This window comes from Ructibacterium gallinarum (genome assembly GCF_014982785.1).
GTDB classification, from domain to species: domain Bacteria; phylum Bacillota; class Clostridia; order Monoglobales; family Monoglobaceae; genus Ructibacterium; species Ructibacterium gallinarum.
The window spans coordinates 1-57,671 of the sequence record NZ_JADCKB010000011.1 but is presented as its reverse complement, the minus strand read 5'-3'; the positions used below and the strand labels follow the sequence as shown (position 1 = coordinate 57,671).

The window sequence follows — 57,671 nt, the reverse complement described above, 5'->3', positions numbered from 1 at the left end:
CCTCGCCAGCTTTCTTTTCTGCATAAAATTTCCATTTTTTATCCCGGCGCAGTGCGGCAACTTCAACACCCCGCTCCAAGTTATTGCCAGCAATCCTCCGAATTTCATCCAAGGGCCGCTGAATACCATCAAACATACTGCCGATCAATCCGGGACCCAATTCCACACTTAGTGGAGCACCGGTAGATTCTACGGCTGTACCCGGTCCCAGACCGGAAGTTTCTTCATAAACCTGAATGGACGCTCTATCCCCATGAATTTCAATAATTTCTCCAATTAGTCTCTGTTCTCCCACGCGAACCACATCAAACATATTTGCATCGCGCATTCCTTCCGCAATTACCAACGGTCCAGCGACTTTTTTTATGATTCCTTTGCTCATTTTCATCACATCCTTTTCCGCTGTGGTCAGTTATGGAACAAAATGTCCGATCCAACTGCCTGTTCAACCGATTTTTTTACATTAGCAGTTCCTGCACCGGTATTTCCCCAAACACCTGGAATTAATATAACGGCAGGAACCGCCTGCATTTTTATCTTCTCTATTTCCTCAGAGATTAATGATGCCGCAGCTTCTGTAATATAAATCACACCGTATCCGCCGCCGACCAACTGGTGAAAGCACTGCCGTACTTCTTCTTCCGCTTGGACAAAAAAAGTATCAAGGCCTAAGGCCGCAAAACCATAAATACTATCACGCTCACCTATCACTGCAATATTAGCCATATAGTTCCCGCACCCTTTCCCTAATAAGATTTTCCTCCAGTTGATTTTTTTTACCTGAAAGAATCAGCCGTACAATTTTCATTTCATTTTCAACCGCAAGTAAATACGCAATAATCGGGCTTAGCGTAGAACATTTGCTTTTTTCCTGTCGGATCAATTGCATAACCTGATTATCACACCATTTTTCAAAAGCAGACATCGACTCTTTTAACGCTGCAACAGCACCGTCATACTCTGTAGAAAAAAGGCAGGTATAAACTGCTTCCAAATCCTTTGCAGCCGCCAACGCCAATGCATGAACATCCAGTCCTTCACACACAGCCAAAGCACGGTCTATAAAATCCAACGATTTTTCCGTCAAGCAGCAGCGAACCGCAATTTTAATATCTGTCAGAGCTGTTTTCAATTTTACATATTCTCTAACCAGCGGAATATCAGAATCCCTTCCCGCCTTATAGACCGACTCAAGTGCCGCACGATCCAAAATAACATCACACAGCTGTCCGTCCCGCGTTTTCAGCAGAATATCTAACGCATTTTGTCCAGCTCTTCCCATAATCGACGGCAAATCTGAAAAATCCCTTTCCTGCACGGCTTTTTGGATTTGTTTTGGAGCAATATTGCCAAAATCCATCATAAACATTTCCGCATCTTCCGATAAAATCTGAGATTTTACAGCAACCTTTAAATTATGGAAATCAATATCAGCCCGAAACATACTAAGCTGCTGTGGGGAAACGCCAAGTTCCTGCAAAAATTCCCATAGGCTTTTACGCCGCGCAGAAATCAAATTTTCGATCTTGCTATCATCTCCGGTATATCCTTTTTCTGCTAGCATCTGCACGGCATCATCATACGAAGTCGCTGTCAGCAGCTGCTCAATATCTTGCCGGTTGAGCAGTTCTGCTTCCCGCACATGTACCCTAGCTACACCATAGATATAATCTTCTTTCATTGCACCGCCTCCTCAAACAAAAGGCGACCAGCCTCATCACGGAGAGCGTCCATATTTTCTTCCAGCAAAGCCCGGAAAGTACTGTTTTCCTGTACCAATCCAATTTGCAAGATAAAACCCCCGTCTGTTTGCTTTAACGGTTCTTCGGAAATTTCCAGACCAGGATGTTGCTTTTTCAGTTCCTTTTTCAGCTCTTTGCTGATCAATTCTCCGTTTCTCGGCACAAAATATAAAATTCCTTCGGTGTCAGGCGAAATTTTTTCCAACCGCTTTAAAACAAAAAATTCGAATTCTTCGTCGGTCATCTGAAGCAGGTGTTCGTAAGCCTTTTCAATTGCCTCATGAATCAGTTCCTGCTTTTTTTTCAGCATCATCTGGCTAATTTTCCTTTGTACTGCTGACTGCGTACGTGCATACAGCTGTTCTGCAGCCGCTTCCGCTTTCTGCTCCGCTTGCTGCATACGCTTTTCTTCTTCTATCTGGGCGTTTTTCATCTTTTCTTCCGCCTCTGCCGATGCCTTCTCTATCATGTCCGCAGCTTTCTGCTCAGATTCTTTAAGGACACTGCTGATAATATTGTCTAACCCTGTCATACCATACCCTCCTTTCTGTCCGATAGAACAGGAACATTAAAGATTCAGTCCCTGAATACCAACCACGGAAAGAATGGAAACCAGAAGCGCCAAAATAGCATAGGTTTCTACCATCGCCGCAAAAATCATAGATTTACCCATTTGATCCGGGCGCTTTGCCACCAGATTAATACCCGCAATAGCCGCCCTCGCCTGGCGAATTGCCGACCACAATCCCACAAACGCCATAGGCAGGCAGGCCGCCAAATACAAAAGGCCCTTTGCTGTAGAAATCTCTACCGGCGTACCTAAAATACCAATTTGTGAAAGGACAATAAATGCAATCAAAAGGCCATAGATTCCCTGCGTGCCCGGCAAAAGCTGAAGAATTAGCACTTTACCAAATTTCTGAGGATCCTCTGTCACAACACCGGCTGCCGCTTCCCCAGCAATTCCAACTCCAATAGCCGAACCAATTCCCGCCATAAGCGCCGCCAGCGCCGCACCGATCAATGCAAAAACAATACCTAAATTTTCCATAACTAATTTTCCTCCTTAACTTGATAATATTTGGTATTTACAGCAAAGGGTGTATATTTTTCCCCGCCGCCTTCATAAAATTTTCCAAAAAACTCCACAAACTGCAATCGATTCGTATGCACATAAGCTCCAAGCAAATTAATTGCCATATTTAGCGTATGCCCAATCAAAAATACCAGTATAAAGAGAATTGCTCCCAAAATACCGCCGCCGAACATACTGCCCATTTTATTGAATACCTGTGCGATTACACCAGTGGCCAGTCCCAAGGCCAAAAGCCTCGAATAGGAAAGGATATCACTTAAATATGAGGTTACACCATATAATTCATAAAGTCCCTTGGCTATCCGTTTGGCTGGGTTTTTAGAGCTTCTGCCCGCAAATAAAATAATACCAGCTGCACCAATGCCCGCACAAACTGCGGCAGCTGTACCAACTACGGCTGGCAGCGAAAAGCTTAATCCCGCCATTTGCAAAAACATGGGAACTGTTAACAGGTAAACCACACCGCCTCCGACCAGCAGATACCAGCAGATCACATCAAAAAACGCAGAAGTATAATCTTTATGTTTTAAACACATATACAGTTTCATGGCCAATCCACCGAAAATGTGCACAATGCCCAATGCCATAGAGAATATCAGCATTCGCATTGGTTCATTGACCGGAACAAACCAAACTGCCGGTATACTAAAATCACGATGGAAAAAGGTCTGTGCTATAACAGACACCGCATCGCCAAAATAACTTCCAAACATCACACCCCAAAACGCGGTTGATATTCCGCAGTACAAAAACATAGTCAGCGTTTTTTTCATACCACTTTCCATATTCCGGTATCTATGAAGCACCAAACCACAGCCAATCACCATTAAAAGTCCATATGCCGCATCAGAAAGCATCAATCCAAATAAAACATAATAAAACACAGCCATCACACTGGTGGGATCCACTTCTCCCCGTCCAGGCATACTATAGGTTTCAAGTACCGTCTCTACCGGCGCCGCAAACGCATTATTCTTTAACAGAACAGGTGGATTATCTTCATCACTTGCAGGCTCTGTTTCCACAGCCGCGCCATAAACCGCAGACAGCTCTGCTTCCAGTTTTTGTGACTGCATATGCGGCACAAAACCAGTGATAATAAAAATACGTTTTCCCTGCCGCACTTTTTCTAGCACTTCATATTTCTCCCGGCGCATGGTATAATAATCATACAAAAAACAAAGCTTCTCTCTCTGTGTCTGATAAGATCGGATGCCTTCTTCTAATTCCTGTATCTGTTTCTTTGCCGCCGCAATTTTTTTCTGATGCCGCTCTATTCTTGCATTCGGAACCATAGAAGTAAATACCGCGGGCCGGGCAAAGCCCAATGTTCGCAATATTTGTTCTACTACTGCTTTATCCTCCATGCGGCACAATACAAAAACACAAGTTTGTTCCTGGCTCTGGCTGATAACCTGAACCTCAATAGGATATGGTTCTTTTTCCATTCCTTCATCCCGCTGAAAATGCTCCTGGTACAGCGCAAGAATGTTTTCTTTTGACTGCTGTTCCGGAAACAATCCAATTAAGGCGGCCGTTTTTTTAGTCCCTTCAAAAGTCATAGGAACATCCAGATTTCTCCATGGCAGCAAAGATACAATTTGGTTTTCCCGCCGCTGAATTTCTGCAAGAAGCTCACTTTTTGATTTTTCTGCCTGTATGATCTCTTTTGCGACATTCATACTCTGATCAACCTCTGCAGCCCTGGTATAATATTCCTCGGCAGATAACTGCTTCCGGCCTTCCAGCGAAGAAAACAATCCCTTTTTTTCCGATGCATACTGATCTAAAATCTGCAAAGCCTGTTCTGCAGCAGACGCGGCTTTATCAAATAAGCTACGTGCTTTGGCGGTATCAAGTTTTTGAAAATTTTCTTCTGAAGATTCTTCTGTAACTTCAATTACACTGCGCCGCTGCAAAGCCTCCAATATTTTTTTTCGGTTTTGCCTAGTTCCATATATGGTAACCTTGTCCATTGCAACAACTGCCATATTTTCACCCCGCTTTCTATAATGTAAAGCCTTCTTAGCAGGCACCGCTCTATTTTAAAAACGCTGCCAGTTTCTTTGCTGTATGCTCTATCTTCTGCCGCGCGGTTTTCTCCAGGTCAGCACATGCGGCCTCCGCTTCCGCAAGTTTCTCCATTTCATATGCAGAAACCTTTTCTCGGGCTTCCCTATGTTTTATATCTTTCATTTCCTGAATTTTTTTCTCATTTTCTTCTTGCATTTCGCGGATTTTATCCTCCGCAATAGCCCGAATATGCACTGCTTCCATTTTTGCTTTCTGTTCTATTTCATCCGCTTCGTTTTCCACACCACGCACTCGCTCTATTGTTTCTTTTGCCATATCCTCACCCCTTTCTTTCCACACTAAATATCCATTTTTATCCTTCCCACTTTTATGTACTTCATGCATCTTCTAACTGCATACAGCGAAAAAGCTTTTATTCATTTTAGTGTACCATAGTTATCCAAAAATTACAAGAATTCTATTCTACAAAAATAAAAAAAATTTTTAAATATTTGCTAGACAAAATTTCTGTTACCTTTTCTGCCATAGAAATAAAGAGTTTCGATTTCTTAATGATTACATATGCTGAGACAGCGCAGCAATGATATTGACACATCTATCAATGCCAATTTTACCGCCGTCAAGACATAACTCATAGTTATCTGCCTGACTCCAACAGGTGTCGGTGTCTTGCATTTCCCCCTTGGGGCTCGTTACCAGCCGAGACTATAGGCTCATCGAAAATTTTTCTTACGCGAATAATGCCCCACGGCTGTTTACACAGCATTACCTTTACTATACCTGCTACTTAAATAAAAACCATTTTTCAAGATCATTTTCCACACTTAATCATGTAATCAGCAAAAAACGGCTCAGCAAAAACTGAAACCGTTTTTCTTTATGTTTCCTCTGACATGTTTTCCCACACAATTGGGAGTTCTGCCGGAAGTTCATAATACACCTTATACCACTCTTCATGATAAGCACTGTTATAAGGCAAAGACCAAGCATAAAAATCGTCCCGCATGGTATACTGTACCAAATTTTCACCGCCTTGTTGTTTGTACTGCTCAATTAACATACGGTTTTGTGCATCAATAGGTGCATTTGCCTTATATCCGGATATTGTAGGCAAAAAAAGCTGTACTGCATTTCCCATCATCACCAGGCATAGTAAAACCATAAATCCGCGGGTTTCTATTTTCCCTTTTTGAAATGGCAAATAATGCGTAACCATAAATGATGTATAAATTCCCATCAAAAAAATAGCACATAAAACCGTTCGTGGCCCGAACATAGGTGAAACCAGCATCATCAACTGAGAACCGGCCGCTAAAATAACCGCTATCAAAGGTATATAGTATTGTTCCGGTTTATAGGTGAGCATATACCAAAATAGAAAAATACCTGAAAGCAGATAATAGATAAAAATGAAAATGCATGAAAAAGTTCGGTATGCAATAATATCATCATATTCTCCTGACGCATACAGCACCAAGCCAATAACGCAAAGACCTACCAGGCACCACAGCTTGCCACACACATTTCCTACAATCCAAAACCTTGATGAAACGGTGAACACAAAAAAGATGGTTCCTGCAATGGCCATAATCTGCGGTACTTGCATATATATACCAGAAAAAAACAAGGTTCCCTGTTCCTTCACGTTAGCTACCAATAATTCTCCAAACGTCATTTCTGCTCTGCCCTGCTGTTCATCCTGAAAACGTGTCCATTGCGATGGGGCAGCAAGAACCGACAAGGCCCCTAAAACCGCAATACACAATGCGCAAAGCATGGCACGATCCACTTTTTTCTTATGCACCCACCAACTATCTGCGAGATAAAGAAAAATCAGACCTACTGTCATCATGGCATTCTGTTCCGTTGTCGCAGCAGAAAAAAAAGCCAAAATTGATAAGGCAATACTATTTCCTCTTTCTCTACGCCTTTTTTCCAACATAACCCAAGTACCCAATAAAAGGACAAAAGGAAAAACATAATTCCAGGAACCTGTTTCCCAGTATACACTCTGATTGGTAATCCTGATATCCAAATATAAAATCAAAGCTCCAAGCACTGCCGAACCGCAGAAAACCTGAGAAGGTCTTCTTCCGTTTTCCGGCAAAACACAGCACACACCAAGAAAAACGACCAGCCCCAGCATAAAACAGTTTACCACTTGCCATAAAATGGGAGGAAACTGCAAAAACAAAGCATCCAAAATATGAACAACCGCCCGGCCGTTAGACTGCATATAATGGTTTTGATGTGCCTGCCAAAACCCGCTCCAGCCCTGCATACCAAATGTACCATAAAAATAATCATCACCGTAGAGTCGAACATTCCGCATTACAAGAAATGTAAATATCGCTACGGCCGCAGCCACCAGATATGCCATATTCCAATATTTTTTTTCGGAAAGTGGCTGATCCACTGCTTGTTGAAAAGAACACATCTTCTCTTTCATCATCAAAGAACAGCAATCACTTCAACTTCTGCCAAAACGCCTTTAGGCAAAGCCTTCACAGCCACACAGGAGCGTGCCGGCTTTTCCGTAAAATATTTACCATAAATTTCATTAAAAACAGCAAAATCATTCATATCTGCCAAAAAGCAAGTGGTTTTTACGGCCTTACTAAAACTGCTCCCGCCTGCTTCCAGCAATGCACCAAGGTTTTTCATAATTTGTTCTGTCTGCCCTGCAATATCTTCCGCTTCCACTATTCCGGTAGCAGGATTAATTGCAATTTGTCCGGACGTAAATAACATCCCATTGACTGCAATAGCCTGAGAATAAGGTCCAATCGCATCTGGCGCATTCTTTGTATAAATTTTTTCCATTCTAAACTCCTCCTCGTTGTACAAATTCTACTTTTACTTTACCCTATATTTACCAAAAAGTCAAGATCCTTACTATTCTTTTTCTTTTTGATACACCGTTTTTCCATCTTTTATCGTTTCTAAAACAGCCACCTTTCTAAGCTCATCTGGAGGACAGGAAAGAGGACTACGGTCTAAAATAATCATATCCGCTTTTTTCCCCGGGGTCAATGTTCCCTTCTTTGATTCTTCAAAATAAGCAAAAGCTGCATCCTTGGTTACTGCCCTCAAGGCTTCATACGGAGTAATCGCATATTCCGCCCCAAGACAAACTTTTCCTTTTGTCATACGCCTTACAGCGCACCACATTGTCTCCAGCATATTGGGTGCTATAACCGGTGTATCCTGGTGCAGATTGCAAATAACTCCCGCCTCCATCGCCGTACGGACCGGACTGATCGCCGAAGCTCTCTGCAAGCCAAAGTTTTTCATATGCACATCTCCCCAGTAATAAACATGTGCTGGAAAAAAGGAAGCGATGATCCCTAATCTTCCCATCCGTTTCAACTGAGAACCACGTACCAACTGTGCATGAATCATAACAGGGCGAAGCCGGGCAAAATCTTCCTCCTGTTCAAACGCAGAAATTAATTGTTCTGCGGCCGCATCCCCATTACAATGTGTCAAAAGCTGCACTCCCTGTTTCACTGCCTTATGTGTATATTTTTTTACCTCCTCGTCACTATGGACAGGATAACCGTAAAAATCACTTCCAACATAAGGGGTCAGCATCCACGCTGTTCTGCCTTGAGGAGAACCATCCAAGAACAACTTATAACCTCCCCATTTTAAATGTCCGCAATAAGCCCGAAATTTTTCCTGTTCTTCCGTTTTTTCCAAGCGAACATCTGTATAGGCCACAATATCTGCAGTCAGTTCTCCTGCTTCCGCCATATTCCTCAAAAGGTTCCAGCCCGCAGCATCCGTCATACCATCCTGAATTGTAGTAATTCCATAAGAAAAATAATATTGTTCCGCCTCACGTATTCTTTTGTGCATAAGTTCTTCAGAAGGACTAGGAAGCTGGCTTCCAGCCTGCATAAATGCACCTTCCTCCAGATAACCGTTTGGACAAGAAGATCCATCCACACGGCCAATTTTTCCATTGTCCGGATCCAGTGTTTCTTCCCCTATTCTCAGACGCTTCAGCGCCGCATGATTAACCACGCCCATATGAAACGAAGTATGGGTAATCATTACTGGCCTATCAGTACTTACCTGATCCAGCAGTGCCGCATCCGGGTGTTTTCCCTCTTTTAGTACAGTATGGTCATAGCCAAAACCCATAAGCCAATCCCCATATTCTCCGCTATTTGTTTTTTGGTATTCCTGCATTCGCCGCAAAATTTCTTCAAAAGAATCCGCTCCCCGCAAGTCTATCATCCCCATGGTTCTTGCTACAGAGGTCAAATGGCTATGACCATCAATAAAACCAGGTAATAAAGCACATCCTGCCAAGTCTGTCCTTTCTGTCTGCGGATCACATTGCCTCTCCATTTCCCGCAACGTTCCAACCGCCTGGATCATTCCATCCTGAATCAAAAGCGCTTCGGTATATGTCCCGTCCATGGTTAAAATTGAGCCATTATAAAAAAGACGTTTCATGTAAACTCCTCCTTCTTTCTATTCCAAGCATTTCCGGAATATCCGCAGAATATTCTTTTATTTGTGATATTTTCCATCATGCAGAATAGTAAAAGCCCGGTAAATCTGCTCAAGAAGGATCACCCTCATCAATTGATGCGGAAAAGTCATAGGCGAAAAGCTAAGTTGAAGATCCGCTCGCCGCTTTACCATCTCACTGAGTCCCATAGAACCTCCAATAATAAAAACAAAATGATTTTTACCCTCTGTCGCTGTTTTTCGTAGCATTTCTGCTAATTTTTCAGAGGGCATCTGTTTGCCCTCTATGCAAAGAGCAATCACATAGGCGCTGTCCGGAATCCGATCCATAATCCTTCTGCCTTCCTTTTCCATAACCATCAGCTTTTCCTTTTCTGAAAGCGTTTCCGGTGCAGGCTCATCCTTCACTTCCTGTATCTCGATCCTACAGTACCTTGTCATTCTTTTTGCATACTCCTCTATTGCTGCTTTCCAATATTTTTCTTTCAGTTTCCCAACCCCAATTACCGTAATATTCAGCATGAACAATCCTCCCCAAAAGATAAAAGCCAGTCTCTGTCAGAGACCGGCTCAAGTATATCCGCATTAAACCGCAAAATAATAGCCAACACCGCGTTTGGTCATAATATGCCGAGGCTGAGATGGGTCATCCTCCACTTTTTCACGTACTCTGCGCACCGTCACATCCACTGTACGGACATCACCGTAATACTCATAATCCCATACGTATTCAAGCAGAGCCTTTCGGGAATAAATTTTATTGGGCTGTGCAGACAAAAACTTAATCAGCTCAAATTCTCTTACAGTTAAGTCAATCAATTTCCCATTTTTATAAAGCTCATAACGGTTACAGTCAAGAGTAAAGCATCCCACATTGACAATATCGTTATCCTCTTCCGTATGTGCAGGTTCCAGCTCTGTACGACGCATATTGGCTTTAATTCTCGCCATAAGCTCACGAACACTAAATGGTTTGGTAACATAATCATCAGCGCCCAACTCCAGGCCCAACACCTTATCCACTTCCTCTTCCCGCGCCGTAATCATCAAAATAGGTACCGAAGAAGTTTCACGAATTTTTTTGCACACCGAAAATCCATCCAGTTTTGGCAGCATCACATCAAGCAGAATCAGATCCGGTTCAATGTTTGCGGCCTTTAGCACCGCTTCTTCACCATCATATGCTTCATAAACTGTATATCCTTCGTTCTGAAGATTCAGCTTTAAAATATCAACAATACTTTTTTCATCGTCTACCACAAGAATTTTCTTACCCAAGATTTCCACCCCCGGAATATTCTCAAAAAACTTTTGTATCAATAAACACCATAATCCATCGGATTCTGATATTCTCCATCTGCTTTAATTTCAAAATGAAGATGCGGACCCGTACTGTTTCCTGTACTTCCCATATATGCAATTAACTGACCTTGCGCCACACGCTCCCCTTCTGTAACCAAAAGTTCGCTGCAATGGCCATACGCAGTCTGATAACCGTTTTCATGATCAATCACAATATAATTACCGTAACCGCTCACCCATCCGGAAACAATCACTTTTCCTCCGTCTGCCGCGAGGATTTCTGACCCGTTTTCACCACCAATATCAATACCCGTGTGCTGTCTGCCCCAACGGGAACCAAATTCAGAAGTCAAAACTCCTACAGCAGGTTCTATAAAACTTCCGCATGCCACAGTAGGATCCTCACTAGGCTCTGGCACTTCCGCAGAAGCCGGAATCGTTTCCGATACAGAACTTACGATTGAACCTTTTTCATCATATACAGCTTGTGCTACAACAATCCTACTCTCATCTTCCTTTTGCTTGGGGGCCATGCCGAAGCAGCTCCAAATCCAAACCGCTGCCCCAACCACAGCCGCGCCTTTTACTGCATTGACCGCAAGTTTTTTCCATGTTTTTTTCTCTCTGTAATAAAGCAAGATTTCATCTCCCACTCAAATAAATTTTATGACGGCAAAAGCCAATCATTAAATTTATATTACAGATGTATCAATTTTAAACTACTCTGAAAAAAAAATCAAGGGCTTTTCCTAATTTTTTTCTGATATTGTTAGTTTCGCACCAAAAAAAAGCGTAAAATTTGTCAAAGCGTAAAAAACTCTGTATATTTTTGCAAACGCAAAAAAGGACCGCGCCAAAAGCGCGGCCTTGTCTTGCAAGTAAATTTTATGCTTTTCCGTTTGAGCCAAACAAACGAATCTTTTCAATTACTTTTGCTTTCACGTTTTCCCGTGCCGGTCCGATATACTTTCTTAAGTCAAACAAATCCGGCTGCTGCGCAAAGATTTCGCGGTTCTTATCTGTATAAGCACAACGCAGTTCAGTATCAATATTAATTTTATTCACACCGAGCGCAATAGCCTTTTTAATACTCTCCTCGTCTACGCCAGATGCGCCATGAAGAACAATCGGCATTTTCAAATCATTTTTTATAGTAGCCAGCCGATCAAAATCCAGCTTAGGAATTCCTTTATATTTTCCATGTGCGGTACCGATCGCAATCGCCAGATAATCTACCTCGGTTTCTGCCACAAATTTTTTAGCTTCTTCCGGATCGGTGTACATAGCATCTTTTTCATCAACACTGATATTGTCTTCTACTCCGCCCAGACGGCCCAGTTCTGCTTCTACAGACACACCGCAAGCATGCGCAGCATCTACTACTCGCCGGGTTACTTCAATATTTCCTTCCAACGGATGATGAGAACCGTCAATCATGACAGAAGTCCAGCCATTTCTGATACACTTCATGGCTACTTCAAAACTGCCACCATGATCCAGATGAAACGCCACCGGCACCTTTACCTGTTCTGCTGCATAGCGAATCATAGCAGACAGATAACCAATACCCGCATAGGAGAGCGCCCCCTCAGTAGTTTGAACAAACACCGGAGACTTTTCCTCTTCTGCCGCATTGACAACAGCCTGGAGCATTTCCATATTCACTACATTAAATGCTCCTACCGCATAGCCATTTTTATGCGCATGATCCAAAATTTCTTTTCCTGTTACTAACATTGCAGTACCTCCATAAATATATTATAATTTATTTTTTATTCATAGGTTTATCTGACAAACATATCTTCTCTATAGCCTGTGCGGCAAGAATTTTTTCATAATCTGAAACGTCGATGCAGGTTTCCCGCTGACAATGCAGACATACCATATGTACCCATCCATCCTCAAATCGAAGCTGAATCTGAGGCCGATCACACATACAGGTCAAATTCCCGCTCTGACCCAACTGCTTAAAATGCTCAAACAAAGCTACCAACTGTGTCATCACTTCAATTTGCTCTAAATCTTCCGCGCCCGTCTCATCTTCTTCTAAATCTTCTTCATCAAGATAAAACTCCTCTGCTAAAAGTGCTTCTATTTTTTCTTCATCCCCCACTGCCAAAATCAGCTCGTCTGTTTGCGGACACCGAAATTCCCGCAAATGCTCCAGCCAAAACAAACCACGTTTTACACGAAACACATGCGCACTGCAACAATCCAAACAAACTGCCTGTATGTGGTATTCGGATCCATCACCTGGATGGAAAGCTGCAAATACCTGATGGCAATGATCGCATAAAATTTGGTGTCGCTGGCTGTCTGCGAACGCAAAAGCTGAAAGTTCCTGTATCTGTATTTTTCCGCAGGAGGGACACTGGAAACCAATTGATGTTTTACTGTGTATAATCATATTATTATCCCTGTATCTTTCCGGCATGATTCCGGTAGTAATAAAATAAATACTGTTGTGCAAATCCTCTGTAATACCCATATTTCTGCTGCGCAAATTCCTGTGTACTACGTTCTGGCGTCTGATATACCTGTCCCATAATACGCCGAATCCAAACATCTTGTGGAAAAACATCATAACAGCCTAATGCAAACAATAAAATACAGTCTGCAACTTTTCTTCCTACACCTTTGATTTGCATCAGTGTCTGTCGTGCTTCTTCTGCAGAAAGCTGCTGCCATGCAATACTGTCAGCATGTGACGCCATAAAAACGGCCGCATCCATAACATAACGATCCCTATAGCCCAGCTTCAGTGCGGCCAAATCACTGCATTTAAGTCCCGCAATACATTGAGTTGAAGGAAAAGAATATAAAATTTTATCTTCAAAAGCGATTGGTTCACCAAATTTTTTGCATAGCCCTTCAATCATTTTTTTAATACGCGGAATATTATTATTCGCTGAAAGAATGAAGGAAATCACTGTTTCCCACAAATCCTGTCTTAAAATCCGAAGACCTTGTCCATAATCAAGACATGGTTCCAAAGTGGGATCCTGTTCCAGCAAAAAAGCTTTCATTGCAGAATAATCCATATCCAAGCAAAAATAACTTCTCCAAAAAGCGTTGTCTTCTTCAGGGCATTCCAATCTTCCATCGCGAATTCGGCAGGCTCTTCCTCCGGCAATACCCACATATCCTTTATCATCTGCTGTCCAGCGAAAGCACTGCCCGCATTCAAAAGTTGCCTTGGGAGAAAATTCATGATTTTTAAGGCATATCATGATTTTCCTCCCGTTTAATATTCAATGTCTTCACGTTCACATGAACCCAGCGTACTGTAATAGCCGTAAATTCTTCCACCGCAGTTTTAATACGCTCTGCTGCCAAAGCCGCCTGATAAGAAACCCTGCAGGGGAAATTAACCGAAACATCCACCTCCAGCATCAACCTTCCACCAGGTGTAGTAGAATGCCTAATTCTCAAAACCTTATGAATGCTTGGAAGCCGCATTGCTTCATAGGTACATATATCAGAAATTGCTCTTGCCGAAATCTTATATTCACCCAAATAACTATAAGCCGGCCGCATTACCGTCTTTTCTTCTACAATAGTCTGTCCTTTCTTCTTAAATAGCAGCATCAAGGGATCTGTAAAATAACCAGAAAACTGCCGCTTTAATTCAAACGTAGGTACAGGAATAACATGTTTTCCCTGCTTATTCCTCATCTCTGCAGCAATTTCCCTCTCCTCCGGTGTGGAAACATCTTCAATATGAATTATTTTTTGAATTTCACCCAGCCGTAATGCATCTGCAATCTTATACACCATTTTTTCACTGGTTCCAATAATCAATATGGAATCCACATGATGCTCCGCAATCGCTTTTCGGACCGAAGCGGCATGCTCCGGATCACTAAAGACTGCACAGCGTACCGATGCAACCTTAGTGGGCTCCCGCTTAGCAGATTTTCCTGCAACAATCTTATTATCCGAGATCAAAAGTCCATCATCAATAATATATTCAATTTGATTTTCCCTGGCAACCCACATACTATGATGACTTTTGCCGGTTCCTGATTTACCTACCAATGCATAAACTTTCATATCGAATCCCTCTTTGATTCAAATTAAACCTCTGATTCCTGTTTTTTGTCCTCATTCTGATCATGTTCCAGCAATTTATAGGATAGACGCATCAGGCTATCACTTAAATGCACGTTTTCCACCGCAACATCCTCCGCAGTCGAAAGTTCTGTATAAGAAAAGTTCAAAAATGCGCGAATCCCATAACCAATCAGTTCTTCTGCCACTCCATGAATCACCTGCTTGGGAACAGCCAAAATGGCCATTTCCGGGTGATGCGTATCGATAAATTCTTTAATATTTTTGTAATCCATAATGGTATAACGGGTCAGAGTCGTACCAATTTTTTTAGGATCAGTATCAAAAATCCCTATCAGCCGAAAACCTCTGGATTCAAATTTGGTATTAATGGCAAAAGTACGCCCCATATTTCCCGCTCCCACCAGGACAGCGGTATATCCACGATCTAATCCTAAAATTTTTGCAATTTCACTTTGCAGTGATTTTACATTATAGCCATAACCCTGCTGTCCAAAACCTCCAAAGCAATTCAAATCCTGCCGTATCTGTGAAGCGGTAACATGCATACGCTCACTGAGTTCTTTTGACGAAATCCGCTCTATTCCACTGCTAAGCAAATCCGTCAAATACCGATAATACCGCGGCAAGCGGTTAATGACCGATGCCGACACCTTTTTTTCCATTTTTCTCGCTCCTTGGGCCGGGACATCTCCGGCAAGCCTCTTTGTTAAATTACTAACAAAATTATAACACAAGGATTCTTATTTGTACAGAGATTTTCTTAAAAAAAGTTTCAACACTCCGCACAAATTTCATACCTAAAGTACATTTGATTTATTATTTTTTATGAAATGGTCCCAAAAAAAGACAATTTCAACGCTGTATCCAAATAATATCTGAATTTCTGCGGAACCAAGTCATTTGCCGTTTTGCATACCGTCTTGATTCCCTCTTAATCGAGTCTACTGCTTCTTCCAAAGAGCAAAAGCCATCAAAGTATTCGGCAAGTTCCTTATAGCCAATGGCCTGCATGGCTGTAGATTTTCGGCTGACACCCATCTCCAAAAGCCGCCGCACCTCGTCTAAAAGTCCACGATCCATCATTTGATCCACCCGCAGATTAATTCTCTGATACAATTTTTCCCGCTCCATTTGCATACCGTAAATTGTTGCTTGATACACGGGCTCCTTTCTCGCTTTTTTATCCGCCTCTTCCTTGGTCATTCCTGTGGTTTTTATAATTTCTAAAGCACGAATGACGCGTTTTAAATTATGAGGATGAATGGCTTCTGCAGCTTTTGGATCCTGCTCTAAAAGCAGAGCATAGACTGCATCGTTTCCTTTGACTTGCGCAAGCTCCTGCAGTTGATGCCGATATTTTTCGTCTTTTTTTTCTTCTGAAAATTCAATCTGATTTAAAATACTGTCCACATATAGGCCGGTACCGCCGCAAAGAACAGGTAATTTCTTTCTTTCTAAAATATCATTAATACAGACTCGTGCATCACGCACAAAATCGGCCACACTATAATCCTCTCTTGGGTCCACAAAATCAATCATGTGATGCGGAATATTCTGCATTTCCTCTTGTGTCGGCTTTGCTGTACCGATATCCATATACCGATAAATCTGCATAGAATCACAGGATACAACTTCACCATTGTATTTTTTAGCCAAATTGATAGCATATTCTGTTTTGCCGGAAGCAGTAGGGCCTACCACACATACAATTTCTGGTTTTTCCAACTTCTATCCCTCCTGCTATAGCTTCCGCTTAAACATTTTTTCAATTTCAGTTTGGGTAAACCGTACAGATATCGGCCTGCCATGCGGGCAGGTAGTGATTCCCTGCGCTTCTAAAGACTGTACCTTTGAAAGTAAATCCTGCATTTCTGGAAGGCTCAAATGATGATTCGCTTTGATGGCATATTTACAAGAAATCATATCCAATGCCTTCTCTTCAAAATTCGCTATCGGATGCTTGATTTGTTCCTGCAATGCATCTGTCAGCTCTAAAACTAACTCACTAATGGCCTTGTCATCTGCCGCAATCGGAGAGGCATGTACAATCACATCATTGGTTCCAAAATCCTCAATTTCAAACCCAAAGTCCGAAAAATATTTCAAATTTTCCATAACCACCAATTTTTCTGATGGCTCTAAGGTTACAATCACAGGGGTAAGCAGCATCTGGGAAAATCGTTCCTGCGCAAAATATGCCTTTTTCAATTTTTCAAACCGGAATCGTTCGTGGGCAGCATGCTGATCAATCAAACACATGGTATCTTCGGTTTGATAAATCAGATATGTATCAAATACCTGCCCGATAATGTTTTTCTCCGGCACGTTGTAACCCGTTGTCTCTGGTTTTAAAACGTCTTCCATACTTTGCTGCTCCGGCACGGACAATTCCCGCTCGGGATGGCCAAAAACACGCTCTTCTGATTGTGTAGTGAAGTCTTCTTGAACCGGCAGCGCCGGAATGACTGAAGATTCCTCCCGAAAACGCATTGTCCTTTCCGGTTCTTTTTCAATTCGTTTCGGTATCGTGTTTTCCATAAACTGCCGAACAACGGTCCGATTCACGCTTGCATGTGCAGCGTCGCGAAACTCATGTGGATTCTGTATTTTTTCTCCGTCTGTATACCGAACAAAATTTTCAGGCTTGGGCATTTCCGTTTTTTGTACCGCAAGCACTTCCTCGCGTTTTCCTTTTTCTCCGGCACCAATCGCATTTCTGACCGCATGATATGCAATATCATAAAGCTGTTTTTCATTGGCAAATTTTACCTCTGTTTTTGCCGGATGCACATTAACATCGACCAGTTCTGCAGGCAAATCCACGCTAATTACAAAAAACGGGAATTTTCCAACCATCATGTTATTTCGAAACGCTTCCTCCACCACCTTGGCAATCACATGATTCTTCACATACCGGCCGTTAACAAACAGCGTCTGTCTGGTCCGGTTACCTCTGGCAAGCTCTGGCTTTCCCACCACACCGCTGATGTGTATACCCGATTCCGTATAATCTACTGGAAGCAGTGCTTTTGCATGATCCAGCCCGTATATTTTCAAAATTACGCTGGCAAGCTTTCCATCACCAGTAGTCGTGAAGATTTCTTTTCCGTCACAGGTATAGGAAAAAGCAATTTTCGGACGCGAAAGCGCAATTCTGCCCAGTACATCTGCAACATACCCCGCCTCTGTAGAATCCTTTTTTAAAAACTTCATTCTGGCAGGGACATTGGCAAAAAGATTTTCTACCATCATGCTAGTTCCTGTACCACAGGCAATTTCTGATTTTTCCTCAGAAATTCCATGTTTCAAACGCAGATAAACACCCTCTTCTTCCTCAGGTGTTTTTGTAATGACCTCCACTTCCGCTACAGCACAGATACTCGCTAAAGCCTCCCCTCGAAAGCCCATAGTAGAAATCCGGTATAAGTCATCGATCTGAGAAAGCTTACTGGTGGCATGCCGCAAAAACGCAGTTTCCACCTGTCCGGCAGGAATACCGCAGCCGTTATCTGCCACACGAATATACTCCACCCCACCCTTACGGATCTCCACCTGGATACGATCCGCTCCGGCATCAATCGCATTTTCTACCAGCTCTTTTACTACCGCAGAAGGGCGCTCTGCCACCTCGCCCGCGGCAATTTTATCCGCTACCGCCTGATCTAATACCTGAATTTGATGCATACACGGATCTCCTTTCTTATTGATTCTTCGCTTTTGCCTGCAAATCATAAAGTTTGGTCAGCGCCTCTACTGGCGTGATAACATTTAAATCAAGAGCTTTCAGTTCCGTCAAGACAGGATTTTCCGCAGCACCTAAAAAATTCATTTGGGCCTGGTTTCCGTTCTCCTCCGGAATTTTTGTATGTATTTTGGCATCCTGTACCTGGCTCTTTTCCTCACTTTCCAAAGAAGCGACGATTTCTCTTGCGCGGCGCACTACTGATTTTTTCACGCCCGCCAGAGCAGCGACATCTACGCCATAGCTCTCATCAGCGCCACCGCGGATAATTTTACGCAGAAAGCTGATACTATCACCACGCTTCTTTACTGCAATACAATAGTTTTTTACATTTGGAATTTTATCTTCCAGTTGGGTAAGTTCATGATAATGCGTCGCGAACATCGTCTTAGCGCCGCATTTTTTGGAATCTGCCATATATTCCGCAACCGCCCACGCGATTCCAAGTCCGTCAAAAGTGCTGGTACCACGCCCAATTTCGTCTAAAATTACCAAACTCTTGGAGGTTGCATTATCCAAGATATAGGCTACTTCGTTCATTTCCACCATAAAAGTACTCTGACCTGCAGACAGATCGTCAGATGCCCCTACCCGGGTAAAAATACGGTCTACAATTCCAATTTCCGCCTGTCGGGCAGGCACAAAACTTCCCGCCTGTGCCATCAGCACGATTAAGGCTGTCTGCCGCATATAAGTGGATTTTCCCGCCATATTGGGTCCAGTGATAATAGCCACCTGATTTTCACGGTTATCCAATATCACATCGTTCGGAATAAAAATATGGTCTTTATTCAATTGCTCTACCACCGGATGCCTTCCGTCTTTAATTGAAATTTTATCTCCCATATTGACTTCAGGCATCACATAACCATTTTTCTCAGCTACCGCAGCAAAGGAACAAAGTACATCCACCACAGCAATCGCTTCTGCTGTTCTCTGAACTCGGTCAAAAGCCCGACCCACCTGATCTCGTACCTGACAGAAAAGCTCATATTCCATATCCACACTCTTGGTGCTGGCATCTAAAACTGCTTCTTCCACTTCTTTTAATTCAGGTGTAATATATCTTTCCGTATTGGCAAGGGTCTGTTTTCTGATAAAATAGTCGGGAATTTTATCGGCATACATCCGCGTAGCTTCCACATAATACCCAAAAACTTTATTATAACCCAGCTTTAACGTCTTAATCCCTGTTTTTTCCTTCTCCTTTTCTACCAATTCATTTAAAATTGCTTTTCCATTTACCATCAAATTTCTGGTTTTGTCCAATTCCTCATTGGCTCCCGGAAGGATCAATCCACCGTTTCTCAAAGTTGCCGGCGCATTTTCATCAATAGTGGTATCAATCAGCTTTGCAATATCTTCAAGCACATCCATATTTTTAAGGCATTGTCGAAGAAGGCTTGCCTGGCAGTCTTCCAAACATCTTGCAATATCCGGCAGCTGTTGAAGCGAAATTTTCAATCCCGTCAAGTCGGCACAACCAGCATTTTTATACACAATTCGGTTAATCAACCGTTCGATATCTGCAATTTTTTTCAGCGCTTCCACTATTTCTGCTCGAAGTAGAGGGTCTTTGACTAACTCATCCACCGCCACATGCCGGTTTGCAATTGCGGCACAATTCATCAAAGGTGCGGTCAACCACTTACGAAGCAAGCGGGATCCCATAGACGTCCTGGTTTTATTCAGGACATGCAAAAGGCTGCCGCGGCTGCTGCGCTCCCGCAGCGTCTCCAAAATCTCCAGATTCCGCAGGCTGTACATATCAAGCTGCATATTTTCTGCATCCCGGTCTACTTCAACCTGTTTTAAATTTTTCAATTCCGTTTTCTGGGTTTCCTCCAAATACAAGAGCAAAGCACCAATGGCACAAACACAGTTTGGCTTGTCCTGAAGGGATGCCTCCTGTAGGCTTCCAAATTGTACCGTCACTTTCTTTTTCGCCGCTTCCTCTTCATATGCCCAATCATAGTAATTCCGAACAACACCATGGGTCCGATCCCGAATTTCCTGTACTAAACCAGTATTTTCATATGCCCGCAGATTCATAATTACTTCAATGGGCATAAACTTTGCAAGTTCGTTCATAACCGCACAGGTAAAATTCTCTTTTGCAAGCTCCTTCGCTGTACACTCTCCGGTAGTAATATCCACAAACGCAATACCGCTTCCATTTTCCCCTACACACAAAGAACAAAGATAATTATTCTTATTGGCATCTAGTGCAGCAGAATCCATTATGGTTCCGGGCGTCACAACCCGAATGACCTCACGCTTTACAATTCCCTTGGCAGAAGCCGGGTCTTCCGCCTGCTCACAGATTGCCGCAGAGTATCCTGCGGCCACCAGCCTGGCGACATAACCATCTACCGCATGAAAGGGAACTCCGCACATAGGAGCCCTATCTTTCAGGCCACAGTTTCTTCCGGTCAGTGTAATGTCAAGCACCTTAGAAGCAATCATGGCGTCATCAAAAAACATTTCATAAAAATCTCCCAAACGATACAGCAAAATACAATCCTTATATTCATTTTTGACCGCAAAGTACTGCTGCATCATTGGCGTCAGCTTATCCATTTCGATTTCCACCGCCATGTCATATCATCTCCATTCCACATTTACGTATGTCCATCTACAAGAAAACCGCAGACCGAATATGCGGTCAACGGTTCTTCATCCTGTGGAAGTTCACAGGGATTTGCCTTTTCCCATCAATGACAGCCAGAGCAAGAGGCACAAGACCCACTACAGCCGCCGGAACCAGAAATTGCATTTCGGATGATCTGATCCATCTGAGAGAGCACCTGATCCAGAGTCTGGTTTGCTTCGATATATTCTCGGATAACCGGGTTTTCAGCAATTTTGTTAAACTCCTGCTGCAAATATTCATTGATTTCCCGAGCCTCCTCAGCAGAAGGCTGACGGCCTTCTAGCGCCGCCATTTTCTCTTCCCGTTTATCATTATAGCTACTGATCAAATCCACGGCGGTTTCATCCGCTGATAAAGCGCGGTTTGCTTCATCTGCCCGGGCTTTCACCTGGCTGTGTGCTATCAGTTCACCCAGTTCTTTTGCCTTTTCAAATATTCTTTCGCGATCCATAATTACGCTTCCTCACTTTCTATTTCACCAAACAAAGACCATGTTTGGCTTTGTGTAATTCTCACTCGCACAAACTTTCCTACAAGAGACGCATTTCCCGGGAAATTCACCACCTTACCGCCTTCGGTCCTACCGGTCAGATTCTCGGAATTATTTTTACTGGCGCCTTCAACCAAAACTGTCACCACTTTCCCATGGTATGCATCATTTTTCCGTCTGGAAATTTCATTTTGCACCTGAAGCATTTTTTCAAAATTCCGATGTTTCTCCTCTTCTGTCATCACATCCGGCATTTGTGCCGCAGGCGTTCCGACTCTTTTAGAATAAATAAAGGAAAAGATGGTATCATACTGCACCTTTTTTAAGATAGCAAGGGTCTGCTCAAAATCCTCATTCGTTTCGCCGGGAAAACCAACAATAATGTCTGTAGTCAAAACAATATCTGGCATTTTCGCCCGGACTTTATCCACCAACTCCAGATATTCCGCTACTGTATATTTGCGGTTCATTGCCCTTAGAATACGATCCGATCCCGATTGAACCGGCAAATGCAGCTGCTTACATATTTTGGGTTCTTCCGCCATGGTATCGATCAACGCATCTGATAAATCCTTGGGATGAGAAGTCATAAACCGAACCCGCTCAATTCCCTCTACGCGGCACACTTGCCGCATTAGGGAAGCAAAATCAATCTCTTCCTCCAAATCATTGCCATACGAATTCACGTTTTGCCCCAAAAGCATAACTTCCCGATACCCTTTGGCTGCCACATCGCAAACATCTGCCAGTATATCCTGTATTTTTCTGCTGCGTTCCCTGCCTCTGACATATGGGACAATGCAATAAGTACAAAAGTTATTGCATCCGTATATAATGGGGATTCTAGCAAGCGGAGGCATATCCCTGCGGCTTGTAATTCCCTCCGCAATTCGTCCTTCCTCATCTGCAATTTCAAAAATTCTCTGGTGCTGCAAAACACTCCACAGTAATTCTGGAAAACGATACAATGCGTGGGTGCCAAACACTAGATCCACATGGGTATATTTTTTCCGAATAGTTTCTGCAATATGCGCCTGTTGCATCATACAGCCACAAACGCCAATGACCATCTCCGGACGGCGGCGTTTGACATGTTTCAAAGCACCAATGTTACCGAAAACACGCAGTTCTGCATTTTCCCGTACTGCACAGGTATTATACAGCACAAGATCCGCCTCATCCGGCTCACTGCAGAACGAAAATCCCATCTCCTCAAGCATACCCATCAGCCGCTCTGAATCACTAGCGTTCTGCTGACATCCATAGGTTTCCACAAAAGCAGAAGGCTTTTTCCCTTGCTGGCAGTAAAACATATGAATTTGCTGTATAAAATTTTTTTGCGCCGCCATTTCCTCGGCACTAACTAATTTTGATTGTCTCATAATTGATTCCTGTATTTATTCAAAATTTTCTCAATTCTTGAAATCGGTGTCAAAAGATCACTGATAGACTTTTCTTCATTCAATGTTTTGATCAGCAAAGCTATGTATTTTGACATGTCCACTTCATGATACCAAGGCGCCTGAAGCAGTTCTGGCCTCCGGTATACCAAATTCGTGGTGAAAACTGCATCAAACAGGCCTTCCTCATATGCCTGGTTAAATTTTGAGATTCCCTCTGTGAACAATCCGAAAGTGGCAAATACCAACACACGTTTGGCTTTTCTCTTTTTCAGTTCTCTGGCCACATCAATCATCGAATCACCAGAAGCGATCATATCATCTACTACAATGACGTCTTTTCCTGCCAGATCATTTCCCAAGAATTCATGTGCCACAATAGGATTTTTTCCATCAATGATAGTGGAATAATCGCGGCGCTTATAAAACATGCCGAGATCCATACCCAGCACTGAAGAATAATACATACACCGCCCCATAGCGCCCTCATCAGGAGAAATGATCATAGTTTGATCTTTATTCAGGATAATGCCAGAATCATAACGCAAACATGCTTTGATCATCTGATAGGTGGCATGTACGTTTTCAAAACCATTAAGAGGCACCGCATTTTGTACACGAGCATCATGGGCATCAAAAGTAATAATATTATCTACGCCCATATTTTCCAGTTCCTGCAAAGCCAGCGCACAGTCCAAAGACTCACGTGCTACTCTTTTGTGCTGACGACCCTCATAAAGCATAGGCATAATAACCGTAATTCGTTTTGCCTTGCCACCCATAGCAGATATTACGCGCTTTAAATCCTGATAATGATCATCCGGACTCATAGGATGCTCTTTTCCGTACATGCTGTAGGTTACACCATAATTAAAGGCGTCCATGACAATATACACATCATACGTACGGATTGAATGCATAATCATCGCCTTCGCTTCCCCTGTACCAAACCGCGGGCAGGTAATCGGAATAATAAAAGTATCAATCTGATTGTCATTACCTTCATTAAAATTCTGCAAATGGCGATTAATTTTACAGGTAATCTCTTCACAGCCTTTCATTCCAATAACACCCAATCGTCCTAAATTATAAGATTCAATTGCGCTCTCCATTTTTTAATCCATCCTTTCACTTGTAAAACTTTTATCTCATGCGCGCTGCGCTTTTTCTGTCAATTATTCTGTCAAAAATTATACGAAGAAAGCATCTTGTAACGAATATCCCATAATTTCTGTGATAAATCCACATAATATTCATGCGGATTTTCAAAACGTTTCACTTCATCCCAAATGGTATTTAAACGGTCTTCACAGTAAGCCCGAATTTCCTGAAGGGAAGGAGAATGATAAACACAATTTCCTTTTTGAAAAATGGGGACTTGTAGCTCCACCGCTTCAAAATTGGTAATCGTCTTCCTTTTCCATGTATTTCTAGGATCAAATATCTCATAGGGTTTTGAGGTATCAATGGTTTCATCAAAGGTAGTCAGTACATCTGCAATCGCCATACCAGTCTCTTTGGAATAAAGCCGGTATACTTTTTTAAAATAAGGATTCGTGATCTTGATAACGTTTTCACTAATTTTAATTTTAGGCTGAATCTTCCCATTTTCTTCAACAGCCACCATCTTATACACACCGCCAAATACTGGCTCGGACTTAGAGGTAATTAACCGTTCTCCCACACCGAAAGAATCAATTTTAGCGCCCTGAAGCAAAATATCTCTTATAATATATTCATCTAAAGAATTAGAAACCACTATTTTAGCAGTCTTCCATCCTGCATCGTCCAAAATCTTCCGACATTTCTTAGTGAGATATGTAATATCTCCGCTGTCAATCCGAACACCGCAATTGGTAATTCCCAAAGGCCGCAGCACCTCATCAAAAACTCGGATTGCATTTTTCAGTCCACTTTTTAAAACATTATAGGTATCGATCAATAGCGTACAATTATTAGGATAGGCTTTTGCATATGCCAAAAACGCCTTATACTCAGTATCAAAAGACTGCACCCAGCTGTGCGCCATGGTACCAAGCGCGGGAACGGAAAACAACTGATCGGAAATGGTACACGCTGTACCAACCACACCGCCGATATATGCAGCTCTTGCGCCGTATATAGCACCATCGTAACCCTGCGCCCGCCGAGAGCCAAACTCCATGACCGGAATATTCCCCGCCGCACGGACAATTCGATTACTCTTTGTGGCAATCAGACTTTGATGGTTTATCGTCAGCAAAATCATAGTTTCTACAAATTGTGCCTGAATCAGCGGTCCTCTTACCGTCACGATCGGCTCATTCGGAAAAATCGGCGTCCCTTCCGGAATCGCCCAAACGTCACAGGCAAATTTAAAATTAGACAAATACGTAAGAAAATCTTCATCAAACATATTTTTCTGCCGCAGGAAGGCGATATCCTCTTCTTCAAATTTCAAATTTTCAAGGTATGCAATCAGTTGCTCTACACCGGCCATAATCGCAACGCCAGCCCCATCCGGTGCTTGACGGAAATACATATCAAAATAGGAAATTTTATCTCCCATTCCCTCTTTCAGATATCCATTTGCCATGGTCAATTCATAAAAGTCTGTCAGCATGGTATAATTCATACTTCCAAAGCCTTCTTTCTTTATTAAAACAAATTTCTTAATCCAAATCAAAAAATCTACGCAAGTAGTATATCATAAAATGAAATAAAAAAACAAGCATTTCTAATAAAAACTTGACAAAAATCCTCAAAATCGGTATGATTCAGTAGTAACGGTAATTTTTTTGCAAAACATGCTTTTAAATTTGTGTATTTTAACGAATCTTTACCGTTTATTTACAAGTTTTTAACACAGAAGAAAAGAGAGGACGTCTATGCGAGCCAGTCATTGGATTTTATTTCTCAGCAGCATTTTTCTGCTTTGCACCATCGCCATTGGGATTAGTAAATTTGCAAGTCCCCAGTCAGCACAGGCAGAAATTTATCAGGAAGGTATCTTGATGCAGACCATCGACTTAAGCTCGGTAACCGAACCAGAAAAAATTACACTTACATCCAAACTGGGCGAAAATATAATCCTTATTGAACACGGGCAAATCTCTATGTACTCTTCCACCTGTCCGGATCAGCTTTGCGTACATCAAGGCATCATTAAAAATGGGATTTATCCTATTGTATGTCTTCCAAACCAGGTCGTTATCCAGATAAAAAGCAGTAATACAGCCTCCCCCGATGCCGTGAGCCGATAAACTAAGCCGCTTGCAAATCCCAATAATTTTCGCTACACAGCGACCTATAAGGAGATTTTTATGAAACTGAAACATCTTACATTTTGCAGCGTGTTGACCGCCATCGCACTTTCCATTTTTATTATAGAAGCACGGCTTCCCGGATTGATTCCCGTTCCAGGCATTAAACCGGGCCTTTCTAATATTGTTACACTGTTTGCCCTTCTTTTCCTTTCTCCTAAAGAAGCGGTCTGCATTTTACTGGCACGCATTTGCCTGGGCACACTGCTGACAGGAAGCCCACTCATGCTCATCTATAGTCTGTCGGGTGGACTCGGCTGCTTTGCCATTGAATATCTCCTGATTTGCAGACAGGGCATGCGTTATATCTGGGGAATCAGTGCAGTCGGCGCCATGGTGCATAACACCATCCAAATACTTGCCGCATGTCTCATTACACAAACGATATCGGTTGTCTGGTATCTGCCGATTCTTCTCATATCCGGTATTTTCACCGGGCTTTTTACCGGTCTTTGCATTTGGTACCTGAACCAGCGTTACGGCCAAAAAGTCCGCAACTGGCTAACAAGATAATTGTGCAATGTAAAACTCCCGAAACGGATAAATCCGTTTCGGGAGTTTTTAATATGCAATCGTTGTCATCAAAGTCATTTCTGGCTGTGATACATCCATCCGGCTATGCTGCACCACAATAGGCACATCACTTTTTATCAGTAATGCATAAGGCTTCTCATAAGGAATCTTTTCTCCTATATCATTGGTAATTTTATCTAAGCGAATATGATTGGTTCTGTTATTTTCACACACTGCCCGAAATCCGCTGATGGGATCCTGATCCTCAAAATAAACTGTAATTTCAATCTGCGCCGCTTTACCGGAAACATTTAGAACACAAACTGCTTCATGACTTTCAAAGTTTCCCTTCTGCGTATGATTCATGTAACCATCCGCAATGACCCAAACTTTTTTGCCAATCTCCAAAATCTTTCACCTCTTACAATGTCAATAATCCAAACGCACTCAAAACTGAACTGATTAATATTGCCAAAATAAATACAGGTGCTACATAACGGACAATACCAACATACATCTTTTTTCTGCGAAAACGCGAAGACAATTCTACCTCTTTTTCGATGGTATCCACACCAATAACATATCCTACAAATACACAGGTTAAAAATGCTCCAATAGGCATAAGCACTGAATTTGTAATAAAGTCCATAAAGGTTAAAATATCCATACTCATTATCTTCACATTTTGCCAAAGCCCAAATCCTAAAGACGGAGCAATACCTATCAAAATACCCCACGCGGCAATGACACAAGAAGATGCTTTTCTGCTCAATCTAAATTGATCACACAAGGTAGAAACCAGCGCTTCCATAATTGAAATAGAAGAAGTCAATGCGGCAAACAGTACAAGCAGGAAGAATGCAGCACCCACCACACGCCCTAAAGGCATGCTGGAAAATACCTGTGGCAAGGTCACAAACATCAATCCAGGACCCTGGTTCACTTTACCTCCAAAAGCAAATACTGCAGGAATAACCATAAAACCTGCTAAAATTGCAATTCCAGTATCAAAAATTTCAATTTGGCCTACTGATTTTTCGAGATCGTCTTCTTTACGAAGATAAGATCCATAGGTAATCATAATACCCATTGCTAAAGACATGGAATAAAACATTTGCCCCATAGCCGCCAAAATCATATTCACATTCATTTTCCCAAGATCAGGCACTAAATAATATTTTACACCTTCCAGTGCACCAGGCAAACATACAGAATAAATCGCAATGGCTACGGTCAAAATCACCAAAAGGGGCATAAGAATACGGCTTGCCGCCTCAATCCCTTTTTTCACGCCTCGAACGACTACCCCCATTGTAGCCAGTACAAACAAGATCTGCCATATCATTGGTTCAATAGGCTGCGCAATGTATTGATTAAAAAAGTTCTCACTCTGCTCCACCGAAGGATTCTGTCCCATGAGGAATACAATCAAATATTTACAAACCCAGCCGCCAATCACACTATAATACGGAAATATAATAAACACAACGGCAACAGCAATCCATCCAATAAAACGGTATTTTTGATTCAGTGAGGCGAAAGCACCGATAGGACTTTTGCCAGTTTTACGTCCGATGGCAATTTCAGTCAACATAACAGTAAAACCAAAAGTAATGACTAAAATCAAGTAGGTCAACAAAAACATACCACCATAATTTGCCGCCAAATATGGAAACCTCCAAATATTTCCCAAACCAACTGCTGATCCAGCCGCGGCCAATACAAATCCAACCTTACTGGAAAATTTTCCTCTTTCGTGCATATTTTTTCCTCCCTTAAAAATCGCATTTTAAACTTTATTAAGCCCCAAAAATGCTAAGAACGGCCGCCTGTCTTTATCTACAGGCGACCTAAAATATATTTTCTATTATTATACCACAAAGAACAAGTAAAAGGCAATAGGTTTCCCTGTTTTTCTACTTGTTTTTTGTTTTTGCTTCCGCTTGTCTAATTTGCTCTTTCATGTCCTCATGTCTTCGAAGTGCTTCTTGCGTCATATGCTCTAAGTAGCCCTTTTCCTCAAACCGTTCCACCAAAGCACTTTCCATCATTGGCTCACTTTGCCGTGCTGCCTGGTATTTATAAACCATCTTTAGCATAATCGGTGTCAAAATCGTCGTTGCCACTACCATAATAATCACCGGTGCAAAAAATTCATTAACCATAAGTCCCAATGTTGCGCCTTTGCTGGCCACAATCAACGCTACTTCACCTCGCGAAACCATGCCAACCCCTATTTTAGTAGCTTGGAGATTTGTATATCGGCATAGTTTAGCTCCCAATCCACATCCGATAATTTTGCTCACAATAGCCACTAATGTAAGCAAAACAATAAATAGTACAAGCGTACCATTCATATGATCAGCTGTTACTTTAAGTCCAACACTTGCAAAAAACACTGGCGAAAGCAACATAAAAGATATAGCATCAAAACGTGCCTGCATATAAGTTGTATGCCGGTTATTGGACAGAATCAAACCTGCTACAAAGGCACCCGTAATATCGGATACACCAAAAAAACGTTCTGAACAATAAGCCATCAACAAACAAAAGGCAAAAGCAAGAATTGGAAACCTTCTTAAATCCTTAGTATATCGATTGAGCCATGGAGTAATTACCTTATAAAAAAGCAAAGCAATGCACGCGCAGAATACAAAAAAGCCTAAAATTTTCAATCCTACCACAGCAATGCTGACGGAAGGATCCGCAAAACTGGTGATAATTGTCAATGCAATAATTCCCAGCACATCATCAATCAAAGCAGCGCCTAAAATCGCATTCCCAGACTTGGTGGATAACTTTCCCAATTCTTTCAATGTTTCTACGGAAATACTAACCGAAGTCGCTGTAAGTATAACACCCACAAAAATGTTTTGCAGCATAGTCATAAAATCCGTAGCCGGATGAAAGACACTTGCCAAAGCCCAACCGCCTAGCAGCGGAACAATAACACCCATAACAGCAATTACTGTTGAAGCCGCACCACACTTTTTTAGTTCCTGTACATCGGTTTCCATTCCCGCATTAAACATTAAAACTATAACACCAATTTCTGCTATACTACTAATCAGACTCGTTTCCCCAATCCATCCAAGACATGCTGGGCCAAGAATCAAACCAGCCAGCAGAGCGCCAACTACCTGGGGCATCTGTATACGCCGAGTTAAAAGGCCTAAAAGCTTTGTGCTGAGCAAAATGATTGCAATGTCCAATAAATATTTAACATCCATTTCTTTTTCCCTCTTTTCTCATATCCAAAACCAAAATTATTATACTACATATGTTTTTACAAGTCTACTACAATTTCCGCCAATAAATCCTTAGTTTTTTCTTTTAAATTCGTTGTTTCATCACATATGTATTAATATATTTCCTTATTTTTCCTCTTTAGAATAATTAGATTATATTTTGAAAAAAAGTTTTTCTGTAAATATCATTGCATTTTAACGTATTTTGTGATACACTACGAATCAAGAATATATATGGTAAGGGGGAATATGTTTTGAAAAAAATATTCTGCAAAATTACAGAAAATTGTCTAATGATTCTTTTGGCTCTTTCAATTTTATATGTATCGGCATGGGCCGATAATCCTGTTCCTACCAATATTACCATTTGGCTTAACGGAACACAAATTCAAAGCGATGTACCGCCTATTTCCGAAAACGACCGTACCCTGGTACCGTTTCGTGCCATTTTTGAAGCAATGGGAGCCGAGGTATCTTGGACTGAGGAAACGCAGACTGCGTCTGTCACATTGGGAGAGATTACTGTCGAAACTACTATTGACACGCCCACCTTGAAAAAAAATGGTATTGCAATTGCGTTAGATGTTCCTTCACGCCTGATCAATGACCGCACCATGGTCCCGGTTCGCGCAATTTCTGAAGCACTGGATGCACTCGTCGATTGGAACGAAGATGCCCAGCAGGTTTTAATTACTTATCCAATTCCCGGACTTCTTACAACGGAGGATTCGCAGCTTCTAGCAGCAAACAGAGATCAAATCCGTTATGAATTTGAACAGTCTTTTTTAGTAACGGAAATGAATCAATATTCCAACGACTTCAGTAATATATTTACAGACAATCTTGTCAAGACGGAAAAAATTTTCTCCGGCCGTTGGCTGCTTCTCTGTGACCAATATATTCTTTCCATCATGGATCAATCGTCGGAAAATTATGCAATAGATGATTTAGATACCCAAGTCCTGCTAGCCCGCATACGACAAACGCAAAAGGAAGCCGGTCTGCTGTTTGAGGATTTATACTCTGTCAGCAAGGAAAAATGCGGTGGAAAGGATATTATTCTACTCACCGGCAAAGGCCCGGAAAAATATTTGTTGGGGACCATCGGAGCGATCACACAGGACACAAATGGTATTTTTCACCTATATCTGTTGGCAGCCGACATGGATAATCGGTATTTCTTCTGTGAATCCACCGGACAAGCTCGTCTAAACTATGGAATATGCCAAAATAGCAAAGAAGCATTTTTGGATTTTTTGAACAAAGTTCAAAACAATGAGTTACCCTTGCAATCTTCAACTCCCATAAATAACTGATAGACAAAGATATATTTCTACACTGTTATTTTTTAATAAGATTAAGAAAAGGGCGGGCTTGCCGAATTTTCGGTGGGGCCGTCCTTGTACATTATCAAAAATTCCAAAAATATTAGGCTTTACCAACTTGCGTAAATATAAATATAGATCAACACTAAAAAAGTATACACAAAGAGGCAATCAATATATGATATAAAAACTGCGTAGCTCCTATGGCAAAATGCCGATTGAGGTTGCACAAGGATTTTGAGCCTCGGATTGTGCAAAAGCGCAAAACAGGATATATCCGAGATAGAAAGAAAAATCATAGCAATATCAGCAAAGGGAATGACCACCAGACAGATTTCAGCCATAATAGAAAAAATTTACAGCTTTGAAGTCAATAAAAGTATGGTAACGAGCGTATCAAACAAGATATTACTGCAGATAGAAGAATGGCAAAATCGGCCTTATCTGCGGTATATCCGATCGTTTTCATTGAGGCAATCCATTTTTCAGTTCGTGATGAGCCTATTCTGCACACATCATTCTTGGCGTCAATGACAAGAGGTGCCAGTAAATACTAAATATAACAATTGGCAAAAATGATAGGTCAAAATATTGGCTGGGTATGCTGAATGACCTGAAAAACCGGGGAGAGCAGGATATTCTAATATTATGCGCAGATGGGCTTAGCGGTATAAAAGAGAGCATAACTGAAGCATATCCGCAAGCGAGATGATAAAAGCAAAATGCGCTTTCTTTTCATAAACTTTATGTTGTCGTATAAAATGACGCCGGATTCATCGAGAAACCGGCGTCATTGCTTGCTTTTCCCGCAATCGCTCTTTACCGTACCTTCGTACGCCGACGAAAGCGATTGCGGAAAATCTAACTTCCTTTTTCGGCATCTGCCAGCGTGTCGATACTTTATCGACACGCTGAGGCGGGAAAGCCAGGAATTGGCTTTTCTGCTCATAAATTATAGAATTTTATCATAGAAATTTTATTTTACAGGAAAACACACACGCCCTTCATTTCCCGTTTTTTGAAGCCTTTTTCTGCCTTTTTTCTGGGAGCACACAGTTTCCTTCATTCCAAAGCCAAGGATTTTTCTTCTGTGATAATCTCATAAAGGATTCATAAATTTAAAAAGAAAAATCATCTTTTCAATCTTACCACTATTGAGTACCTTATTGCTTTGTTCATCCCTTTGGAAATAACTTATTTCAGTATACATGGCATATCCATAGGTATCATATTTTTTTCTGTCCACAAAAAAGAGCAGATTTCATATTGAGAATCAGCTGGTTTTTGAGTATAAACCTGTATTTCACTAATAGCCATTTGTCTTCCGTCATTTATCAACTCTTTCTCAGATTCTCTCTGCGCAATTCTGAGAAATCGAGCATTCATTGTATTAAATTCATATTCATAAGTTCCACCTATCGTAATACCTTCTATGCTTTTGACTATTTCCCAATCAATTCCGTTCTCTGAGATAAGAATATCAAATTTTTTAGGATAATTGTTTGTTGGAAAGCTAAGATTGACATATCCAACCTGATGTGTCGTTCCCAAATCTAATTGGAGCTGCCATACCCAGGTGGCAGGAACTGCAAAAGTGTTATAATCCCCATCATTTACATTAGTAACATAATTATTATTAGAAGCATCTCCAAAATAGTCATTCCCATCACCTGTCTTGAAGGAAGGAATCGCACTTAATGCCCAATTATTGTTTACAAAACTATCCAATCCGGTTTTATCCTTATCAACATACAAATCAACAGAATATGTATGATTTCCTTCCGAAAATGAAAGCATATCACTCATTACCATATTTTCCAATATGCCACTTTCTTTGTGATACAGACCCGCAATTATTCTTCCCTGATATCCTAATTCAGAAGAAATCGTTTTCTTTATACGTACATTCCCGGCAGCTATAGAAGTCAAAAGTTGCTCCTCGCCCAAGTTGTTCACTAAAAAGAACTCTGTGGATGTCTGTTCTGAATTGTAACACTGAATATCTGAGATATACCATACATTTGGTAATGTATCTGCATTGGTTAAAACAAATTTCACATATCTTACTTGATATAGATGATCCAACTCTACAAACAGACCTTTTTTTCTACCATTTCCACTATAATGTGCGGCAAGAGTATAATCTTTGTCATTTGTAGAAACCCAAATATCCATTTCGCGCGGAGGAGAAAAATCCACTGCTTTGCCACACTCCATAGAAATGGCATTAATATAGTTAAGTTCCCCCATATCCAGTTTAAACCATCTTTCATGCACGGCATTACCATCTACAGAAGCATCCTCACTTAACCAATAATCTTCCGGATCTGCATTGATAGCATAATCCGGTGTCAACCAACTAAAAGAGGGGTGCACCGAATATGCCGTGGCACTCCATCCGGTTCTGTCTAAATTTATGGAAACCTCTCTAAATTTTTTATTGGAAATAATGACATCTTTAATGCTCATCTGCCGCAATTCTGATGTCAAATCTTCCTCAGATTCATTATCTCTAATTCTAACATACCGTGCAGTAACAGGCTCAATTTCAAAATCATAAACTCCACCCGTTGTATTATCAGAAACCTCAATAATTGGCGTCCAATCTAATCCATTATCCGAAACAGAAATATCGTAAATTTTAGGATAGCCTCCAAAAGAAACACTAATATAACCAAATTGTATAGGCTTTCCCAAATCCAATTTTAAAGACCACGCCCAGCAACTAGGAGCTGCTTCCGTATTCTTATCTTCATCGATTGCATTTTCCGGATATGATTGTCCTGATGCCTGTGACCATTCATTACCCTTGCTGTCAAGAAAACACACTGTTGCTTCAGAAGCATAATTGTAATTTTCCGCAGCGCAGACATTGATTACAGAAAAACTAATTAGCAAAAAACAAATAGCCATCCATGAAATTAAATAAATTTTTTTCATTTCTGATCCTCCTTTTGTTTTATGGTAGTGTCAAATAGACACCCCGTTTTTTATTTTAAATTTCTTTAAAATCGTTGATTTTATGAGGTTTTTGCTTTTTTTGCATAAAAATATAGCAATAACCCCCCTTTTATGGTATAATTGTATCGACCAAAACACAAAAACAAAAAGGAGATGTTATTGCTATGAATACAATTATACACTATTTACTGATACAAAATCAATGCCTTTTGCAAATTATTTTGTATCTTTTTGATTTTATTTGTAAATATATCCCTCTTAAACAATGGGTTTTTGATGATTCTAATTCTCCTAAGTATCAAAAATTCAAAGTTGATGAACCGCCCATCATTATCCAACGTGAAGTTTGGTTTTACAAGGACTTCATTTCTTATATTAAATGGCGTTACGGTTATGTTATAACCCCTGTCAAACGCCGTTCTCTTTGTGATATTCCTGATGATTGTACTTGCCCATACTGTAAAGCTCCTAAAGAGTATCTTTACAAGAACAACGGTTCGCACAATCAGATTTTGTGTAAAGTTTGTAGCAGAAAATTTCAAACTCATGCTAATGAACTCTCTGGCAAAATTATCTTGCGCTGTCCTCACTGTTCTCATACGCTTGCGCATAAGAAAGACCGTAAACACTTTGTTATACATAAGTGTACTAATCCTAAGTGTCCTTATTACCGTCATAATCTTAAAAACGTTGACAAGAAACATATTAATGAGCCTTTCGGCAAAAACAAATACAAGCTGCATTATATCTACCGTGAATTTACTGTGGATTTCTTTAAGATGGATATTTCATCTTTGCCTAAAAACTCTTCCTCTCTAAAATTCACTAAGCATAGCTCTTACATAATGTCACTTTGTCTTACTATGCATGTCAATCTCGGACTATCCTTACGTAAAACTGCTCAGGCTATTAAAGACTTATACAATATTAATATATCTCATCAACAAGTCGCTAACTATGCCCGTACAGCTGCGTTAGTAATCAAGCCTTTTGTAGATAATTACGATTATGAGCCCTCTAATACCATGACTGCTGATGAAACATATATCAAAGTTCGCGGTGTTAAAGGCTATGTCTGGTTTATTATGGACGCTGTTAAACGCTCCATACTTGGCTATCAAGTATCTGATAACCGCGGTGTAGGTCCTTGTATTCTTGCTATGCGCATGGCTTTACGTAATTTCAAGGAAAAACTTCCTGAGAAATTTAGATTCATTGCAGATGGATACAGCGCCTATCCGTTAGCTGCATAGCAATTCTTCATGAAATACGGTGAAAGCTTCAAATTCAATATTACACAAGTTATCGGACTTACCAATGATGATGTAGTATCAAAAGAGTTCAGACCTTACAAACAAATTATTGAACGACTTAACCGTACTTTTAAAGCTTCTTACCGTGTAAAATGTGGCTATGATAATTTTGACGGAGCTAATTACAATCTCGCATTATGGGTTGCATATTACAACTTCCTGCGTCCTCACAGCATCAACAATTTCAAAGTGTTGAACAGTGTTGAAGTGCTTGAATCTGCTGACACCATGCCCGATAAATGGCTACTGCTCATTTATCTCGGTCAAAAAACTATCCTGAACCTTCAAAACAAAGTAGCCGAAGGCTGATCTGTTCTTAGATTTTGAGCCAGAGGCATGAAACAGTCACAAAATCGTAGATTTTGCTTGCCCTTGACAGTGTGGCGAATAAATGCTACACTGTTATTTGCGACGCCAAAATTATGATCTATTCTTGAGTTTCTTACCGTCGGCATCTTTTAACGAGCATTTATCCGACTAAATGTCAAGGGTGACGGACGGTTTTTTATGACATTTATTTTTCATATTCTACTTTACACTATCTGTTTTATACTTATTGATCCTTTGCTTGCATCCATGCCTCAAGTTGTTTTTGCTTTTCATTAACAATCTTTTCTGCCCCAGCCATGTTTAATTTTTCCAAAAATTCATTATACCGGCTTTCAATCTCAACACTTCCACTAACCAAAGAATTCAAATATTCATCTACCACAGAACTGCACATTGCAATTTCATTTGAAACCGGCGTGCTGTCAAAAGAAAAACCTAACGTAGGAGAAACTTCAGATTCTTCATTATATTTTTCCCAATACTCGGCCGGAACATCTACAGAAGTCAACATTGCATTTGCCGTATTTCCAAACATCCAATAAGTATTCGGTTTATATCCACTGTTTTCGATTGGTTCAACCTGAATATGGGCACCAATTTCATTAAAATAATCTACCTTATTATAGTGTTTTCCTTCGATCCCATGGCAAAGCAAGTTATAAAGTTCCGAATTTGTGTTAACTAATTCAATCAACATCATAGCACGCTCAGGATTTTTAGAAGTCGCAGAAATCGCGGTCATAGTAGCAAGCACTCTGTCCGTGCTCACAATGGTATTGGTAAACTTTTTTGTATAATGCGGTACTCCAGTATTTCCGTACGGTTCATTAGGACGGCGGTCATCCTCAATCGTATCACTAAGCATAAATGACGGCCACAAAACACCATATTTTCCAGCAGCCGTATCCGAAGTATATTCTTCACTGGTTGAAGCATCTGCTTTCAAATACCCTTTTTGATACCAATCACGCATCGTATTAATCAACTGGCGAAATTCATTTGTATCATATTGATTAATTACCTTCATACTCTCATCATCAAACCGTATAACTCCAGGCGTCTTATTATCGCCTAACACGTCAAATCCAAAAGCCGGAAGCTGGGAACTAAATGGATCTTGTGTCTTACTATACCCCAACGGAATTAACTCTGAATGGTTTTCTTTTATATAGGATAGATAAGGCTCCAATTCCGTATAATTTTTAATATCAGCATAATTAATTCCAGATTCATCAGCAAGACTACGCGGTGTTGCAAAACCGTATGCGGTAGATACGACCTGATAATTAATAATTCCATAAATATGTCCGTTGATTTTAGTTGCTTCCCAATATTCTTTTGGAACGCCAGCAAACGTTTCTTTTCCATACTGCTGTAATAAATTATCCAACGGAATAAATGCATTACGCGCCACATTTGTATAATAATCATTAAATTGAGGGGCTGTCCAGCAAAGATCAAACTCCTCTCCAGTAGAAATGGTCATATTCATTTTTTGGTCATACGCATTCCAATCCAAAAGTTTTAAATCAACGGTTGCATTAATCTCTCTTTTGGTAATCTCATTTACTTTTTCATTAACCAATTTCAAATCCTTTTGACTGTTTCCAACAAAATACCAAACCAGATTAACCTCCTTGTTGTTTTCATTTTGTGCAGATTGATTACTTTTTGTGCCACAGCTGCATAACAACATAACTACAGTTAGCAAAGAAGATAACATTACAATTATTTTTCTTTTCATATTAAAAAATCCTTTCTTTATATAAAGATAAAATATTTTTTAACCTTTTACTGCGCCGACCGTCATACCTTTTACAATATATTTTTGGAGGAAAGGATATACTAGCACAATCGGCCCGACTGCAAGCATACATAATGCCATTCTCGCACTTTCTGAAGGTATTTCGGTTACTTGATGGGTTTGCGAATTTATATTGCTCATTAAAATTTGTATATTGAGAAGAATAGATTGCAGCGTATATTGCAGGGGCATTAATGACTGTTCATCAATATAAAGAAGCGCCAGCCACCAATCATTCCAGTATGCGAGAATAACAAACAATCCAACAGTTGCAAAAGCTGGTTTAGAAATCGGTACAACAATTTTTAAAAATGTCTGAAATTCTCCTGCTCCATCAATCTTAGCAGATTCAATTATTGCTGAAGGTACTCCAGTTTTAAAAAAATTTCTCATAAGCATAACATTCCATGGTCCTACCAACATTGGAAGTATTAACACCCAAATATTATTTTTTAAATGCAGGTATTTGGTAATTAAAATATAGGTAGGAACCAAACCGCCATTAAACAACATGGTAAAAAATAAATACATAGAAATATAATTTCTATATTTTACATCTTTACGGCTTAAGGGGTATGCAATAAGCGAAGTAAGTGAAAGTCCTATCAAAGTTCCTACCGCAGTAACAAATATAGTAACTCCATAAGAATGCCATATGCTAAACGAATTTTTAAATATGTAGGTATACGCATAAAATGATATCTGCTGCGGAATCAATTGATAACCATTTTGAGCAATTAATTTTTCAGGTGTAATAGAAATACTAAAAACCAACAGTAACGGCACTATGCAGCAAAAACAAATTACAATAAATAATATGTTTACTGTTATATTGAAAAAAAGAGATTTTTTTTTCGAAGTATATTTTTGTTTCATCTTTACATCTCCTTAAAACAAAGCATTATCAGAATTAATTTTCTTGGTAATTAAATTGGAAACTAAGACCAAAACAAATCCCACAAACGATTGAAATAGTCCAATTGCAGCAGACATTCCTGTATTGCCAAGCACACGTAAAGCTCGGAACGCATAGGTATCAATAACATCCGTTCGAGGGAATAAAACTCCTGTTTCTCTGGGAACATAGTAAAACAACCCAAAATCTGCATAAAAGATTTTCCCAATTTGCAGCAAAACCATAACACTAATTAGCGGCATAATACTAGGAATGGTGATTGAAATCATCCGTCGAAACCGAGAGGCACCATCTATGCTGGCGGCTTCATATAAATCTTGATCAATTCCAGTAATACCAGCATAATATATGATACAATAATAACCAGCATTTTTAAGTAGGTTTACTATTGTAAGAATGAACGGCCAGTAATTAGGATTGCTGTACCAATAAACAGGTTCTCGTCCCAACGCAATTAAAATTTTATTGATAAATCCATTGTCAACACTCAAAAAAGCAAACGTCAAAAAACCTATGATAACCCATGAAAGAAAATGTGGGAAAAACATTACACTTTGATAGGTCTTTACCAACCAACGTTTTGATAATTCGTTTAGCAAAAGTGCAAGGCTAAGAGATACCACTAGAACACTAATAATAAATAAAGCATTTAGAAAAATTGTATTAAAAGTAATTCTTGCCGCATCATTAGATCGAAAAAAGAATTCAAAATTCTGAAATCCCACCCAATTTCCAGAAAAATAACCAGCAGCACTTTTGTTATCTTTAAATGCCATTACAATTCCAAACATTGGTATGTATGAAAAAATGAATACCAGAATAATAGCAGGTAAAGTCATTAGGTACAAAACCTTATTTCTTCTAAATTCCCCCAAACAATTGTTTCTTTTTCTTTGAGCAATACTATTGACTGCTTCTCTTTTTATTTTCTCCAAAATTGCTCATCCCTTTTTATAATTTTTTATCATCATAACACAACAAATTTTCAAACACAATTTCAATTATAAAACTATTATTTCAAATAAAAAACACTGTTCATATTTTTACATTTTTTTAAACATATATGGTTATTTAAAGTAAATTGATATGCAAAATCAGTTATTTCGTGTATAATTTTTTAAATGCCCAAATTAATTTTTATATATTTCAATTAGCGCAAGTGAAATAATTTCTAAAATTCCACCTGACACAGATCTTTTAGATAATTTTTTCATTATATATTATCGCGGCAACAATAATTGAAATACTAGCTCCTCCTCCGTATATAAAAATAATAAAATAACAAGAGGCATAAACGTTGTAAAAAAGTGGCTAACAGGTTAATTATAAATACTGCAAACGGAAGGGCAACACCATATTAAAAAGCACTTTGGTATATTCTTAGGTTGATTACTTAACCTCTGCTTGAAGTCAATTGTACCACATGGCATCATTTGTCCGCATTTTGTATTGCAAAATAGCCAGCCTTATTTACTCTCTGCTTCTTGCTTCTTTCCAATAATTACTGCGGCAGCAGTAAAATTTGCCGTTCCAAACATAGCTGTAATAACTGACACCTTCGGGTGCATATCCCCCACCCGAACAAGCCTGTCCCGCTTGATTCCATCCCATAAATATTCTTGCATACAAAGACTAACCGTCCTGACAGCCGTTTGATAAATACGATTTAACCGTTCATCACTACAATAAAAATTACCAACCGCAATCGCCCCACTACTTTCTGAAACGGCTAGAACACTTCTAAAAGAAATTGCAGTATCTACCGCTTCTATTCGCACAAAACGAAATCCTGTATTTCTCAACCTTAATATATGAGTTATTTTTAGACACTATGAATTCCTCCTAAACCATATGAGGCGCATATTTATCCTCTGTCATTAAAATATAAATTGCGTCTGAAAATATTGGTGGTATTTTGAATAATAAGCTAAATACTTTTTGTAGTTTTATTTTAGTGTTTCCGCACAGTAGACTTCAAGTTCAGAAATCATCATCTGAATGCCCGGCTGTCCATAGTTATTAGGCTTCAATGCCTTAAATTTTAAATACCTTGCCTTAAATGGTGTAGCATACTCATGCGTCAACAAACCATCGCTAGCATTTACGACATAATTTTTTTTATCCCATGCAACATTGTCCACAGAAGCATAAATCTCATATATGCTTGGATAAGTTCCCTTTTTCGGCAAAAGAATAATTTTTGAAATATCCGAATATACTTTTTCCAAATCAACAAACAGTGTCCAACCCCAAGCACCTGTAGGCACAGCAGATGTTTCTTCTTTTCCGTCTATGGCATGAAAGGCAAATCCTGTACCACCACTTTCCCGACGAACTCTTCCGCTATTATCAAGAAGCAATGCTTTTTTCCCCAACGCAATATTTTTTTCATTTATTTCAATCGGCGCAAGAGGCGTATATCTTAAACTAAGGAGCTGTTTTTCTTCCCCGACATAAGAAACTGCATAGAAATTGGTCAAAGAATAGTCTGAAACTGCACCATCATTCCATTTTAAAAATTCATTTCCCGTAGTGTCTGCATCCAAATAAAAAGAATCACATCCCTCTTCACTTAAAATCCGGTATTCTGTAAAAGGTTCTAATCGGACAGGGACAATATTTTGGTACTGGAAACCCATTTCATCCGCCGAAGCAGGATCCATAACAATATCTGTCACTGCCAGCGGCTGACAGCCATCATTCATAGGCATAATGACAAGGCGATGTGTTCCTGTATCTGATACATATCTTCCAATTCCATCCACAAGCAGAGGATATTTTCCTGTTGTAACCGTCATACCTATCATTTTGTTTTTTACAGGTCCCTTTAAAATATCCCCTGAAAATTTCTCAGGTGAGTCCATCAACGTCATGTTTTCATTATTCTCGGGTACAATAATATACTCCTTGCGCATAATTCGACTTTTTCCTTTCCCCTCAAGATAAGAACATGCAAATAATTTTGTAGAATGGGAAAGTGTAATTGGTTCCGTGTATAAAATAGCATTTTCATCAGGAATAGTTCCATCTAAAGTATAATATATCTTTGCCTCCTCTTCTGCAGAAAGTGAAACAATTTGTTGGGAAGTATATTCCAATCTGTCATCCAAAGATGCTATCGGCGTCATGGCTGCCTCTCTATTTTTTACAACCCATTCGCCTATTTCCTGCACATACTGGGCTACTTTCGCATGTCCCATCAAATCACCATCAGAAGCAACTGGCCAACAGAGCAAATAAGTGGCGTCTTGATCCCAATTATCTTGTATGTTTTGAATAATAGCTTCCACAGGTTTTAAATTTGTTGTACAACTATCATCTTCTATAGAATCCAAATCCGTCCATTGCGGCCCCAGCAAAGCGTTCGTATCGGCTGCCATCTTCTTTTTCACAATCGGCTGAACTGCTACGGAAAGTGCATTGACAGAGGCATCCAGATTGCTACACTCTATTGTATACATATCTACATCCGGGTAACCCGGCATCCATCCCTCTTTATCCACTCCCGGATTGTTCTCTATTGTTGCAAAAGGGTTAAGCGTCCGAATTAGCGGAATAATTTTATCAAAATCATTTTGCCCATTGATCGAACCTGAATCAAACCAAAAACCATCCACGCCTTTTTCGAGTAATTCTCGAATACATTCTGCCGTAAAATCCGAAGCAGAATAGGTCTCAGGGTTCATAACCTGGATTCCATCTGTCCAAGTATAGTCTCCAGCAATATAAGAAATTAGTTTGATTCCTCTTTTGTGAAGCGCCTCTGCCAATTCCCCTGCCATATCTCTTTGCGTAGCCAAATGGGTAATAGATTCTGCCTCAGATGGCCATAATGTGACACCATCGCCTGCCAATAAAGTAAAATTCAATACCCTTACACCCAGATCATATAGTTGCTGCGCCCAGCGCTCTGCATTCCATCCTTCAGAGATTCTATCTTCAAATTCAGCAATGTCCGTGATTGCTGGTTTGGAAAATGCACCCCATTGAATCATTGCCCCAAATCTTGCTTCAGAAAACCAGTGTGCCCGATAAGGATGAGCTGTCATAGACAGTTCTTTTTCCACAGTATAACCATCAGAGTCCACAACTCTTAAGGTAAAAGCAGTCGTCTCCTCTGTTTGCGCAGTGCCTTTTATTTTTCCGGTAGTATCCATATAAAGACCCTCTGGAAGCCTTCCTTTGATGATTTCAAAATAATACGGCTTTCTTCCCCCTGAAACCTCCATTTGATAATAATTGAGGCTTCCCTCCTCTGTCCAAGATTGATATGGCATATTATCTACAAATGCAGGGTAAATTGCATGTTCCCTATCATTCATATACATGTTGTCTGATACGGTATCAATTGTCAATGGTTTCCCCGGAACCTCATCTTCACTAATTTCCGGGATTGTATCAACCGGAACTCGCATTACATTTAGCTCTGCAATACTCATGTATCTTTCTCTGGGAACAATTCGAAGAAACCGTGCCGTCTGTGGAGCAAAATCAATATGATGTACTTTTTCCGCATAGGAAGTAATAACAGCAGCGGTCTGCCATTCTCTTCCATCAAGAGACGTTTGAATTTCAAACCTCGGAGGGATCTCATTTCCAAACGCAATGCTTACTCTGGATATATCGTTATAAACGTTTTGAAAATCTATTTCATAAAGAAAAACAGAATCCCCGCAAACATGATAATCCATGTATGCAACTGTATTAATATTTCCATCGACTGCATTTGTACAGGCCGTTGTATCTGGCACGTAATCTGTGAAATTCAATTCATTTTTATTTCGCATTTTTACAGTAATATTCTGCATTGGAGAAGCATACTCCGGTTCAAAAACCACTCCATCTCCAAGAATTGCAGGACCTACAAGCGGTATAAGCGCATTTCCGCCGCTCCACAAATATGTCCGAATTTCATAATCGCTCCGCCTCGGTTCTGATGAATAAACCGCGACCTCACTTAGTGCCATCTGCCGCCATTCCCTAATCAAAACAGAACCATCCTCCAGATTGCGAATGCGAATATAGCGCATGCTCCGTGCGGGAAAAGAAAACGCAAACGTACCGCAACTCAAATTCTCTTTTTCGTGAACAATGGTTTCCCATGCAACGCCATCGACAGAACTCTGGATATCGTAATCCTTAGCGTATCCTCCTTGAGCAAAAGTTACTGCAATATATCCCACCATTTTACAGCTTCTAAGATCCAGCTGCAATGCCCATTCCCAAAGGCCGCTTGGAACTGCGCTGGTATCCGCATTACCATCAACTGCATTCTGCGGATCATGTTGCTCTAATACTGTACTCCAGCTTTCGCCGTGGATGGTCTGAAAAGAAGGCAGTGCATGCAATGCAAAATTTTGATTTTCTGTTATTTTTTCTACCTCCCCTTCCAACATCAACTCCACAGTCTGCTCAGTTGGGACCGATGTAATTTCAAAATCCTCACTGACAGCAAGTTGAACAAGCGTATTGTTTTTTTTATCATACAATCCAGACATCAATTTTCCTGTCATCGGAGTATCTGCTGCCATTTTCACGGCATAACATATTTCCCCGTCAACTAATGAATCTATTTTTTTTGGTCCTGTTTCCGTCATCTGATAGTAACCACTTTGCTGTATATACAAATTGCTTTGAGGACTTTCTTTCATCACGGAAACTTCAGAAATCGTCATTTGACGCCATTCTTGCATTAATGTTTCATCGCTCTCAAGGCTGCGTATGCGAATAAACCGGGCATTACAGGAAGGAAATTCAAATTCAAAACTTCCTCCCATAGTATTATCATTGACCGAAATGACCGTCTTCCAATCCCAGCCGTTTTCGGATACAATAACATCATATATTTTGGGATATCCCGTATCGGTGAAAGAAATCGATATATATCCTATTCGAGATGTTTGATATAATTCTAACTGCAATGCCCATGCCCAAATTTCTCCAGCAGCGGCGGAGGTCTGCATATCCCCATCAATAGCATTTTGTGGATAGGAGGTCGAAGAGGCTATTTCCCAATCCTCTCCATTAATTTGCTTAAAAGAAGCTTTCGCATCAGCAGCTAAATTGATATCCTCCGCCCAAACATCTGCATTCATATGTATTGCTGCCAGGAAAAACACTACAATTATTAACAATGATATCCAGCACTTTTTCATTGCCAACCACTCCCTGTCCATTTTCAGGCCATATTTGTCTTATTAATTGTAAATACCAACTTCAGAAATCCACATTTGTGCGCCTTCCTGCCCCGGACCGTCTGGTTTTAAAGAACGAATCTTAAAATACCGAGCTGAAAATGGTTCATAAGTATGCACAATTTTTTCATCCGTGTGCTTATCTGCTACATGTGTAATTCGTACCCATTCCACATTATCAACAGAAGCATAAATTTCATATTCTGTCGGATATAATCCAGGTGAAAATGATACTTCCACTTTATCAATAGAATCATACACCTGTTCTAAATCAATAAATAAGGTCCATGCCCATGCTTCGCTGGGGCCAGCACTGGTTTCTTCTTTTCCATCTACGGCATAAAAAGCATGACCAGTGCCCATGGAAGCTCTTCGCACTCTGTCTTCATTATCTAACAGTTTAGCAGATACACCATAAGCCAAATTATTGTTTTTATTTTCCAACGGCGTTAGTGGGGTAAATTTTAAATTTAAAAGCTGACTTTTATCCCCTAAATAAGAGCAATCATAATATTTTGTCAAAGAAAAATCGGACATAGCACCATCTGTGACTTTTAAATACTGATTGGATATTCCACTAATCGGTACATCCAAATAAGAACTGTTTTTATCCTCTTCACATAATACAAAATATTGAGAAAACGGCTGCAATATGGCAGGTGCAACTCTTTCATAAACAAACCCCATAGAATCCGGTTCTCCAGACAACATATCAATATCAGCAACCACCAGAGGCTGACTTCCGTTTGACACTTCGATCAAGAAAAACCTATGTTTACCGCCGTCGTTTCCAGATACCATTCTTCCTACACTTTCTATTTTGATCGGATACTTTCCGGTGGTTAACAGCATTCCAACCATCTGTGACCGGTCGCCTAACTGCTTAACCTCAACACCATAAGGGATAATTTCATTGATTGCAAAAATGCCCTCATTGTTTTCTTTTATCAGTTTGATGGCTGTTGCCTGTCTCCCCTGTAAATCTACAATTGTTTCCCCTATGCCAAATTGCATTGACTCTGCAACCTGTTGCCACTCATTATCCATTTGCAGCCAAACTGAAGCGGTATATTCCTCTTGGGATATTACTTTTACAGAAGATAACTGGTATTTTGCATTTAATTCTACTGTAGCCCATGCCTCAGATTTATCATTGCCCCATTCAGGATACCAACAATTCTCCAAATTACCATCACAAAGGAAGCTGACAGAGTCTGTTCCTTCAACAAATCGACTACTGGAAGCAACAGGAGTCAATTCTTTTGCCGCAATTTCCTGTGACAAGGCAGTTGTAATCTGCTCCTCGCTGAACAGCGATTGAAAACTTTCATTTTCTCGAATAATAATATATTCTTTTCTTAAAATCCGGCTCTTTCCTTTTCCATCAATATACGCACAAGCACTAAGTTTGGTAGATTCCTCCAATACAATAGGCTCTGTGTATTCTAAGGAATTATCGCTAGGATTGGAACCGTCCAACGTATAATAAATTTTTGCTCCTGGTTCAGAAGTCAACGCTACTGTCTGCATTCCTTGATAAGAGACATCATCCGGCAAAGATGCTTCCGGCGTTTGAGTTGGTTCGCGATTTTGATTAACCCATTCTCCAATTTCCTGCAAATACTGTGCTACCTTCGGATGTCCCAGCAAATCTCCGTTAGAAGCAACAGGCCAGCAAAGTAGATACGTTGCATCTTGATCCCAGTTATCCTGTATGTTTTGAATAATTGCTTCCACTGGTTTTAAATCCGTTGTACAACGGTCATCTGTTCTTCCATCAATATCCGTCCAGTCAGGTCCCAGCAACGCATTGGTATCCGCTGTAACTTTTTTTCTGACACCCGGGCGTACCGCAACAGGAAGAGCATTTACAGTTGGATCCAAATTGGTGCATTCGGTTGTAATCATATCCACATCCGGATACAAAGGCATCCATCCCTCTGTGTGTGGTCCGGGGTTATTTTCAATCGTTGCAAAAGGATTCAGCGTTCTAATGATTGCTACTTGCTTTCTCAGGTTACTTTGTCCAATAAAAGACCCTGAATCAAACCAAAACCCATCTACTCCTCTTTCAATCAATTCACGCAGCCAGCCGTCAGTTAGATCACTCATAGATCCTGTTTTTTCATCTATAATCATATTCTCGGCAATCCATGTGTAATCCCCCGATATGTAGGAAATGAGCTTCATTCCTCTTTTATGAAAAGCATCCACCAATTCCTGTGCCATATCCCGCTGTGTATATAAATCTGTCACAGGTCTGACTTTAGACGGCCAAAGACGAACCCCATCACCAGCCACCAAGGTAAAATTTAAAACTCTTCCGCCCATATCATAGATCTGCTGCGCCCATTTGTCCGCATCCCATCCTTCAGAGATTCTTTCTTCAAATTCAGGAATGTTCATAGTGGCCGGTTTGGAAAAAGCACCCCATTGTATCATAGCCCCAAACCGCGCTTCTTCAAACCAATACGCTCGATATGGATTTGCTGTCATGCTCAACTCTTTGGATACCGAGGCAGCATTCGCATCAGTCACGTTAACCGTAAACGAAACCGTTTCTTCTACCGTCGCGGTACCATAAATCTTTCCATCATTACTCAGAAAAAGCCCTTCCGGCAATCTTCCTTCTGTAATAGAAAACTGATATGGCTTCTGCCCGCCAGATACTTTTATCTGATAATAATCCAAACTGCCTGCTTCGGTCCATGATTGATACGGCATATTATCCACAAAGGCCGGATAAATGGCATAATCCCGATTCTCCATATATTCGCTGTCAGATACAGACAAAATCTCCAGAGGTCCACTACCCGTTTCTTCCTGCGGCTCCTCCACTGGATCTTGTCCTGGCAGACACATAACCTCAATTTCTGCAATATTGATATGCCGTTCATTGGGGACCACTCTTAAATACCGCGCCTCTACCGGAGCAAAATCAATAATATGTTTCTGTGCGCCGTAAGTATATTTAGAATAAACGGTCTGCCAATTCTCTCCATCAACAGAAACGGTTATGTTGAAGGATGGTGGTACAGAAGTTCCAAAATTAACAATTACTTTTGAAACATCTACACAAATCTTATGAAAATCAAGCTCGCATATAAAAATTAAATCACCGCTGGTTGCAAAATCCAAAAAAGTATAAGTATCTAAATTCCCATCAATCGCGTTTTCTGCACGGTAATTTTCTGCCACATAATTTGAAAAATCTAATTCATTCATATTGAGAATGCTTGCGGTAACATTTTTCATTGGCGAACGATCCACCACCGTCAGTTTCCACTCCTTGATACAATCTATTGATAATATATAGGTTTCTCCTACTACAAGTGGTTCTTTAGGATTGACTGTAATATCTTTGCCTGTTTCATTGGCAGAAATAGAACATAAAATTTGATCTTGATCATGTGTCAATTTTATTTTAGAATAATATTCCTGAGGCATAGTGCTGTTAAGGCGTATAATGGGTTGCGTATCTTTTTCAATATAACCATCCTCTGCTACATTGGTCAAATACGCTGACACTGTATCCGTCTTATTAGCATAAACCTCAATTTCATTAATCATCATCTGACTAACTCCGACAAAAGCCTTCATATCACGCACACGTATATATCTTGCGTTGACACTCTCGAAATCATATGCTTTCCGAGCATAAATCTGATTTCCGGTAACCTCAACTACAGTTCTCCATGTTTCACCATCTTCTGAAGTTAAGATACAAAAATCTTCTGGCTTAGCAGTATCACTTGCAAAAGTCAAAACCACCTGATTAATACCTTCCCTGATTACACCCAAATCCAGATGAAGTGTCCACGCCCATTCCATAGCAGCACACGCGCCCGTTGTATCATCTCCATCAATGGCATATTCTGCAATGTTACCAGCAGAATCAGGCAAGGGAACACCTCCGTTGCTTTGTAAATACACCTTTGCTTCAGAAGCATAATTAGGGGAAGTTTCTGACTCCGCTATTGCTCGAATAGGATTTATAAAGCATAACAGCATCAAGATTGCAATTATTCTTCTCATAGATATCATTCCTCCTGTTATTTTTCGATAACAATATCTTGCACTTTTGATAAAACAGACCGAACTAAAACATAATCTCCTATGTTAATCATACTATAATCTCCTAAGGAAGCCATATTTCGATCTCTATCATACAAATAAGTTTTTGCTGATTTATATTTGTTAATATAGCATAAGTTTTGTCCTATATTAAAAAGATTGTTCTCTACTTCAACTGTAAGAAGGTTTTCAGATTTTGCTGCAACTACGCCGTAAACCAACTCATTAGCGCCTTCAAATCCTCTTCCATTATGAACACGGTTGTAATATGTCTTATCATATTTCCCCTGCAAAATAACTTGAATATAATTTATTCTGCCGTTCTTATCAAATGCCGGTAAAATAAAATCACCCGCTCCAAGATCCTCAATGTTAACATTACTGTCTTCCTGAAAATCACCTAAAAATTTTGTATCAATGATTACATCATCGCTTAAAATATAGCTTACATTTTCTTCCCCGTTATATACTCCAGTCAGCATGGTATGAACCGTCCCTTCTTCGTATACACTAGCTGCATACTGGATAAGAAACCCTTTGGCAAAATCTATGATACTCGTATTTGTGACATAATTGATAAGAACACCTATGGTACGGTCTTCATTCAAATTATAAAAATTATTATACATCCACGAATTATATGTAAATTCACGTCCTGTGTATACCTTAATATTTTCCCAAAAATTGTCTTTCAATTGAAAATTGTTGTTCACCGGCACATCAAAGACAATTGTTTCAGGCGAAAGAAATTTATAAGCACCATCACTTAGATTTTGAGTATAACTCGGATTAAAGGAGCTGCTCCCTCCGAGGTACAAGTTATAGGACTGCCTGTTCAACATTTCCTGCTTGGACGTAGCAGACTGCAAAATATATTTTCCACGGTTATCCCCAAAATTGTTTTGATCAAACAAAACGGGCAAACTTATGGTTTTTATCTTTCCCGCAGATAGTGTATACATTATGATGGGCGCAGCTGCACCAGAACCATACTCCGAAGCAGGTGGATTGACACTGTCTGAATAATAATTTTTTAAAGTTTGATATTCTCCTTCTCCAATCAGCTTTCGTTCAGCAGAAGCAGAATAGAGATAAGCTTTTTCGCAAAATTCATAGATGTTAAAGTTTCCGTTTTGATCTATCACTTTTATTTTACCCGTATCTGTAAACGCACCTTGATTAGAAACGCCGCAAAGAATACCATAATTGCTGTTATGTTCGAATTTGATATCCTCCACAATCCCAGTAGGACCAAGATACGCTGTAATTTCACAGTTTAGGTATTGCCCTGGCTCTGTAATTCTCTCAGAAACCCTCAGCTGAGAATCTTCTATTTTGAAATAACAATAATCGTCATAGGTAATTGTATCCACTGTACCACTAATTTTATTGCTTGAAGCAAAAATACTAACAAATTCTTTGTTTTCACTCCATGCAACATATGCAATATCGTTTTGTCGCAGCAATGATAAAGAAGAGTTTTCTCCATTTTTTTGAAAAGCGATCAATTTATCGGATTCAGAAACATCAATTGATTCTTTTCCTGTCCGATCATAAATGATGCCGTCTGCTTCATTTACTCCGTCAATAATATAAACCTCAAACGAAGTAACAAAAACAACATCATAACGATTATCACCATTATGATCCAACAATTTCACTTCTCCCAACGCAGGCTGCAGCAGATCAGAATTTCTTTTCAACATGGCAACGCCATTGTAAATCAAGCTGTAATCATCCGCTAACTGGGCGTAAACCATACCTGATTTATTCTCCTGCTCATAAGCAAATTTCTGGGCAGTTGTTGCGGGATGGATCATATCCGACGAAACAGTAAGTAACTTATTTTTACTTAAAGGAACAAAATAAACTAATCTTGCATTAGTGTCTTCGTCGGATTGCATCAGATAACAACGGACATGATAGCCCAGATACTCCCCTATATCACTCTCATTATCCAGGTATTGTGTATGATTTAAAGAAAAATATCCTGGATCCGTACCTTCTGCATAGTTCAGGGACGTGAAACAGTTCGCGTCTACAATCCCGTCTACTCTAAAAATATTATTGCGTTCCAGGAAGGTTTGATTAGGCTGAAACATGATATCTTCATTACCAATACTGGAAATTTCCATAATCGGAATTTCAATGGCGTTAATCAGCATTTGAACAAACGTTTCACTAGTCAACACACTGGAATAATCAGACTGAATACCGTCCAACAGCCCTATAGAAGATGCAAGCCGATAAAAGTCCATATCTTCCATGTTTGCGGTAAATGCTCTGGGCTGATATCCAAGCGCTTCAATCATAATTTTAATGCTAGTCCCTAGAGTAATAATTTCACTATCCGAATCATATGCATCAGTGTATTTAAATTTCTCAGCTATATTGCGTACAATACCCATTGACAAAGAAGACTCTGGCTTATTCATAACAGCATATGTTTCATCCAAAACACCTAATGCTTTCAGCAACTCTACGTTTTGATTATAAAAAGATGGATCATTTTCCTCTGAAGCCGAAAAGCCATTGATACCATTAAAAGCCATGACCCATACAAGCAATATAATACAACATTTTCTTTTTACTCTCATCATTTAACCATCCTTTCGGGAAAAGTTTCGTCAAAAACTATTGTCAGAGAACAGCATAAACTATTTTAGCTGCCATTGCACGATTACAGCTTTCTAAAGGTGCAAATTTGTTATTTCCAACTCCATTCATAATACCTTTTTTCGCAATTTCTTTAACCGCTTCCGCAGCATATTCTGAAATTTCTAATTCATCACTGAATACTACCGAATCACCATCTGGGATTTCTATGTGAAAATATCTCAAAAATCTATGTAACATGACCGCCGCATCCTGCCTGGTAAGGATCGCATTAGGCGCAAAACATTTTTCACTTACACCGTTAACCACCCCCATCTGGCATGCTGCAGCAATATAAGGATATTCCCAGCTTCCTGGCAAAACATCTTCAAAATCACATTGCATATCATCTCTAAAATCCTTATCCAGGGCCAGAATAAGCATTTTCACAAATTGTGCTCTAGTAACCTCTTCAGAAGGAGCAAATTTTTTATCAGCGACCCCATTAATGATCTTCAGTTCATAAAGCCTGCAAATACTATCTTCTGCCCACTCGAAACCTTTCAAATCGTTAAATGGTTTATCTTTATCGATAATATCAAAAGAAGAATTTTGCATTTCGGTAAGATCTTCCTGAGAAATAAGTACCGATCCTCCGCCTCTATTCCCGCTGCCGCCAAAACTGCCGCTTCCGCCTCCTGAGCCACCAGAAGGAATTGTGGTAACACGACTCGCCAAAATTTCTTTTATTTTGTTATCAATTGCCGTTTTCAGTTCCATAAAAGATTGAGCAGATTCATTTAAAACCACAGAATATATTTTTGCTTTTTCCGCCTGTGAAAAATTTTGAATTTCTAAAGCATAGTCAGAATCGATTTGGGTTTGATATTTTTCCAGTAATTCGGGCAGCTCACTTTCAGAACAATTTTTTAGTTCCTTTTGAAAAAAGTCCCAAATAAAATTCTCATCATACACAATACTTTTTTCATAACAAAATGCGCCGCTGACACCTACTGTTACAGTATCGCCTAAACTAAAGTTAGGTACCGAAAAAGAAAGTGGAAATTGATATGCACCGCTGTTTTTTAAATCCATATAAAGTAACTGGGAATTTTTCTCAAGATATACAAGAAGCGGTTCTTCTTCATCATATTCCTTTGGAAAATCAAGGTTAAGTTCTCCATCCATTCCTACTTCTATTTCCCCATCTAATATCAATTCAGATGCAGTAGGAATCATAATGTGTTCTTCTTCATTTCCTAAAATATCAAGATACCCTTCCAAAGGCATTCGGCCATCTTTTTTCAGTACAAAAGTGCGGATTTCATAATCACTAGAATAGGAAATTTCGTAAACATCGATGTTTGTAATTGTCATCTGGCGGACTCCAACTTGTGCTAAATCGTCCCTAATACGAATGTATTTTGCGGGTCTTGTATCAAATCCATAATAATATGTACCTCCAGATGTATTTCCTGTAACTGTAATTGGTGTATCCCATGTTTCGCCATCCTCCGATGTCATAATCCTGTAATTGATTGGATACCCGTTTTCTTCAAAGCTTATTACAACTGAACCCACATTCTGCACCTGAGGAAATTCCAACTGGAACGTCCATGCCCATTCCCCGGTGGAATGAACACCAGTAGACATATTATCATCAATTGCATTACCCGGCACAGTTCCTGCACCAGGTTGTAACGGCGCTCCGCTATTGCTTAGGACAAAAGGTTGGGCTGTTTTCGCAAAATTTACTCTTTCCACATCTAAAGTATCCGGGAGTCCTGTCAATCCGCTATCCACCGAAAGATCGATAGAATAATCCTGTGGGGTTGGTGTCAAAACAATTTCTTTCATATTGTAATTCTGCAATGCACCTGTCGGTGTATGATATAAACCAGAAAACAAAATGCCTTCCTCTTCCTTCTCAGAAGACACTTTTTTAACTGTCCGAATGGTTCCGGAAAGCAAACAATCTGTCTTTTCTTCCCCTGTTTCTTTTATTCTATAAAACTCTCCTTTGGTTGATGCTGTTCCTGTAGACAGGAAGCACACTTCTCCCATTTTCCATGTATCCGCTTCCTCTGAAGCGCTAACTTTACAAATTTTTACATAACGAGCCTTGCTTTTTTCCAAATTTATTTTTATCTTTTTTCCACTATAAATGACATCCTCAATTTCACTATCAAAGGAGACTGTTTTTAATTGTGTCCAGGTTCTTTTGTCATTCGATATATAAATATCTGCATCAAAAACATTGGCACTACTATAATAACAAATCATACTGTCTAAAATATTGATTTCGCCCAAATCATATAATATCCAATCATCTGTACCTGCACCATTATCTTCTGATGTCCACCACGTAGAATACAAATATCCGTCATGCGAATACAAAGATTCACATCCATAATACCTTGTACTTCCATCTTCCATATCAACCGATAAGCTTTGTGCCTGTGATGAAGCCTCCGATGTGATATTCTCAAATTCAATCAATCGCGGCAATGAGGCATCTAAAACTGGTGTACCATAAAAATCAAACTCTGTAAAATACATTCTCTTTCCACCTGATCCAGGTACAAAGTCAAATTTGATCCAGCTTCCGGTACATATGGTCTCAGCAAAAACAATATTATTTTTACCATTTTTAATCTCTGTATCAGCGACTGAAATCCAGTGATCTGCATCATCTGACACCGAAATACGAAAAAGACCTGTATGATCGATTCCTGCAAATATATCTATTTCGTCTATGCAATAGCGATCCCCTAAATAAAAAAGTAAATACGGAGAATCATCACAATTATAATATCCATCGCCAGCACCAAAACCATAATTATCATTCACTAACGATTGTACATTTTCCCAGACAGCTAGTGTCTTTCTTACTGACGTTGCAAACGGAATAATTTTACTCTTGTCAATTAATTTATTTTGTGCGGATACAGCAGCTGTAGTACCTATTAAGGCACTAAAAACAAAGCAAAGTATAAATACAAATTTGTTCCATTTATTCATTTTTTAACCTCCATTCTAAATTAATGGTAATGCATAAATGCAAAAACACACCAACACCCATTTTTAATGAATCAAACTTTTTAAATTAGCTGTATTGTAATAATTTCATATTTTTTTACTTCAAAACTTATTTTGGGCCCTGTTTTGACAACATTGCGCTTATAATTTCCAGAAAAATCACAAATATATGCATTGGAAAATGGTGCATTTACAATGATTTCAGCGTAACCATCAATACCATTCGACTCAAAAAAACGCAAGATATACCCCTGTTCCTGTTTTACCGCCGCAGAAAGAATGATTGTTCCAGAAAGGATTTTCATGAACTGAAACCAATTTGTCACTGCTGTCTGATCCGTATAATAACGGGGCATAGAAAACATGGGACGTTCTCTTTCCTTTGCGGCCGAATGTAATTCAAAAAAATTATCTTTCTCTCCCCCGACTAACAAGGAGTATTGGAAACTGCTATAACCTTCGGCATTTGCATTCTCATTTATCAGAGAAAGCCATTTTTCTTTTCTCTCTATTCTTTTATTATATTGAATCCCCCGCATCAAAAATAATTCACAAGAATTTTCTAATTTTCTGTAATAAATACTACAATCTCCCTGCAAAATTGCTAATGGCACGTTATTATTTTCAAATGCTATATAATGCTTTCCAAAAAAAACATTTTTTCCAGCTCGTTCAAACATAAGATAGTCACCTGTCATCAAACTTTCCGTTGAAGAATAGAATTCCTTCTCAAGCTCTCGACTTTCCTGTCCGAAAGGGATTCCTGCAATAATCCGGTTGCTGTCTGATGGAAAAGCAACATTAAAATATCCTTCTATGCCATCGGCAGCAACCCAGATTTCCGTTTTAAAATCAATTCTGGGACTTCCATGTTCCAATGAGATCGTCTGACGCAACTTATGTCGTCCAATCATACCCTCTGTTATCACTGTATATAGAAGAGGACCATTACATTTTAGAATACAGCTTTCGGGAATATAATGTTCAGTAATTTTTTCCGTCAGTAAATACCAAGAATCTCCTACTTCAGTATTGTAAAGCCTAATATCTGCAAAGCTATGCTCCCCATCGTATGAATAAATTTCTTCTCCATTCTTTACATCTGAAACGCAAATAATGATGCCATTTTTAAACTTCAATTTCATATAACCATTATTAACCGTAAAATCACCAGAATAATTTTTCATGTCCATTTCAGCTTTTTGTCTAGCACTCGTTCCATCAAATTCCACAAAAACACAAACAGCAGACATTTCCGGTACCGACAGCTGACATACAATTTGTACTTCACTGAAATCACAGTTTTTAAAATTCTTATCTCCCAGATTAAAATCGATAATTTGGTATGGTAGTATCGTCCCATTTCTGTCTAAAATCTGAAATCCTCTGACATTAGACGGTGCGCAAATATTTAAAGGAACATTACTACATATTTCTCTACTGTTAAGATTAAAAATAATGTATTCATTCTCCCTGCCACAACTGATCCTACGGCACACCGACTCAGCAAGGTCATATTGGTATTGGGAAACTGCCGTTAAAGTCATGTCTGCATTTTCGAGTACCCGACAAAGATCATCCTTTAACAAAGAACTCATTGCATGTCCCGAAAATTCAAACGCTTTTCCCCATAGCTGAGGTATTTTATTGGGAGCAAACAGACATCCCATTGCAGCTGCAATCACCTCCATCCTTTCTGCAGAAATCAAGGCACGATCAACTGCAAACCGCCGTTTCCAAAGCCCAGTATTTCCTTTTAAGGGTAGGTTGAAAAAAATTTCACATGGTTCAATTACTCCCTCAATGACAGGCAATGATTGTTTTTTTATCTCCACAAGATAATCATCAAGGCTCGAAAAGCTCATTTTTATTTCCTTACAATTTTTATTCCATAAAGAAACGAATTCAGGTATTTTTTCGTATTCATCCCGCGGATTACAAAACAGCATAATATCGTCTCCGCCTACAAAAATAATTAGATCCTCGGAAACCTGTAATGGCATTTCTGGTTCTATGACCTCGTGTACAAAAGTATCAATAACTTCTTTTTCCTGTTGAAAATCCATATATTTATATTGATTTTCAAGTCGAGATGCATATTCCCCCCGCGTTACATATATTTTAGATCCATCAATTCCCTGATAGATAAACTCTCTCGGTAATCCCCGTTGATCCAAAGCATAATTTGGTCTGTAAAACCGATAAAGTTCATATCCGCAATTTTGAAAAATTTGAGGAAGCTGACCATGGCCAAAAGCAGTGTCTGCATTTAAAAATGTTTTTCCTGTATTTTCTTCACCAAATAATTTTCTGAATTCACTTTTCCCTTTAAGCATATTTCGAATGAATAATTCATCACCGCCATCATTTGGTCGAGCTAATGCTGCTCCCCCATTTGAAATACATATTTTTCCTTCTCGCACATATTGCTTAAATTCATCCATTCGTTCCGGGGAATATTTTTGAAATACTTTTAAAGCATGTTCCGTATTATCAATGATAATTTTAAAATCCAACCCTTTTTCCAATGTATCAAGCACATTATGAAAGAATGCAAGATACCGTTTTTTGTGCCACATTCTGGAATTCGTCCATGCAAAATCACAATGACAATAATGCACTAAATGAACCCTCTTCAAAGTTTTAAGAATTTTTTCCATACCCATACTCTTTCTCCATATGTAGTTTTCTATTTTACTTTATTATTTTAACATCAGCCATTTCGGTTAGCAATACTAAATACAATCACAATTATTTCAAATTTTAAACTTTGAAAAAATTTATCAAGTATTATTGAAACATTGTTGTGGTCAAGCATTTTTGTAACACAACAACCTAATTTTGCCACAGAACTTATACAGCTTCATAGCGTGCCTCGAAAGGTGTTTTGTAATTATTATAAGAATGCGGATGTACATGATTGTAATGCACATACGCAAATTCTTCTATAGCTGCGTAAAGCTCCTGCTCAGTATGGTAATAATGTTGATATATCAAATCATTCTTCAAAGTATTGAAATATCTTTCCATTGGAGCATT

At 39.8% G+C, this 57,671-nt stretch carries 44 protein-coding genes and 1 pseudogene (1 of these 45 running past the window's edge); 6 read left to right on the top strand and 39 right to left on the bottom strand.

What is annotated here, in order from left to right; translation table 11 throughout:
- From INF28_RS06555 to INF28_RS06435, 25 genes are all read right to left on the bottom strand, one after another.
- Positions 1–382, bottom strand: partial view of a V-type ATP synthase subunit A gene (locus INF28_RS06555; protein WP_226392665.1) — the 5' portion only. It extends 1,385 nt beyond the left edge of the window; 382 of the gene's 1,767 nt are visible here — the first part of the coding sequence; it begins with the start codon at positions 380–382; its stop codon lies off the left edge, out of view.
- Between the two features lie 26 nt (positions 383–408).
- Complete coding sequence (locus INF28_RS06550; protein WP_226392664.1) at positions 409–726, bottom strand: V-type ATP synthase subunit F; 318 nt, start codon at positions 724–726, stop codon at positions 409–411.
- Complete coding sequence (locus INF28_RS06545) at positions 719–1,681, bottom strand: V-type ATPase subunit (protein WP_226392663.1); 963 nt, start codon at positions 1,679–1,681, stop codon at positions 719–721. Before INF28_RS06545 ends, INF28_RS06550 begins: the two co-directional genes overlap by 8 nt.
- On the bottom strand, positions 1,678–2,274 hold the full coding sequence (locus tag INF28_RS06540) for a V-type ATP synthase subunit E (protein ID WP_226392662.1): 597 nt from the start codon (positions 2,272–2,274) through the stop codon (positions 1,678–1,680). The genes INF28_RS06545 and INF28_RS06540 overlap by 4 nt, the downstream gene beginning before the upstream one ends.
- Before the next feature lie 36 nt (positions 2,275–2,310).
- Entirely contained in the window at positions 2,311–2,793 is a 483-nt protein-coding gene (locus tag INF28_RS06535) for a V-type ATP synthase subunit K (RefSeq protein ID WP_226392661.1), read from the bottom strand.
- Between the two features lie 2 nt (positions 2,794–2,795).
- Positions 2,796–4,829: a V-type ATP synthase subunit I gene (locus tag INF28_RS06530; RefSeq protein ID WP_226392660.1), complete on the bottom strand. Its 2,034-nt coding sequence runs from the start codon at positions 4,827–4,829 to the stop codon at positions 2,796–2,798.
- A gap of 49 nt (positions 4,830–4,878) precedes the next feature.
- On the bottom strand, positions 4,879–5,187 hold the full coding sequence (locus tag INF28_RS06525; protein ID WP_226392659.1) for an SPFH domain-containing protein: 309 nt from the start codon (positions 5,185–5,187) through the stop codon (positions 4,879–4,881).
- A gap of 562 nt (positions 5,188–5,749) precedes the next feature.
- Positions 5,750–7,324, bottom strand: coding sequence for a DUF6056 family protein (locus tag INF28_RS06520; protein WP_226392658.1), 1,575 nt, complete (start codon positions 7,322–7,324; stop codon positions 5,750–5,752).
- A complete protein-coding gene (locus INF28_RS06515; protein ID WP_226392657.1) occupies positions 7,324–7,695 on the bottom strand; it encodes a RidA family protein in 372 nt (123 codons plus the stop codon). The genes INF28_RS06520 and INF28_RS06515 overlap by 1 nt, the downstream gene beginning before the upstream one ends.
- Positions 7,696–7,767: 72 nt before the next feature.
- The gene (locus tag INF28_RS06510; RefSeq protein WP_226392656.1) at positions 7,768–9,339 is read right to left on the bottom strand and encodes an amidohydrolase; all 1,572 of its coding nucleotides are present in this window, start codon (positions 9,337–9,339) and stop codon (positions 7,768–7,770) included.
- Positions 9,340–9,396: 57 nt separating this feature from the next.
- On the bottom strand, positions 9,397–9,876 hold the full coding sequence (gene rlmH / locus INF28_RS06505) for a 23S rRNA (pseudouridine(1915)-N(3))-methyltransferase RlmH (RefSeq protein WP_226392708.1): 480 nt from the start codon (positions 9,874–9,876) through the stop codon (positions 9,397–9,399).
- Positions 9,877–9,942: 66 nt separating this feature from the next.
- Positions 9,943–10,635, bottom strand: coding sequence for a response regulator (locus INF28_RS06500; protein ID WP_226392655.1), 693 nt, complete (start codon positions 10,633–10,635; stop codon positions 9,943–9,945).
- A gap of 38 nt (positions 10,636–10,673) precedes the next feature.
- Positions 10,674–11,297: a M23 family metallopeptidase gene (locus INF28_RS06495; protein ID WP_226392654.1), complete on the bottom strand. Its 624-nt coding sequence runs from the start codon at positions 11,295–11,297 to the stop codon at positions 10,674–10,676.
- A gap of 247 nt (positions 11,298–11,544) precedes the next feature.
- Entirely contained in the window at positions 11,545–12,396 is an 852-nt protein-coding gene (locus INF28_RS06490) for a class II fructose-1,6-bisphosphate aldolase (RefSeq protein ID WP_226392653.1), read from the bottom strand.
- Positions 12,397–12,424: 28 nt separating this feature from the next.
- Positions 12,425–13,066, bottom strand: a complete 642-nt coding sequence (locus tag INF28_RS06485) for a hypothetical protein (protein WP_226392652.1) — start codon at positions 13,064–13,066, stop codon at positions 12,425–12,427.
- A 4-nt stretch (positions 13,067–13,070) separates the two neighbouring features.
- Positions 13,071–13,889, bottom strand: a complete 819-nt coding sequence (locus INF28_RS06480) for a DNA-3-methyladenine glycosylase family protein (RefSeq protein WP_226392651.1) — start codon at positions 13,887–13,889, stop codon at positions 13,071–13,073.
- Positions 13,876–14,712 carry an Asp23/Gls24 family envelope stress response protein gene (locus tag INF28_RS06475; RefSeq protein WP_226392650.1) on the bottom strand — a complete coding sequence of 279 codons (837 nt, stop codon included), beginning with the start codon at positions 14,710–14,712 and terminating at the stop codon, positions 13,876–13,878. Before INF28_RS06475 ends, INF28_RS06480 begins: the two co-directional genes overlap by 14 nt.
- A 23-nt stretch (positions 14,713–14,735) precedes the next feature.
- Positions 14,736–15,395, bottom strand: coding sequence for a redox-sensing transcriptional repressor Rex (locus tag INF28_RS06470; protein ID WP_226392649.1), 660 nt, complete (start codon positions 15,393–15,395; stop codon positions 14,736–14,738).
- A 190-nt stretch (positions 15,396–15,585) separates the two neighbouring features.
- Positions 15,586–16,458, bottom strand: a complete 873-nt coding sequence (gene miaA / locus INF28_RS06465; protein ID WP_226392648.1) for a tRNA (adenosine(37)-N6)-dimethylallyltransferase MiaA — start codon at positions 16,456–16,458, stop codon at positions 15,586–15,588.
- Between the two features lie 15 nt (positions 16,459–16,473).
- On the bottom strand, positions 16,474–18,417 hold the full coding sequence (gene mutL, locus INF28_RS06460; protein WP_226392647.1) for a DNA mismatch repair endonuclease MutL: 1,944 nt from the start codon (positions 18,415–18,417) through the stop codon (positions 16,474–16,476).
- Positions 18,418–18,433: 16 nt separating this feature from the next.
- The gene (gene mutS / locus INF28_RS06455) at positions 18,434–21,055 is read right to left on the bottom strand and encodes a DNA mismatch repair protein MutS (protein ID WP_226392707.1); all 2,622 of its coding nucleotides are present in this window, start codon (positions 21,053–21,055) and stop codon (positions 18,434–18,436) included.
- A 134-nt stretch (positions 21,056–21,189) separates the two neighbouring features.
- Positions 21,190–21,579: a YlbF family regulator gene (locus INF28_RS06450; protein ID WP_226392646.1), complete on the bottom strand. Its 390-nt coding sequence runs from the start codon at positions 21,577–21,579 to the stop codon at positions 21,190–21,192.
- Positions 21,580–21,581: 2 nt separating this feature from the next.
- Entirely contained in the window at positions 21,582–23,000 is a 1,419-nt protein-coding gene (gene miaB / locus INF28_RS06445; RefSeq protein WP_226392645.1) for a tRNA (N6-isopentenyl adenosine(37)-C2)-methylthiotransferase MiaB, read from the bottom strand.
- Positions 22,997–24,130 (bottom strand): ribose-phosphate pyrophosphokinase, encoded by a 1,134-nt coding sequence (locus tag INF28_RS06440; RefSeq protein ID WP_226392644.1) that lies wholly within the window; start codon positions 24,128–24,130, stop codon positions 22,997–22,999. The genes miaB and INF28_RS06440 overlap by 4 nt, the downstream gene beginning before the upstream one ends.
- 71 nt (positions 24,131–24,201) lie before the next feature.
- Complete coding sequence (locus INF28_RS06435; RefSeq protein WP_226392643.1) at positions 24,202–25,632, bottom strand: nicotinate phosphoribosyltransferase; 1,431 nt, start codon at positions 25,630–25,632, stop codon at positions 24,202–24,204.
- A gap of 253 nt (positions 25,633–25,885) precedes the next feature.
- Between INF28_RS06435 and INF28_RS06430 the strand changes: the two genes are divergently transcribed.
- Positions 25,886–26,260 (top strand): NusG domain II-containing protein, encoded by a 375-nt coding sequence (locus INF28_RS06430; RefSeq protein WP_226392642.1) that lies wholly within the window; start codon positions 25,886–25,888, stop codon positions 26,258–26,260.
- A 60-nt stretch (positions 26,261–26,320) separates the two neighbouring features.
- On the top strand, positions 26,321–26,833 hold the full coding sequence (locus tag INF28_RS06425; protein ID WP_226392641.1) for a Gx transporter family protein: 513 nt from the start codon (positions 26,321–26,323) through the stop codon (positions 26,831–26,833).
- A 48-nt stretch (positions 26,834–26,881) separates the two neighbouring features.
- Here the strand turns inward: INF28_RS06425 and INF28_RS06420 are convergent, their stop codons facing one another.
- The 3 genes from INF28_RS06420 to INF28_RS06410 all read right to left on the bottom strand — a co-directional run bounded on the left by INF28_RS06420 (position 26,882) and on the right by INF28_RS06410 (position 30,063).
- Positions 26,882–27,241: a sensory rhodopsin transducer gene (locus INF28_RS06420; RefSeq protein ID WP_226392640.1), complete on the bottom strand. Its 360-nt coding sequence runs from the start codon at positions 27,239–27,241 to the stop codon at positions 26,882–26,884.
- Positions 27,242–27,254: 13 nt separating this feature from the next.
- The gene (locus tag INF28_RS06415; RefSeq protein ID WP_226392639.1) at positions 27,255–28,595 is read right to left on the bottom strand and encodes a sodium-dependent transporter; all 1,341 of its coding nucleotides are present in this window, start codon (positions 28,593–28,595) and stop codon (positions 27,255–27,257) included.
- Positions 28,596–28,749: 154 nt separating this feature from the next.
- Positions 28,750–30,063, bottom strand: coding sequence for a cation:proton antiporter (locus INF28_RS06410; RefSeq protein WP_226392638.1), 1,314 nt, complete (start codon positions 30,061–30,063; stop codon positions 28,750–28,752).
- Between the two features lie 272 nt (positions 30,064–30,335).
- On the opposite strand from INF28_RS06410, the gene INF28_RS06405 reads away from it, so the two are divergent.
- Both INF28_RS06405 and INF28_RS13150 read left to right on the top strand, forming a co-directional pair.
- Positions 30,336–31,397 (top strand): copper amine oxidase N-terminal domain-containing protein, encoded by a 1,062-nt coding sequence (locus INF28_RS06405; protein WP_226392637.1) that lies wholly within the window; start codon positions 30,336–30,338, stop codon positions 31,395–31,397.
- A gap of 196 nt (positions 31,398–31,593) precedes the next feature.
- A pseudogene (locus tag INF28_RS13150) lies at positions 31,594–32,106 on the top strand (IS256 family transposase); the annotation flags it as partial.
- Between the two features lie 494 nt (positions 32,107–32,600).
- Here the strand turns inward: INF28_RS13150 and INF28_RS06395 are convergent.
- Complete coding sequence (locus INF28_RS06395) at positions 32,601–34,346, bottom strand: discoidin domain-containing protein (RefSeq protein WP_226392636.1); 1,746 nt, start codon at positions 34,344–34,346, stop codon at positions 32,601–32,603.
- A gap of 185 nt (positions 34,347–34,531) precedes the next feature.
- Between INF28_RS06395 and INF28_RS06390 the strand changes: the two genes are divergently transcribed.
- A complete protein-coding gene (locus tag INF28_RS06390; RefSeq protein WP_404815150.1) occupies positions 34,532–35,620 on the top strand; it encodes a transposase in 1,089 nt (362 codons plus the stop codon).
- A gap of 9 nt (positions 35,621–35,629) precedes the next feature.
- Positions 35,630–35,989: an integrase core domain-containing protein gene (locus INF28_RS13075; RefSeq protein WP_404815149.1), complete on the top strand. Its 360-nt coding sequence runs from the start codon at positions 35,630–35,632 to the stop codon at positions 35,987–35,989.
- A gap of 244 nt (positions 35,990–36,233) precedes the next feature.
- Here the strand turns inward: INF28_RS13075 and INF28_RS06385 are convergent, their stop codons facing one another.
- The 10 genes from INF28_RS06385 to INF28_RS06340 form a co-directional block, all read right to left on the bottom strand.
- Complete coding sequence (locus INF28_RS06385) at positions 36,234–37,754, bottom strand: ABC transporter substrate-binding protein (protein ID WP_226392635.1); 1,521 nt, start codon at positions 37,752–37,754, stop codon at positions 36,234–36,236.
- A 39-nt stretch (positions 37,755–37,793) separates the two neighbouring features.
- Positions 37,794–38,690 carry a carbohydrate ABC transporter permease gene (locus INF28_RS06380; protein ID WP_226392634.1) on the bottom strand — a complete coding sequence of 299 codons (897 nt, stop codon included), beginning with the start codon at positions 38,688–38,690 and terminating at the stop codon, positions 37,794–37,796.
- A gap of 12 nt (positions 38,691–38,702) precedes the next feature.
- On the bottom strand, positions 38,703–39,665 hold the full coding sequence (locus INF28_RS06375) for an ABC transporter permease (protein ID WP_226392633.1): 963 nt from the start codon (positions 39,663–39,665) through the stop codon (positions 38,703–38,705).
- Between the two features lie 531 nt (positions 39,666–40,196).
- Positions 40,197–40,508, bottom strand: a complete 312-nt coding sequence (locus INF28_RS06370; protein WP_226392632.1) for an alpha-L-rhamnosidase-related protein — start codon at positions 40,506–40,508, stop codon at positions 40,197–40,199.
- A gap of 168 nt (positions 40,509–40,676) precedes the next feature.
- The gene (locus INF28_RS06365) at positions 40,677–44,885 is read right to left on the bottom strand and encodes a discoidin domain-containing protein (protein WP_226392631.1); all 4,209 of its coding nucleotides are present in this window, start codon (positions 44,883–44,885) and stop codon (positions 40,677–40,679) included.
- A 42-nt stretch (positions 44,886–44,927) separates the two neighbouring features.
- Complete coding sequence (locus INF28_RS06360) at positions 44,928–48,959, bottom strand: discoidin domain-containing protein (protein WP_226392630.1); 4,032 nt, start codon at positions 48,957–48,959, stop codon at positions 44,928–44,930.
- Positions 48,960–48,976: 17 nt separating this feature from the next.
- Positions 48,977–51,598 (bottom strand): hypothetical protein, encoded by a 2,622-nt coding sequence (locus tag INF28_RS06355; RefSeq protein WP_226392629.1) that lies wholly within the window; start codon positions 51,596–51,598, stop codon positions 48,977–48,979.
- Between the two features lie 40 nt (positions 51,599–51,638).
- A complete protein-coding gene (locus tag INF28_RS06350; protein WP_226392628.1) occupies positions 51,639–54,614 on the bottom strand; it encodes an S-layer homology domain-containing protein in 2,976 nt (991 codons plus the stop codon).
- Between the two features lie 80 nt (positions 54,615–54,694).
- Positions 54,695–57,298 carry a glycoside hydrolase family 38 N-terminal domain-containing protein gene (locus tag INF28_RS06345; RefSeq protein WP_226392627.1) on the bottom strand — a complete coding sequence of 868 codons (2,604 nt, stop codon included), beginning with the start codon at positions 57,296–57,298 and terminating at the stop codon, positions 54,695–54,697.
- A 187-nt stretch (positions 57,299–57,485) separates the two neighbouring features.
- The coding region (locus tag INF28_RS06340) for an integrase core domain-containing protein (RefSeq protein WP_226392626.1) at positions 57,486–57,671 on the bottom strand (186 nt) is incomplete at its 5' end.

Coding starts and splice junctions, on each gene's coding strand:
- INF28_RS06550 (WP_226392664.1), bottom strand. CDS start 726: ATGGCTAATATTGCAGTGATAGGTGAGCGTGATAGTATTTATGGTTTT.
- INF28_RS06545 (WP_226392663.1), bottom strand. CDS start 1,681: ATGAAAGAAGATTATATCTATGGTGTAGCTAGGGTACATGTGCGGGAA.
- INF28_RS06540 (WP_226392662.1), bottom strand. CDS start 2,274: ATGACAGGGTTAGACAATATTATCAGCAGTGTCCTTAAAGAATCTGAG.
- INF28_RS06535 (WP_226392661.1), bottom strand. CDS start 2,793: ATGGAAAATTTAGGTATTGTTTTTGCATTGATCGGTGCGGCGCTGGCG.
- INF28_RS06530 (WP_226392660.1), bottom strand. CDS start 4,829: ATGGCAGTTGTTGCAATGGACAAGGTTACCATATATGGAACTAGGCAA.
- INF28_RS06525 (WP_226392659.1), bottom strand. CDS start 5,187: ATGGCAAAAGAAACAATAGAGCGAGTGCGTGGTGTGGAAAACGAAGCG.
- INF28_RS06520 (WP_226392658.1), bottom strand. CDS start 7,324: ATGATGAAAGAGAAGATGTGTTCTTTTCAACAAGCAGTGGATCAGCCA.
- INF28_RS06515 (WP_226392657.1), bottom strand. CDS start 7,695: ATGGAAAAAATTTATACAAAGAATGCGCCAGATGCGATTGGACCTTAT.
- INF28_RS06510 (WP_226392656.1), bottom strand. CDS start 9,339: ATGAAACGTCTTTTTTATAATGGCTCAATTTTAACCATGGACGGGACA.
- INF28_RS06490 (WP_226392653.1), bottom strand. CDS start 12,396: ATGTTAGTAACAGGAAAAGAAATTTTGGATCATGCGCATAAAAATGGC.
- INF28_RS06485 (WP_226392652.1), bottom strand. CDS start 13,066: ATGATTATACACAGTAAAACATCAATTGGTTTCCAGTGTCCCTCCTGC.
- INF28_RS06480 (WP_226392651.1), bottom strand. CDS start 13,889: ATGATATGCCTTAAAAATCATGAATTTTCTCCCAAGGCAACTTTTGAA.
- INF28_RS06475 (WP_226392650.1), bottom strand. CDS start 14,712: ATGAAAGTTTATGCATTGGTAGGTAAATCAGGAACCGGCAAAAGTCAT.
- INF28_RS06470 (WP_226392649.1), bottom strand. CDS start 15,395: ATGGAAAAAAAGGTGTCGGCATCGGTCATTAACCGCTTGCCGCGGTAT.
- mutL (WP_226392647.1), bottom strand. CDS start 18,417: ATGCATCAAATTCAGGTATTAGATCAGGCGGTAGCGGATAAAATTGCC.
- mutS (WP_226392707.1), bottom strand. CDS start 21,055: ATGGATAAGCTGACGCCAATGATGCAGCAGTACTTTGCGGTCAAAAAT.
- INF28_RS06450 (WP_226392646.1), bottom strand. CDS start 21,579: ATGGATCGCGAAAGAATATTTGAAAAGGCAAAAGAACTGGGTGAACTG.
- miaB (WP_226392645.1), bottom strand. CDS start 23,000: ATGAGACAATCAAAATTAGTTAGTGCCGAGGAAATGGCGGCGCAAAAA.
- INF28_RS06440 (WP_226392644.1), bottom strand. CDS start 24,130: ATGGAGAGCGCAATTGAATCTTATAATTTAGGACGATTGGGTGTTATT.
- INF28_RS06435 (WP_226392643.1), bottom strand. CDS start 25,632: ATGAATTATACCATGCTGACAGACTTTTATGAATTGACCATGGCAAAT.
- INF28_RS06430 (WP_226392642.1), top strand. CDS start 25,886: ATGCGAGCCAGTCATTGGATTTTATTTCTCAGCAGCATTTTTCTGCTT.
- INF28_RS06425 (WP_226392641.1), top strand. CDS start 26,321: ATGAAACTGAAACATCTTACATTTTGCAGCGTGTTGACCGCCATCGCA.
- INF28_RS06415 (WP_226392639.1), bottom strand. CDS start 28,595: ATGCACGAAAGAGGAAAATTTTCCAGTAAGGTTGGATTTGTATTGGCC.
- INF28_RS06410 (WP_226392638.1), bottom strand. CDS start 30,063: ATGGATGTTAAATATTTATTGGACATTGCAATCATTTTGCTCAGCACA.
- INF28_RS06395 (WP_226392636.1), bottom strand. CDS start 34,346: ATGAAAAAAATTTATTTAATTTCATGGATGGCTATTTGTTTTTTGCTA.
- INF28_RS06390 (WP_404815150.1), top strand. CDS start 34,532: ATGAATACAATTATACACTATTTACTGATACAAAATCAATGCCTTTTG.
- INF28_RS13075 (WP_404815149.1), top strand. CDS start 35,630: ATGAAATACGGTGAAAGCTTCAAATTCAATATTACACAAGTTATCGGA.
- INF28_RS06385 (WP_226392635.1), bottom strand. CDS start 37,754: ATGAAAAGAAAAATAATTGTAATGTTATCTTCTTTGCTAACTGTAGTT.
- INF28_RS06380 (WP_226392634.1), bottom strand. CDS start 38,690: ATGAAACAAAAATATACTTCGAAAAAAAAATCTCTTTTTTTCAATATA.
- INF28_RS06365 (WP_226392631.1), bottom strand. CDS start 44,885: ATGAAAAAGTGCTGGATATCATTGTTAATAATTGTAGTGTTTTTCCTG.
- INF28_RS06360 (WP_226392630.1), bottom strand. CDS start 48,959: ATGAGAAGAATAATTGCAATCTTGATGCTGTTATGCTTTATAAATCCT.
- INF28_RS06355 (WP_226392629.1), bottom strand. CDS start 51,598: ATGATGAGAGTAAAAAGAAAATGTTGTATTATATTGCTTGTATGGGTC.
- INF28_RS06350 (WP_226392628.1), bottom strand. CDS start 54,614: ATGAATAAATGGAACAAATTTGTATTTATACTTTGCTTTGTTTTTAGT.
- INF28_RS06345 (WP_226392627.1), bottom strand. CDS start 57,298: ATGGGTATGGAAAAAATTCTTAAAACTTTGAAGAGGGTTCATTTAGTG.